This window comes from Streptomyces sp. NPDC093018 (genome assembly GCF_040684035.1).
Lineage (GTDB): Bacteria > Actinomycetota > Actinomycetes > Streptomycetales > Streptomycetaceae > Streptomyces > Streptomyces murinus.
This window is the reverse complement of record NZ_JBFBFF010000008.1, coordinates 279,610-333,814: the sequence shown is the minus strand read 5'-3', so window position 1 is coordinate 333,814 and position 54,205 is coordinate 279,610. Positions and strand designations below refer to the sequence as shown.

Here is a 54,205-nt window from a genome sequence, read left to right as displayed (position 1 = left end):
CCGCGCTCGTACGGGCCACCACCCGGGCGCGATGGATCACGATCCGGCTGTACGCCAGGGAGAGCGCGCCCGGCAGATGGTCGCCGCGCACGGCCAGGAGCTCGGCCGGGAACCCCGCCTCCACCCGGACCCGGGGCAGGCCCAGCGTGGCGCGGGCCGTCGCGCTCACGGCGTCGTACGCGTCCTCGGGGCGCAATCCGTGGGCGGAGGCGAGCAGATAGGCCGCCTCCAGGGGGTCGCCGCGGCCCACGGGGTTCGACACGTCCCGCAGCGCGCCGCTGCCGGCCGCCGTCCGCACCCCGGCCGCGCGCAGCAGCCGTACCGGAGCCGTCCCCCGCCGGTCGGTGCCGCCGCAGCCGCCCTGGGGCAGGCATACGACCGTCACCCCGGCCGCCGCCAGCTGGTCCGCGGCGCGGGAGGCGGCCTCGGCGGGCAGGCGCGTGAGACCGGCGCACGGGCCGATCGTCACGCCGGGGCGCAGACCACCCGCCATCGCCGCGAGCCGGGACAGCCGGGCCGGGTCGGCGGCGTCCGTGTGCAGGTCCACCGGCAGGCCGTGCTCCGCGGCCACCTCCAGGACCGCCTCCACGTACCCCGTGGGATCCGGGTCCAGGTCCGGGCAGCCGCCCACCGCCGCGGCGCCCATCTTCGCCGCGTCCCGCAGCATCGCCAGCCCGTCCGCCCCGGCCACCCCCGTCAGCAGCCGGGGCATCGCCACCGCGGTCAGCTCCGCGAGCCCGCGCAGCGCCCGCCGGGCCCGGAGTACGGCGTTCAGCGCGCCGAGGCCCTGTACGTCGCCCACGCGCACATGCGCCCGTACGGCGGTCGCCCCGTGCCCCAGCTGGAGCAGCGTCGCCTCCGTGGCCCGGCGCTGGACGTCCTCGGGGTCGCAGGAGGCCGGGCCGGGCCGCTCGGCGGACAGGGCGGTGTCGCCGTGCGCGTGCGGCTCCGCCGGGGCGGGCAGCAGCAGGTAGCCGGTGAGGTCCACCCGCTGGGCGCCCGCGCGGGCCGGTCCCTGCGCCAGGCTGCCCGCGGTGCCCACGGCCTCGATCCGCCCGCCGCCCAGCCGTACGTCCACGGTCCGGCCGTCGGTCAGCCGCGCCCCGCACAGCAGTAGACCGCCCGACGGATTCGACGAGTTCGACGGCAGGTGCGGCTGCGGCTGGCTGTCGGGCATCGCGCTCCAAGGTCGGGGAGTTCGGGCAGGGCCTGAGGGCGGCCTGTGACGCGGTGTGACCGGCGACCGGGGCTCGGGGCACCCAAGATCACACCGGGCGTGTCGAGCCTAGGGTGACGAACGGCACAGGTCGCGCAGGAGCGAAATAGTCGTACCGGCGTGGTCCAGGCGCGGCCTACAGGGGGCCTTCGGCCTCCCGGGCGTCCCCGGAGCCGCTGTGGCGCGGCCCGCCCGCCCGGCCGATCGGCAGTGCGACGCGGACGCGCCGGGGCGCACACCGGGCTCGTCGACGCGCGTCGCGCAGCCATACCCGCCCGCGGCGTCAACAGGCCGGCCCCGCGCGGCCGTACGGGAGACCAGGGTCCGATTCCCGAGCGGATTCGGGCCCCGGCCGACCCCGCGCGGCCGTGCGGGAGCGGTCGCGCGCCCGCCTGACGTGGCGACATGTTCCGCGCGGGCCCCCGGAGACGCCCGTGTGCCCCTGGAAGCCCGCAGGGTGGGGCCGTACGGCCCCACCCGGCCCCCCGGGTGCGCTCCGGGCGCGCCCACGGTCCCCATCGGCCTCTGGGCGCGGCCTGAACGGCCGCACCGATGCGGCCCGCCCAACCCGCCGGACGCGCCCCGCCGTCCGGCACCGACGCGGCCCACCTACCCACGCCCACCCACGCCCACCCACGGCACCGAGCCCCCACGACGGCTACTTTCCGTGACGATCCGCCCGGCCCGATCCGCCCGCCCGAGCCAGCGGCTCGTTCCGCTTTCGCCGTACCGCCGCACTCGCCCGGACCCCGGCGCGCGCCCACCGGGGTCGACATCACGCCGCCCGGACGGCCCCGCCGACGGCACCCCGCCCGGCTCCACCGGTCCACCCCGCCCCGACCCCGCGCGAAGCCCCCCGCGGCCCCCGCCGAAGCCCCTCACAGCCGCCCCGCGCGGCCCCCGAAGTCCCACCCGTCAGGCCCGTCGACAGGCGTCCCGGCCCAGCGTGGATATGGATTTGGGTGAACGGCGGCGGACCGTGTAATGTCTTCATCGCTCGCCCCAATAGCTCAGTCGGCAGAGCGTCTCCATGGTAAGGAGAAGGTCAACGGTTCGATTCCGTTTTGGGGCTCTGGTGTGAGAGGTTCCCGTCGCAAGACGGGTTCTGATCTCATCAAAGCGGTGTAGCTCAGTCGGTAGAGCAAGCGGCTCATAATCGCTGTGTCACCGGTTCAAGTCCGGTCACCGCTACTGACAGTAGCCGATTGTGGGGTCGGTCCTTCAATCGGCTACTCTTTCTTGCGTTGAATAAGCCCATCCGTTCGTCTTAGGAGCACTCACGTGGCTGCCACCGACGTCCGCCCGAAGATCACGCTGGCCTGCGTGGAGTGCAAGGAGCGGAACTACATCACCAAGAAGAACCGGCGTAACAACCCGGATCGAATGGAGATGAAGAAGCACTGCCCGCGTTGCAATGCGCACACCGCGCATCGCGAAACGCGATAAATAGGCTCGTTCGCGAGGCCGTCCCCTTTCGAGGGGGCGGCCTTGCGGCGTTTTCACGGTCGGGCCTTCGGCCGGTTCCGGGCCCCGGCTAGTTTGGGACCCTCACATCCAGACATCAGGAGGTGCCGGGCCATGGCGCTCGACCAGTCCTTCGTGGGACGGACCTACCCGCCCACCGCGCCCTACGAGGTGGGCCGGGAGAAGATCCGCGAGTTCGCCGAGGCCGTGGGGGAGACCAACCCGGTGTTCACGGACCCCGAGGCCGCCAAGGCGTTCGGGCACTCCGATGTGATCGCCCCCCCGACCTTCGTGTTCTCGATCACTTTCCGCGCCGCCGGGCAGGTGATCGAGGACCCGCAGCTCGGCCTGGACTACGACCGGGTCGTGCACGGCGACCAGAAGTTCGCCTACCGCCGCCCGGTCCGCGCCGGCGACCGGCTCACGGTCACCTCCACCATCGAGGCGATCAAGTCCCTCGCGGGCAACGACATCGTGGACATCCGCGGTGAGGTGCACGACGAGGCGGGCGACCACGTCGTGACCGCCTGGACGAAGCTCGTGGCCCGCGCGGCCGAGGAGGTTTGAGCAGCTGATGACGGCGAAGATCGGCTACGACGATGTCGAGGTCGGCACCGAACTCCCGGCGCAGACCTTCCCCGTGACGCGCGCCACGCTGGTGCGCTACGCGGGTGCCTCCGGTGACTTCAACCCCATCCACTGGAACGAGAAGTTCGCCAAGGAGGTGGGCCTGCCGGACGTCATCGCGCACGGCATGTTCACCATGGCCGAGGCGATCCGCGTGGTCACCGACTGGCTCGGCGACCCGGGCGCGGTCGTGGAGTACGGCGTCCGCTTCACCAAGCCGGTCGTCGTGCCCAACGACGACCAGGGCGCCCTGATCGAGGTCAGTGCCAAGGTCGCGGCCAAGCTGGACGACAACACGGTCCGCGTGGACCTCACCGCGACCAGCGCCGGGCAGAAGGTGCTGGGGATGTCGCGAGCGGTCGTACGGCTCGCTTGACGGCGTGTGGCTCGCTTGACGGTGTGTAAGGGGCGTCCTCCATGGCGAGGCGCCCCTTACGCGCGCCCGGGGCTTCTTGCGCAAAGTAGTAATTGAGTACTAACTTACTGCCCATGGTCAGGATGAGCGCAGAAGAGCGGCGCGAGAGTGTCGTCCGTGCGGCGATGGAGGAGTTCGGCAGGGGTGGCTACTACGGCACCTCCACCGAGGCCATCGCCAAGCGGGTCGGCGTGTCGCAGCCGTACCTCTTCCGGCTCTTCCCGGGCAAGCGGGCGATCTTCCTCGCGGCGGCCGAACGCTGCGTGGAGGAAACCATCCATATGTTCGCCGAGGCGACCGAGGGGCTGGAGGGGGAAGCGGCCCTGGACGCCATGGCCGAGGCCTACACCACGGCGATCGTCGAGCAGCCCTCGCGGCTGATGATGCAGATGCAGATGTTCCTGGCCGTCGCCGCCGCCGAGGAGGAGGGCGACCGGGAGTTCGGCGAGACCGTACGGGCCGGCTGGATGCGGCTGTGGGACACGGTCGATCTGCCGCTCGGTACCTGCGTGAAGAACACGACCGAGTTCATGGCCTACGGAATGCTCATCAACACCCTGGTGGCCATGGGCTTCCCGCGCGGGCACCGTGTGTGGGAGGGCCTGGACACGCTCCCGTTCGAACGGGAGACGGGCGAGCCGGACGCGTAGTCGCGGCCCGCGGGCACGGCGGGGCGCACCTATGGGTGAACGTGTGTCCGCAAAAGTTAGTCATCGATTACTAACCAAACTCGAACCAGACACTGGGAACTCATGTCCCCGGGGGAGCGATGTCACAAGCGATGTCACAGCAGACCGAACAGGCCCATGAGGCCCGGCAGACTCGCCGGAGCGCCGTCTGGGCCCTCCTCGTCACCAGCGTCGCCGGATTCATGGCGGCCCTGGACAACCTCGTCGTCACCACCGCCCTGCCCGCCATCCGCAAGGACCTCGGCGGGGCGCTGGACGACCTGGAGTGGACCGTGAGCGCGTACACGCTCACCTTCGCCTGCCTGCTGATGTTCGGCGCCGCGCTCGGCGACCGGTTCGGCCGCAGGCGGCTGTTCACCGCCGGGCTCACGGTCTTCACCGGCGCCTCCGCCGCCGCGGCGATGGCCCCCGGTATCGACTCCCTGATCGCCGCCCGCGCGGTGCAGGGCGTCGGCGCGGCCGTGATGATGCCGCTGACGCTGACCCTGCTGACGGCGGCCGTGCCCGCCGCCAAACGGGGGACCGTGTACGGCATCTGGGGCGCCGTCAACGGCCTGGCCGTCGCCTCGGGGCCGCTCATCGGCGGCAGCCTCACCGAACATGTGTCCTGGCACTGGATCTTCTGGCTGAACGTTCCGCTCGGCCTGATCACGCTGCCCTTCGCCCGGCTGCGCCTCGCCGAGTCCCGCGGCTCCGGCGCCCGCCTGGACGTCCCCGGCACCCTGCTCGCCAGCGGCGGCCTCTTCGGGATCGTCTACGGCCTGGTCCGGGGCCCCTCCGACGGCTGGACGGACCCGGTGGTCCTGACCGCCCTGTCGGCCGGCGGCGCGCTCCTGCTCGCCTTCGTGGTCTACGGCTCCCGCGCCGCCAACCCCATGCTGCCGATGCGGCTGTTCCGCTCCCGCGCCTTCTCCGGGATCAACGCGGCGAGCATGCTGATGTTCGTCGGTATGTTCGGCTCGATCTTCCTGCTCAGCCAGTACATGCAGGGCGTCCTCGGCTACTCGCCCACCGAGGCGGGGCTGCGGATGCTGCCGTGGACGGGTATGCCGATGCTCGTCGCGCCCATAGCGGGAGTCCTCTCCGACCGGGTGGGCGGCCGACCGGTCGTCGCGGCCGGCCTGTTCTTCCAGGCCGCCGGTCTCGGCTACATGGCCTACGTGGTCACCGCCCACGCCTCCTACGGGGTCCAGCTGCCCGCCCTGATACTCAGTGGCATCGGCATGGCCCTCTACTTCGCCCCGGCCGCCAACCTCGTGATGTCCAGCGTCCGCCCGCATGAGCAGGGCATCGCCTCCGGCGCGAACAACGCCCTGCGCGAGGTCGGCGGCGCGCTCGGTGTCGCGGTCATGTCCTCGATCTTCTCCGCGTACGGCGGCTACACCTCCGCCCAGTCCTTCGTGGACGGTCTGCGCCCCGCCCTGGTCACCGGCGCCGCCGTGGTCGCCCTCGCGGCCCTGGCGAGCCTGGCCATCCCGGGCCGCGGCCGCACCGGCGGCCCGAGGCCCCTGCCCGAGACCGCCTCCGCACCGGCCCTGGAGCCCACGTCCGGCTGATCAGCCGAGCGAGCACTCCGCCCACACCGTCTTGCACGGAAACCGGTCCTCCCGCACACCCCAGCGGTCCGCCAGAGCGTCCACGAGGAGCAGGCCACGGCCCGACTCCGCGTCCTCGGCGGGCCGTTGGCGTGCGGGGAGCCGTTCACCGCGGGTGTCCGTGACCTCGATCCGCAGCGTCTCGCCGACGAGGCGCAGCGTCAGCCGGAAGTCCCGCCCCGGAACGCGCCCGTGCGTCACGGCGTTGGCCGCCAGCTCGGCCACGAGATGACTCGCGGTCCGGGTGGGCAGCCCCCAGCGCCGCAACTGCGCCTCCGTGAGCAACCGGGCCAGCCGGGCCCCTCGGCGGGTGGACGACAACAGCAGGCTGAAATCCGGTGACGGCGTGGGGGGTTGGGCCGCGGCCTCGACGATTTCCTGGTTCATGCCTCTCAGCGTGGCCGGAAATGCCTACCGTGAGGAGTGATCGAGCGGTTGCGTGCAGTGACTGTCGGCTGGTTGTCCGGTGCTGTCCAGGCTGTCGGGATCGTTGCTCCGGGTAGTGCGACGCGGTACGCGCGCGGGACGACGGAGGGGTTCGGGATGTCGGTGGACGGCGAGGCGGTAGGGCCCGACGGCGAGGTGGACGAGCCGGGCTGGGAGGTCGATCCGGACGACGAGTGGGGTGTCGCCGTGATCACGATGGTGGGCCGGCAGCTGAAACTGCTGCGCGAGGCGGCGGGGTTGCGCGCCGCGGAGTTCGGGGCGCTGGTGGGGTACGGCGAGGACCTGGTCTACAAGGTCGAGGCGGGCAAGCGGATCCCGCGGCGGGAGTATCTGGTCGACGCGGACCGGGTGTTGAACGCGAACGGGGTCATCGAGGCGACGTGGGAGGACATCAAGAGGATCCGGTATCCGAAAAAGATTCGGGATCTGGGGAAGTTGGAGGCCAAGGCGGTCGAGATCGGGGTGTACGAGTGCCAGAGCATCAACGGCTTGCTGCAGATTCCTGAGCACGCGCGGGCTCTGATTCAGGCTCGGCAACCCCCGTACTCGCCGGACGACCTGGAGCGCATGGTGGCGGCTCGTCTGGCCCGACAGTCGGTCTTCGAGCGGGATCCGTCTCCGTCGCTTCACTTCGTGCTGGAAGAGGCCCCACTGCATCGGCAGGTTGGGGGCACAATGGTGTGGCGACGGCAGCTCGAACGTCTGCTGGAGGTGGGGCAGTTGCACAACGTCGCGCTTCAGGTCATGCCGACGAACACTGAGCCTCATCCAGGGCTGGACGGCAGGATCGAACTGCTGAAGTTCCCGGATGGTACGGCGGTGGGTCGGTCCGATGGGGCCTTCAACGGCCGACCAATCTCCGAACCCAAACATCTGCGCATCCTTGAGCTGCGGTATGGCACTATCCGGGCTCAGGCGCTCACTCCAAGGGCGTCGCTGGCCTTCATCGAGCAACTGCTGGGAGAAACATGATCCGCAAGACCACTGCCGGGGACGCCTCCGAGCTGGCGTGGTTCAAGAGCAGCTACAGCAGCGGCACTGACGGCGAGTCCTGCGTCGAGCTTGCCGTCACCCCCGGCACTGTCCACGTCCGTGACTCCAAGAACATCGAGGGCCCCCGGCTGGCGCTCAACCCCAGCGCGTGGGCGAACTTCGTGCCATACGCCTCGGAGGTCTGACGAACATGCTGACGTGGTTCAAGAGCAGCTACAGCGGCGGCAACGACGGCGAGTCCTGCGTCGAACTCGCCGTCACCCCCGACACGATCCACGTCCGCGACTCCAAGAACACCGACGGCCCCCGCCTCACGCTCACGCCGGAGGCCTGGGCGGAGTTCGTGCCGTACGCCTCGTACGCCTGACCTCCCCGTCACACGCCGCCTGCCCCGCTCACCACCGGGGGCGGGCGGCAATTAACACGATGGTGTGAGGCAGCCCCGTTTCACGGCATGCCGTTCCGGTCGCACTCCTACTCTGGCGGGCCCCGCCGCCGACAGAGGGACTGCGTCACATGCGTCCGGAACGCTTCCAGGACTGGCTGATCGACACTACGAAGAACACCCCCGGCGTGAGCCGCGTCCAGTCCTGTGCGGAGGCCGGCGAGGCCAAGCTCCCTTTCGGCGTCGTCCTCACCCGCGGAGACCGCGAGGAGCGGTGGCAGATCACGCATCAGCTCGCCGACGGGGAGAAACACGAGCACGCGGAGCAGCCGACCACGGACACCCCGTTCTCGACCCCCGCCCCGGAGCCCGGTGACGCGGCGGATGTCTGGCTCGCCGGAGCGATCGGCGTCGCCGAGTGCCCCGAGATCGCCCGCGTCGAACGCTGGGCCGCCCGCCCCGAGGGCTCCTCACAGGCCGGGCTCACCGTGTTCCACCACAACGGCAGCCGCAACTTCGTCCGCCCCCTGTAGGTCGCCGGTGGCGAGGTGTACACCCATGACCGTGAACGGACTGTCGCCGTACCCGTACGCTGAGTAGGCTGGCGCTGTCCGGGTCGGCGACACAGGGGGCGGGGCATGGGGCACACATGGGACGCGGATCCGCAGGCACGGTTGGTCCGGCGTATCGGTGTCGCGCCGGCGGAACTGGGGACGACCGGGGGCCGGGACGGCTGCCCGGACATCTGGGAGCTGGACAACGGCGACTTCGCGGTCATCGGGCGTGATCTCACGCAGGCCTACTCCGAGGGCCTGCCCGAAGACGCGCTGATCGGCGCCGGGGAGCGCCTCGTGGTCATTCCGCGGCTCACGCTGCTCGCCGCCAAGGCCCATATCCCGGATGCGTGACCTCCTTGGCGCCGCTCCCGGCGAACCGCTGGAACTGGACGCGTACCGCGAGGACTTCCGCCGCAGGGATTTCGCCGTGGACGGATACGACTCATGGAAGCTGGAGCGCCGCCAGCACTTCCGCGAGCCGGGCGACGCGAGCTGGGAAGCCTTCGTGCGGGGTGACTGGCGGGAGGCGCTGAGGCTGATCGAGGCACAGCGTTCCGGACTGTCGGACCTGTCCCGGCTGGCCGCGCGTCACCGCTGCCGCCTGCTGCGGGTCCGCGTCGTGGAGACGCCGCTCACGCCGTACCTCCAATGGGAACTGCACCTGCTGCGCGTGCGGGCCGAGTGCGGTGAGCTGATTCGTGTAATCGGACCGGAGCCCCTCGCGGCGTACGAGGCCGAGGCGCCGGTACCGGAGTTGATCACGCTGAACGACGACACCGTGTACGAGATCAGCTATGACGCCGAAGGTGTGCTGGAAGGCGCCGTGCGTTACCTCGATACGCGCACGCGGGACCGGGTCGCGGCATGGATCGAGAAGCTGTACGGGCTGGGGAAGGACGTCGGCACGTTCTTCGACCGTGAAGTGGCCCCTCTCGAACCGCCGGCAGGTGACTGAGCCGCGCGGGGAGGTCACCTCCTCGTTCTCCGGCACGGCCCATGAGGTAGTACAGGCCCGCGATGTGCACGGCGGGATCCATTTCCACACCCCGGCCGCCGAGCTGGCGCGAGCGCCGGTGCCGTACCAACTCCCGCTCGCCGGACGCGGCTTCGTCGACCGATGTGCCGAACGCGCCACGCTGGACCGGCTGCTCGACGACGGCCCCGCCGCGCGCGTGCTGGTCGTCACCGGTACCGCGGGAGTCGGCAAGACGTCTCTGGTGCTGAACTGGGCACACATGGTCCGCGACCGTTTCCCGGACGGGCAGCTGTACGCCGATCTGCACGGCTACGATCCGCAGGCCCCGATCACGTACGAGCGGGTTCTCGAGCGCTTCCTGAAGGCCCTCGGTGCTCCCGCGGACGCGGTGCGCGACGACGGCGAGCACATGGCCGCGGCCTTCCGGTCACGGCTCGCCGACCGCAGGCTCCTGCTCGTCCTCGACAACGCCGTCGGTGCGTCCCAGGTCAGACCGTTGCTGCCCGCGGCGCCGGGATGCCTGGTCATCGTGACCAGCAGACACCGGCTGCCCGGGCTGACCATCCGGGAGGGAGCCCGGCGCCTCACCCTGGACGTGCTCGGCCAGGACGGCTCGGTCGCTCTGCTGTGCGGCGTCATCGCGGGGTACCGGGACGGAGACGATCCCGCGCTGGTGGCGGAACTCGCCACCCTGTGCGCGCGCCTGCCACTGGCGCTCAGAATCGCCGCCGAGCGCGCCGCCGGACAACCCCTGATGCCCCTGACGGATCTGATCGGCGAGTTGCGTGACGATTCCGGCCGGTGGGAAGCGCTGACAGCACACGACGGCGACGAATCCGAGGCGGTGCGTTCCGTGTTCACATGGTCCTACCGGGCGCTGCCTCCGGATGCCGCCCGGCTCTTCCGGCTGCTCGGGCTGCACCCCGGGCCGGACTTCAGCGATACGGCCGCGGCGGCGCTCGCGGATGTCGACGCGCGCACCGCCCGGCGCCTGCTCGACGTCCTTGCGGCCGCGCACATGGTCGAACAGACCGCCGCCGACCGCTTCCGACTGCACGACCTGCTGCGCGCCTACGCGGCCGACCAGGCACGGCTGGAACAGACCCGGCAGGAGCGCGAAACGGCGCTGCGCCGGGTGTTGACCTGGTACCTGTACACCGCGGACGCGGTCCAGGCCAGGGTCGCCCCGCAGGAGCCGCGCGTGGCGCTGGTACCCGCGGAGGGAAGACCGCCCGAACCGCGGTTCACCGACGAGGCGCAGGCGATGCGCTGGTACGAGGCCGAACGGGACAATCTCGTGGCCGCCGTGCGCGCGGCCGCGAGCGCCGGGCAGGACCGGCTCGCCTGGCAGCTGGCGGTGGTCCTGCGCTCCGTCTACATGACCGACCACCCGATCCAGGAGTGGCTCACCACCTCCCGGACGGGTCTGGAGGCCGCCCGGCGTGACGGTGACCGAGGCGCCGAGGCCGAACTCCAGGAGAGCCTCGGCATGGCGTACGTCCAGTCCCAGAACCTGGAATCCGCGGCGGCCCACTACGAAGCGGCGCTGGCCCTGCGCCGGGAACTGCACGACACCTTCGGCGAGGCCCTGACGCTCAACGGCCTCGGCCTGCTGGAACTGCGCCGCCGCAACCTCGCGCGTGCGCAAGCGGCCTTCGAGGGCAGCAGGGCGCTGTTCGCAGCCCGGAACGACGACTTCTGGGAGCCGCGTACGGCGGTCAACCTCGCGCAAGTGGAACTGGAACTGGGTCACCCCGAGAACGCGTTGGGCCGACTGCACCGCGGGATCGAGGCGTTCCGGGACCACGGCGACCGCCGCGCCGAGGGCAACGCCCTGCGGCTCCTCGCCACCGCGGAACTGGACAGCGGTGACGCGGACGCCGCGCTGGCACACGCCGAGCAGGCCGTGGCCATCGCCACCGGCATCCGCAGCTCCGCCGCCGAGGCCTACTGGCTCCTGACGCTGGGCGACGCCCGGCGCGCCACCGGACAGCCCGCCCAGGCAGAGGCCTCCTACCGGCGCGCCGCCGCACTCCAGAAGGATCTCGGCGACCCCGCCCGCGAAGCCGCCGCCTGGGACGGCCTGGGACAGGCGTGTCTGCAACTCGGCCGGGCCCGGGAAGCCGCGGACTGCCACCGCCGGGCCGTGGGGACCTACCGGGACCTCCGGCTGGAGTGGGAGACCGCGCAGGCACTCGCCCACCTGGCGGTCGCCCTGGACAGCGTCCCCGAGCCGCAGGAGGCCGAGGACGCACGGTCCGACGCGCTCGGCCTGCTCACCGCCTGCACCGACCCGCGGGCCGTACGGCTACGGGAGAGCGTCGTACGACGAGCACCGCACGACGACGCCGGCCAGTGATCCCGGTCCGGCCATCGGTACGGCCCCGCCCGGCCCTTCTCGTAGGCTTTCCCCCGTGCACCTACTCCACGACGCCCCCCTCGCCCCGCTGACCACGTTCCGCCTGGGCGGGCCCGCGCTGCGGTTGGTGACCGCAGAGACGGATGCCGAGGTGATCGATGCCGTCCGGGAGGCGGACGACAGCGGGACCCCGCTGTTGGTCGTCGGCGGCGGGTCGAACCTCGTCATCGGGGACAAGGGATTCCAGGGGACCGCGCTGCGGATCGCCACCCGGGGGGTCGAGCTGCGGGGGACCACCCTGGAGCTCGCGGCGGGGGAGGTGTGGAGCGACGCCGTCGCGCGCAGCGTCGAGGCCGGGCTCGCCGGGATCGAGTGCCTCGCCGGGATCCCCGGGTCCGCGGGGGCCACGCCGATCCAGAACGTGGGGGCGTACGGGCAGGAGGTCTCGGCCACCATCTCCGAGGTGATCGCCTACGACCGGCGCGCCGGGGAGACGGTCACGCTGAGCAATGAGGAGTGCGACTTCTCGTACCGGCACAGCCGCTTCAAGGCCGACCCGGAGCGGTACGTCGTGCTGCGCGTCCGGTTCGAGCTGGCGGACGCGGGCGGGATGTCCGCGCCGATCAAGTACGCCGAGACGGCCCGCGCGCTCGGTGTCGAGCCGGGCGACCGCGTGCCGCTGGACCGGGCCCGCGAGACCGTGCTGAAGCTGCGGGCCGGCAAGGGCATGGTGCTCGACGCCGACGATCACGACACCTGGTCGGCCGGCTCCTTCTTCACCAACCCGATCCTCACCGAGGAGCAGTTCGCCGCGTTCCAGGAGCGCGTGCGCGAGCGGCTGGGGGAGGGCGTCGAGCCGCCCGCGTACCCGGCGGGTGAGGGCTGTAGGAAGACCTCGGCCGCCTGGCTGATCGACAAGGCCGGCTACACCAAGGGGTACGGCACCGGCCCCGCCCGCATCTCCACCAAGCACACCCTCGCCCTCACCAACCGCGGCGAGGCCACCACCGAGGACCTCCTCGCCCTGGCCCGCGAGGTCGTCGCCGGGGTGCGCGAGGCCTTCGGGATCACCCTCGTCAACGAGCCCGTCATGGTGGGCGTCGCTCTCTGAAACCTCCGGAACCCCGCTAGGACGTCAGCCAGGCGTCCACGCCCGCCAGCAGCCGCGCCTTGGCGTCCTCCGGGGCCGCCGAGCCGCGGATGGACTGGCGGGCCAGCTCGGCCAGTTCGGGGTCGGTGAAGCCATGGACATGGCGGGCGATCTCGTACTGGGCGGCCAGGCGGGAGCCGAACAGCAGGGGGTCGTCGGCGCCCAGAGCCATCGGGACGCCCGCGTCGAAGAAGGTGCGCAGCGGCACGTCCTCCGGCTTCTCGTAGACACCGAGGGCCACATTGGACGCCGGGCACACCTCGCACGTCACCTGGCGGTCGGCCAGCCGCTTCAGCAGCCGGGGGTCCTCCGCCGCGCGCACCCCGTGCCCGATCCGCCCCGCGTGCAGATCGTCCAGGCAGTCCCGCACCGAGGCCGGGCCGGTCAGCTCGCCGCCGTGCGGGGCCGACAGCAGGCCGCCCTCGCGCGCGATGTGGAAGGCCCGGTCGAAATCCCGCGCCATGCCGCGCCGCTCGTCGTTCGACAGGCCGAAGCCCACCACGCCCCGGTCCGCGTAGCGCACCGCGAGCCGGGCCAGCGTGCGGGCGTCCAGCGGGTGCTTCATACGGTTGGCGGCCACCAGCACCCGGATGCCGAGTCCGGTCTCCCTGGAGGTGCTGTCCACCGCGTCCAGAATGATCTCCAGCGTCGGGATCAGACCGCCGAGCCGGGGCGCGTACGACGTCGGGTCCACCTGGATCTCCAGCCAGCCCGAGCCGTCGCGCAGATCCTCCAGCGCGGCCTCCCGCACCAGCCGCCGGATGTCCTCCGGCTCGCGCACACAGGAGCGCGCCGCGTCGTACAGCCGCTGGAAGCGGAACCAGCCCCGTTCGTCGGTCGCCTTGAGTTTCGGCGGCTCGCCGCTGGTAAGGGCCCCCGTCAGCATCTCCGGCAGGCGTACGCCGTGCTTGTCGGCCAGCTCCAGGACGGTGCTCGGCCGCATCGAACCGGTGAAGTGCAGATGCAGATGGGCTTTCGGCAGCTCAGAGAGATCACGTACACGCTCCATTCCCAGATCCTGCCGCACACCCCCGCTTCCCCGGTAGCCGTTTCCCCGGTCGAGGTCTTGCTCGCACAAAGGAACGGCGCCTCAAGCGACTCGCATGAGTCGCTTGAGGCGCCGACAGGACGCGATCGGTGTTTCAGTCGCGGGCCTCAGCCAAGAGCTTCTGGATCCGGCTCACGCCCTCCACCAGGTCCTCGTCACCCAGCGCGTACGACAGCCGCAGGTAACCCGGCGTGCCGAACGCCTCACCCGGGACGACCGCGACCTCGGCCTCCTCCAGGATCAGCGCGGCCAGCTCGACCGAGTTCTGCGGGCGCTTGCCGCGGATCTCCTTGCCGAGGAGGGCCTTGACCGAGGGGTAGGCGTAGAACGCGCCCTCGGGCTCCGGGCAGAGCACGCCGTCGATCTCGTTCAGCATCCGCACGATCGTCTTGCGGCGCCGGTCGAAGGCCTCGCGCATCTTCGCCACGGCCGTCAGGTCACCGGAGACGGCGGCCAGGGCGGCGGCCTGCGCCACATTGGACACGTTCGAGGTGGCGTGCGACTGGAGGTTGGTCGCGGCCTTGACGACATCCTTGGGGCCGATGACCCAGCCCACCCGCCAGCCGGTCATGGCGTACGTCTTCGCCACACCGTTGACCACGATGCACTTGTCGCGCAGCTCGGGCAGCAGCGCGGGCAGCGAGACGGAGACCGCGTCGCCGTAGACCAGGTGCTCGTAGATCTCGTCGGTGAGCACCCACAGGCCGTGCTCAAGGGCCCAGCGGCCGATCGCCTCGGTCTCGGCCTCGGAGTACACCGCGCCGGTCGGGTTGGACGGCGAGACGAAGAGCACGACCTTCGTCTTCTCCGTGCGCGCGGCCTCCAGCTGCTCGACGGAGACCCGGTAGCCGGTGGTCTCGTCGGCCACGACCTCCACCGGGACACCGCCCGCGAGGCGGATCGACTCCGGGTAGGTGGTCCAGTACGGCGCCGGGACGATGACCTCGTCGCCCGGGTCGAGGATCGCGGCGAACGCCTCGTAGATGGCCTGCTTGCCGCCGTTGGTGACGAGGACCTGGGAGACGTCGGGCTCCCAGCCGGAGTCGCGCAGCGTCTTCGCGGCGATCGCGGCCTTCAGCTCGGGCAGTCCGCCGGCCGGCGTGTAGCGGTGGAACTTCGGGTTCTTGCAGGCCTCGATCGCGGCCTCGACGATGTAGTCCGGGGTCGGGAAGTCGGGCTCACCGGCGCCGAAGCCGATCACCGGTCGCCCGGCGGCCTTCAGGGCCTTGGCCTTGGCGTCCACGGCGAGGGTGGCGGACTCGGAGATCGCGCCGACTCGGGCGGAGACCCGGCGCTCGGTGGGAGGGGTTGCAGCGCTCATGGAGCCCATGCTTCCAGACCGGAAATGTCCCGGGCACACGGGTTTCACAGTCTGAACGGCATCGGGTCGAGTCGTGAACACCTATCCGAATATCCGCCCCGGCCTGGACGATCTTCGCTCCGGGGAGCACGGGCCGACACTTTCTGTTCGACGCCGGGCCCCGGACCACGTACACTCTCACCTCGTTGGCCTCCAGCAGCCCGCCATGATCGGTGCCACCGAGCACTCGGTCGGATGCGGTACGTTGGGGACACACAAAGGGTCGTAGCTCAATTGGTAGAGCACCGGTCTCCAAAACCGGCGGTTGGGGGTTCAAGTCCCTCCGGCCCTGCTACACACACCGCCAGGATGTGTGCGCTTGTACGTACAGCAATGCACCGCCGTGCGGCTCAGTAACCGGGCGCGGCACGGCCACGACCCGGGATCAGGTGAGGTTTATGACGGACGCCGTGGGCTCCATCGATACGCCTGATGCCCAGGACGAAGTGCCTGAGGCCAAGAAGGCCCGCAAGGGCGGCAAGCGCGCCAAGAAGGGTCCGCTGAAGCGTCTGGCGACCTTCTACCGCCAGATCATCGCGGAACTCCGCAAGGTCGTCTGGCCCTCGCGCAACCAGCTGACGTCGTACACCACCGTGGTGATCTTCTTCGTCGCCATCATGATCGCGCTGGTGACCGTGATTGACTATGGGCTCAACCACGCGGCCAAGTACGTCTTCGGCTGAGCCAAGAGCGAAGGGCGCCGTGGCACCGGCGCCCGTTTTCGCATGTTCCACCCCTATGTAACCAGGAAGAAGCAGCCATCGTGTCTGACCCGAACCTGAACGACGACGCCACCGAGCCTCGCGGGAACGCTGCCGAGATGGTGGACGACGAGCTCGACATCGTCGAGGGCGCGGACGAGCAGGACGAGTTCGAGGCTGCCGAGGCCGAGGCGGGCGAGCCGGCCGAGGAGGCCGCGCTGCACACCGAGGACGCGGACGACGAGGAGGCCCCCGAGGCCGCCGACGACGCCGAGGACGCGGACGAGGACGAGACCGCCGAGGAGGGCGACGAGGACGCCGCCGCCGAGGCCGTCGAGGAGGAGCCGGCCGAGCCGGTCGACCCCGTCCAGGCCCTGCGCGAGGAACTGCGCACCCTGCCCGGCGAGTGGTACGTCATCCACACGTACGCCGGCTACGAGAACCGCGTGAAGACCAACCTGGAGCAGCGCGCCGTCTCGCTGAACGTCGAGGACTACATCTTCCAGGCCGAGGTGCCGCAGGAAGAGGTCGTCCAGATCAAGAACGGCGACCGCAAGACGATCAAGCAGAACAAGCTGCCGGGTTACGTCCTGGTCCGCATGGACCTGACCAACGAGTCCTGGGGCGTCGTCCGCAACACGCCGGGCGTCACCGGCTTCGTGGGCAACGCGTACGACCCGTACCCGCTGACCCTGGACGAGATCGTCAAGATGCTCGCCCCGGAGGCCGAGGAGAAGGCCGCCCGCGAGGCCGCCGAGGCCGAGGGCAAGCCCGCGCCGCAGCGCAAGGTCGAGGTCCAGGTGCTGGACTTCGAGGTCGGCGACTCGGTCACCGTCACCGACGGCCCCTTCGCCACCCTCCAGGCGACGATCAACGAGATCAACGCCGACTCCAAGAAGGTCAAGGGCCTGGTGGAGATCTTCGGCCGCGAGACGCCGGTCGAGCTCTCCTTCGACCAGATCCAGAAGAACTAGTCCGGCACCAGTCCCTTCTGGACCACTGCTTCCGAACAGGTCGGACAGGCTGACTACAGCCCGTCTGACCTGCTCGGTTTTTGGCCGCGCATCTATACCCGTTATCGTTGTGCGGTATGCCTGCGTCCGGGTTGTCCCCGGGAGCGGGCAGGACCCGAATCGAAAGGACCCGGAGAGCTATGCCTCCCAAGAAGAAGAAGGTCACGGGGCTCATCAAGCTCCAGATCCAGGCCGGTGCCGCGAACCCGGCTCCGCCGGTCGGCCCGGCGCTGGGTCAGCACGGCGTCAACATCATGGAGTTCTGCAAGGCCTACAACGCCGCGACCGAGTCGCAGCGTGGCTGGGTCATCCCGGTGGAGATCACGGTCTACGAGGACCGCTCCTTCACCTTCGTCACCAAGACGCCGCCGGCCGCCAAGATGATCCTCAAGGCCGCGGGTGTGGAGAAGGGCTCCGGCGAGCCGCACAAGACCAAGGTCGCCAAGATCACCGAGGCGCAGGTCCGCGAGATCGCCACGACCAAGATGCCCGACCTGAACGCGAACGACCTGGACGCCGCGGCGAAGATCATCGCCGGCACCGCGCGCTCCATGGGCGTCACGGTCGAGGGCTGACCACCACCAGCAGGTAATGCGGCCGTAGCCGGTCGCACGTGGCAGGGCCTGCTCGGCCCGGAGACCACGACTCCTTCAGAACACACAGGAGCAAGTTGTGAGCAAGCGCAGCAAGGCTCTCCGCGCTGCGGACGCCAAGATCGACCGGGAGAAGCTGTACGCCCCGCTCGAGGCCGTCCGTCTCGCCAAGGAGACCTCCACGACCAAGTTCGACGGCACCGTCGAGGTCGCCTTCCGTCTGGGTGTCGACCCGCGTAAGGCCGACCAGATGGTCCGTGGCACCGTGAACCTTCCGCACGGCACCGGTAAGACCGCCCGGGTCCTGGTCTTCGCGACCGGTGACCGTGCCGAGGCCGCGCGTGCCGCGGGCGCCGACATCGTCGGTGCCGACGAGCTGATCGACGAGGTCTCGAAGGGCCGCCTGGACTTCGACGCCGTCGTCGCCACCCCGGACCTCATGGGCAAGGTCGGCCGCCTCGGCCGCGTCCTCGGCCCCCGTGGTCTGATGCCGAACCCGAAGACCGGCACCGTCACCCCCGACGTGACCAAGGCCGTGACGGACATCAAGGGCGGCAAGATCGAGTTCCGCGTCGACAAGCACTCGAACCTGCACTTCATCATCGGCAAGGTGTCCTTCGACGACGCCAAGCTGGTGGAGAACTACGGCGCCGCGCTGGAGGAGATCCTCCGTCTGAAGCCGTCCGCCGCCAAGGGTCGCTACATCAAGAAGGCCGCGCTCACCACCACGATGGGCCCCGGCATTCAGCTCGACCCGAACCGCACCCGCAACCTCCTCGTCGAGGAGGACCCGGCCGCCGTCTGAGCCTCGCGCTCACCCCGGTAGCCGCGTCCGGTACGCGTACTGAAGGGCGGGCCCCGCAACCTTTCGAGGTGCGGGGCCCGTCCTTTCTGTGTACGACCTGTTCGTCGTACGACTGTCAGCGGCCCGCACTAGGCTGCACGCAGACGATTCGCAGGGGGTAGGACCAGAATGAAGAGCACGACGACCGCCCGCCGGGTGACCCTTTCCGTGGCCGTGGTGGCGGCGCTGACCGGGGTGGCCGCCTGCGGCTCCTCGGACTCCGGCAAGGGCGACAGCAAGGCGTCGGGTGCCGGCACCGTCCATCTGAGCCCCGTGGCCGCCGTGCTGCGCGACGTCGAGCAGTCCACGGACAAGGCCGACTCGGCCAAGGTGCGTGCGACCACGTCCATGGGCGACATCATGGCGATGAACGCCGACGGCGCCCTCACCTGGGGCAACGGCCTCAAGGGCAACCTGGACATCACGTACACCGGCGGCAAGATGGCCGACGCGATGCGCAAGGCCGGCACCTCGCACATGGAGGCCCGCTATCTGCCGGACGCCTACTACGTGAAGATGAGCGACGCCTTCGCCCAGCAGGCCGGCGGCAAGCACTGGGTGAAGTACGACTTCGACTACCTGGCCAAGGTCGGCGGCGCCTCCGGCGCGTACATGAAGGACCAGCTCCAGACGTCCACGCCGAACCAGTCGGTGAAAATGCTGCTGGCCTCCGGCGACGTCAAGAAGGTCGGCGTGGAGACGGTCGACGGGCAGCACACCACGCACTACGCGGGCACCGTGGACGTTGCTGCCCTCGCAGGCAAGGGCAGCAACCTCAGCGCCGACCAGCTCACCGCGCTCAAGCAGCAGCTGAAGCAGTCCGGTATCACCACGGACGCCATCGACATCTGGGTCAACGACCAGAACCTGCTGGTCAAGAAGACCGAGAAGGCGGCCACCGCCAACGGCACGCTGAACAGCACCGCCCACTACAGCGACTACGGCGTGGCGGTCTCCGCCTCGGCGCCGCCGTCCACCGACACGATGGACATCGCCGACATGATGAAGTCCGGCGGCGCCAACAGCCCCTCGGGCGGCACCACGTCCGGCGGCAGCGGCCTCAGCTCCTGATACGCCGGGACCGGGGACCAGGAGCCGATTTGCTCCATGGCGCCCCGGTCCCGTACTGTCATCCCCGAAGCCAAAGACCGCTGGTCGTTGCCGCGCGCTTGCAGAGGGCGCGGTGGCCGAAGGATCCGCTGAAAAGTGGACGACCCGCGCAGGTGTCAGTGGAAGAACTCCCGGAGTGCGCGCGCCGAGCGCGTGTGCGGCCGGTCGAGTCCGCCCCGAGCGCCTGCGCCGGGGCGTTTCGTTTTACCCAGTCCTCCTTCGGGTCCGCGCGGTCCGAATCACCCGGAAGGAGGCCGAGGCTCTATGGCGAGGCCCGACAAGGCTGCCGCGGTTGCGGAGCTGACGGACAAGTTCCGCAGCTCCAACGCCGCCGTGCTGACCGAGTACCGCGGTCTCACCGTGGCGCAGCTCAAGACGCTGCGCCGGTCGCTCGGTGAGAACGCCCAGTACGCCGTGGTGAAGAACACGCTGACCAAGATTGCGGCCAACGAGGCCGGGATCGCGCTCGACGACCAGCTCTTCGCTGGTCCGACGGCCGTCGCCTTCGTCACCGGTGACCCGGTGGAGTCGGCGAAGGGTCTCCGTGACTTCGCCAAGGACAACCCGAATCTCGTCATCAAGGGCGGCGTCCTTGACGGCAAGGCGATGTCTGCCGACGAGATCAAGAAGCTTGCGGACCTCGAGTCCCGCGAGGTTCTGCTCAGCAAGCTGGCCGGTGCCTTCAAGGGGAAGCAGTCCCAGGCTGCCTCCCTCTTCCAGGCGCTGCCGTCGAAGCTCGTCCGCACCGTGGACGCGCTGCGCGCCAAGCAGGCCGAGCAGGGCGGTGCCGAGTAATTCGGCTCGCTTTCTGACCCGCACCACCCGGCGCGGGTCGCAGCGGGCCGACGTACGCCCGCCTTACCCAGTACATCCGGCACCTGCCGATTGAGTGGAAGGACCGCCATCATGGCGAAGCTCACCCAGGACGAGCTGCTTGCCCAGTTCGAGGAGATGACCCTCATCGAGCTCTCCGAGTTCGTGAAGGCCTTCGAGGAGAAGTTCGACGTCACCGCCGCCGCCGCGGTCGCCGTTGCCGCCCCGGGCGCCCCCGGTGCCCCGGCCGAGGCCGTCGAGGAGAAGGACGAGTTCGACGTCATCCTCACCGGTGCCGGCGACAAGAAGATCCAGGTCATCAAGGTCGTGCGTGAGCTGACCTCCCTCGGCCTGAAGGAGGCCAAGGACCTGGTGGACGGCACCCCGAAGCCCGTCCTCGAGAAGGTCAACAAGGAGGCCGCGGAGAAGGCCGCCGAGTCCCTCAAGGGCGCCGGCGCCTCCGTCGAGGTCAAGTAAGACCTCACGGGTCCGCAGGACTCGAACGCGCGCTGAACTCGGCCCTGTAGGGCTGTAACGCGAACGCACCGAAGAGCGATCATCCATCCGGGTGGTCGCTCTTCGGCGTATCCGGAGGGTGACCGCGGTTGCCTTGCGCTCGTGAGGGCGAGAGGTATGGTGATCTTCGTCGTGCCTCCGGACGGCCGGGTTCCGGTGGGAGGCTCTTGACGAACCGCACGCAGCGCGCAATTCTCAGGACGCGTCGTCACAAGGATCCGAATCCGAGGCATGGATCGACGGCGAAGAGGGCAGTATCAACGTGCGTTGAAGGGCAGCATGCCGAGGGCGTTGACAAGAGCGGTGAGCACAGCGAGGGTCTCGACAAACCCGCACTGGACATCAGTGTGCCAAGTGGCTACACTGACCCTTTGCGCTGCCTGTTAGCTGTCCCCTGCCCGTCACCAGGGGTCTGCCCTCACTTGAGCATCGATGACCGAAGCCCCCCTGACCTGGGGTTTCCGCCTCCGTGTTTGAGGGAGGGGCCGGTACGCGCGTAGTGAGTCCGAGCCCTCGGAAGGACCCCCTCTTGGCCGCCTCGCGCAACGCCTCGACCGCGAATACGAACAACGGCGCAAGCACCGCCCCGCTGCGCATTTCCTTTGCAAAGATCAAGGAGCCTCTCGAGGTTCCGAACCTGCTCGCGCTGCAGACCGAGAGCTTTGACTGGCTGCTCGGCAACACCGCTTGGCAGAGTCGGGTCGAGGAGGCTCTGGAGAACGGTCAGGACGTCCCCACCAAGTCCGGTCTGGAGGAGATCTTCGAGGAGATCTCCCCGATCGAGGACTTCTCCGGGTCGATGTCCCTGACGTTCCGGGACCACCGCTTCGAGCCGCCGAAGAACTCCATCGACGAGTGCAAGGACCGCGACTTCACGTACGCCGCCCCGCTCTTCGTCACCGCCGAGTTCACCAACAACGAGACCGGTGAGATCAAGTCCCAGACGGTCTTCATGGGCGACTTCCCGCTCATGACGAACAAGGGCACCTTCGTCATCAACGGCACCGAGCGTGTCGTGGTGTCCCAGCTGGTCCGTTCCCCCGGTGTCTACTTCGACTCCTCCATCGACAAGACGTCCGACAAGGACATCTTCTCCGCCAAGATCATCCCGTCCCGGGGTGCCTGGCTGGAGATGGAGATCGACAAGCGCGACATGGTCGGTGTGCGTATCGACCGCAAGCGCAAGCAGTCGGTCACCGTTCTTCTGAAGGCGCTCGGTTGGACCACCGAGCAGATCCTCGAAGAGTTCGGCGACTACGAGTCCATGCGCGCCACCCTGGAGAAGGACCACACCCAGGGCCAGGACGACGCGCTGCTCGACATCTACCGCAAGCTGCGTCCGGGCGAGCCCCCCACGCGTGAGGCCGCGCAGACGCTTCTCGAGAACCTGTACTTCAACCCGAAGCGCTACGACCTCGCGAAGGTCGGCCGCTACAAGGTCAACAAGAAGCTGGGCGCCGACGCCCCGCTGGACGCGGGCATCCTGACCGTCGAGGACATCATCTCGACGATCAAGTACCTGGTGCAGCTGCACGCCGGTGAGACCGAGACGACGGGTGACAACGGCGGCACGATCGTCGTCGAGACCGACGACATCGACCACTTCGGCAACCGTCGTCTGCGCAGCGTCGGCGAGCTCATCCAGAACCAGGTCCGTACGGGTCTGGCTCGTATGGAGCGCGTCGTGCGCGAGCGCATGACCACCCAGGACGTCGAGGCGATCACGCCGCAGACCCTGATCAACATCCGGCCGGTCGTCGCCTCCATCAAGGAGTTCTTCGGCACCAGCCAGCTGTCGCAGTTCATGGACCAGAACAACCCGCTGTCGGGTCTCACCCACAAGCGCCGTCTGTCGGCTCTTGGCCCGGGTGGTCTCTCCCGTGAGCGGGCCGGCTTCGAGGTCCGTGACGTGCACCCCTCGCACTACGGCCGCATGTGCCCGATCGAGACGCCCGAAGGCCCGAACATCGGTCTGATCGGCTCGCTCGCCTCCTACGGCCGGGTCAACGCGTTCGGTTTCGTCGAGACCCCGTACCGCAAGGTCATCGACGGCCAGGTCACCGACGAGGTCGACTACCTGACCGCCGACGAGGAGGACCGCTTCGTCATCGCGCAGGCCAACGCCCCGCTGACGGACGAGCTCCGCTTCGCCGAGGCCCGCGTGCTGGTCCGCCGCCGCGGCGGCGAGGTCGACTACGTCGGTGGCGAGGACGTGGACTACATGGACGTCTCGCCGCGCCAGATGGTGTCGGTCGCGACCGCCATGATCCCCTTCCTGGAGCACGACGACGCCAACCGTGCCCTCATGGGCGCGAACATGATGCGCCAGGCCGTGCCCCTGATCAAGTCCGAGGCCCCGCTCGTCGGCACCGGCATGGAGTACCGCTCCGCCGTCGACGCCGGCGACGTCGTCAAGGCCGAGAAGGCGGGTGTGGTCCAGGAGGTCTCCGCGGACTACGTCACCACGGCGAACGACGACGGCACGTACATCACGTACCGCCTGCACAAGTTCTCCCGCTCCAACCAGGGCACCTCGGTCAACCAGAAGGTCATCGTCAACGAGGGTGACCGGATCATCGAGGGCCAGGTCCTCGCCGACGGTCCGGCCACCGAGAACGGTGAGATGGCCCTGGGCAAGAACCTGCTCGTGGCGTTCATGCCGTGGGAGGGTCACAACTACGAGGACGCGATCATCCTGTCGCAGCGCCTCGTGCAGGACGACGTCCTCTCCTCGATCCACATCGAGGAGCACGAGGTCGACGCCCGTGACACCAAGCTCGGCCCCGAGGAGATCACCCGGGACATCCCGAACGTCTCCGAGGAGGTCCTCGCCGACCTCGACGAGCGCGGCATCATCCGTATCGGTGCCGAGGTCATCGCCGGCGACATCCTCGTCGGCAAGGTCACGCCCAAGGGTGAGACCGAGCTGACCCCCGAGGAGCGCCTGCTGCGCGCCATCTTCGGTGAGAAGGCCCGTGAGGTCCGCGACACCTCGCTGAAGGTGCCGCACGGCGAGACCGGCAAGGTCATCGGCGTGCGCGTCTTCGACCGCGAGGAGGGCGACGAGCTGCCGCCGGGCGTGAACCAGCTGGTCCGCGTCTACGTCGCGCAGAAGCGCAAGATCACCGACGGTGACAAGCTCGCCGGCCGACACGGCAACAAGGGTGTCATCTCCAAGATCAACCCGATCGAGGACATGCCGTTCCTGGAGGACGGCACCCCGGTCGACATCATCCTCAACCCGCTGGGTGTGCCGTCCCGAATGAACCCGGGACAGGTCCTGGAGATCCACCTCGGCTGGCTCGCCAGCCGCGGCTGGGACGTCTCCGGCCTCGCGGAGGAGTGGGCCGAGCGCCTTCAGGCCATCGGCGCCGACCAGGTCGCCCCCGGCACCAACGTCGCCACCCCGGTGTTCGACGGTGCCCGCGAGGACGAGCTGGCGGGTCTGCTGCAGCACACCATCCCGAACCGCGACGGCGAGCGCATGGTGCTCCCGACCGGTAAGGCGCGGCTGTTCGACGGCCGTAGCGGTGAGCCGTTCCCGGACCCGATCTCGGTCGGCTACATGTACATCCTGAAGCTGCACCACCTGGTCGACGACAAGCTGCACGCGCGTTCGACCGGTCCGTACTCGATGATCACCCAGCAGCCGCTGGGTGGTAAGGCGCAGTTCGGTGGCCAGCGCTTCGGCGAGATGGAGGTGTGGGCCCTTGAGGCCTATGGCGCCGCGTACGCCCTCCAGGAGCTGCTCACCATCAAGTCCGACGACGTCACCGGCCGCGTGAAGGTGTACGAGGCCATCGTCAAGGGCGAGAACATCCCCGAGCCCGGCATCCCCGAGTCCTTCAAGGTGCTCATCAAGGAGATGCAGTCGCTCTGCCTGAACGTGGAGGTGCTGTCCAGCGACGGTATGTCCATCGAGATGCGTGACACCGACGAGGATGTCTTCCGCGCTGCGGAGGAGCTCGGCATCGACCTGTCCCGGCGCGAGCCGAGCAGCGTCGAAGAGGTCTGACGGGAGTCCGGCGGGGCCCTCACCCACAGGGCCCCGCCGACCCCCAGGCCCCCGTTTCAGACCACAGACGTAACGACCCTGAGAGGGATTGACGCATAGTGCTCGACGTCAACTTCTTCGACGAGCTCCGGATCGGCCTGGCCACCGCTGACGACATTCGTCAGTGGAGCCACGGTGAGGTCAAGAAGCCCGAGACGATCAACTACCGCACCCTGAAGCCCGAAAAGGACGGACTCTTCTGCGAGAAGATCTTCGGTCCTACCCGGGACTGGGAGTGCTACTGCGGCAAGTACAAGCGTGTCCGCTTCAAGGGCATCATCTGCGAGCGCTGTGGCGTCGAGGTCACGCGCGCCAAGGTGCGCCGTGAGCGGATGGGCCACATCGAGCTCGCCGCTCCCGTCACCCACATCTGGTACTTCAAGGGCGTCCCGTCCCGCCTGGGCTACCTGCTGGACCTCGCCCCGAAGGACCTGGAGAAGGTCATCTACTTCGCGGCGTACATGATCACGTACGTCGACGAGGAGCGCCGCACCCGCGACCTGCCCTCCCTGGAGGCGCACGTCTCGGTCGAGCGTCAGCACATCGAGAACCGCCGCGACTCCGACCTGGAGGCCCGCGCCAAGAAGCTCGAGACCGACCTGGCCGAGCTGGAGGCCGAGGGCGCCAAGGCGGACGTGCGCCGCAAGGTGCGCGAGGGTGCCGAGCGCGAGATGAAGCAGCTGCGCGACCGTGCGCAGCGCGAGATCGACCGCCTCGACGAGGTGTGGAACCGCTTCAAGAACCTCAAGGTCCAGGACCTGGAGGGCGACGAGCTGCTCTACCGCGAGCTGCGTGACCGCTTCGGCACGTACTTCGACGGCTCGATGGGTGCCGCGGCGTTGCAGAAGCGCCTGGAGTCCTTCGACCTCGACGAAGAGGCCGAGAAGCTCCGCGAGATCATCCGCACCGGCAAGGGCCAGAAGAAGACCCGTGCCCTCAAGCGGCTGAAGGTCGTCTCCGCGTTCCTGCAGACCTCCAACAGCCCCAAGGGCATGGTCCTGGACTGCGTCCCGGTCATCCCGCCGGACCTGCGTCCGATGGTGCAGCTGGACGGTGGCCGCTTCGCGACCTCCGACCTGAACGACCTGTACCGCCGTGTCATCAACCGCAACAACCGCCTGAAGCGGCTTCTCGACCTCGGCGCGCCCGAGATCATCGTGAACAACGAGAAGCGCATGCTCCAGGAGGCGGTCGACGCCCTCTTCGACAACGGCCGTCGCGGTCGCCCGGTGACGGGCCCCGGCAACCGTCCGCTGAAGTCCCTCAGCGACATGCTGAAGGGCAAGCAGGGTCGATTCCGTCAGAACCTGCTCGGCAAGCGAGTCGACTACTCGGCGCGTTCCGTCATCGTCGTCGGCCCGCAGCTCAAGCTGCACCAGTGCGGTCTGCCCAAGGCGATGGCCCTTGAGCTGTTCAAGCCGTTCGTGATGAAGCGCCTGGTCGACCTGAACCACGCGCAGAACATCAAGTCGGCCAAGCGCATGGTCGAGCGCGGCCGCACCGTGGTGTACGACGTCCTCGAAGAGGTCATCGCCGAGCACCCGGTGCTGCTGAACCGTGCGCCCACCCTGCACCGCCTCGGCATCCAGGCCTTCGAGCCGCAGCTGGTCGAGGGCAAGGCCATCCAGATCCACCCGCTCGTCTGCACCGCGTTCAACGCGGACTTCGACGGTGACCAGATGGCCGTGCACCTGCCGCTGTCCGCGGAGGCGCAGGCCGAGGCCCGCATCCTGATGCTGTCCTCGAACAACATCCTCAAGCCGGCCGACGGCCGCCCGGTGACGATGCCGACCCAGGACATGGTCCTCGGTCTGTTCTTCCTCACCACCGACGGCGAGCTGCGTGACGTCAAGGGCGAGGGCCGCGCGTTCGGCTCCACGGCCGAGGCGACCATGGCGTTCGACGCCGGCGAGCTCTCGCTCCAGTCGCCGGTCGACATCCGCTTCCCGGTGGGCACCATCCCGCCGCGCGGCTGGACCCCGCCGGCCCGCGAGGAGGGCGAGCCCGAGTGGCAGCAGGGGGACTCGTTCCGTCTGCGCACCACCCTGGGCCGCGCGCTCTTCAACGAGCTGCTGCCCGAGGACTACCCGTTCGTCGACTACTCGGTGGGCAAGAAGCAGCTCGGCGAGATCGTCAACGACCTGGCGGAGCGCTACCCCAAGGTGATCGTGGCGGCGACGCTCGACAACCTGAAGGCGGCGGGCTTCTACTGGGGTACCCGCTCGGGTGTCACCGTGGCCATCTCCGACGTCGTCGTGCCCGAGGCCAAGAAGGCCATCGTCGCGGGCTACGAGGCCCAGGACGAGAAGGTCCAGAAGCAGTACGAGCGCGGTCTGATCACCAAGGAAGAGCGCACTCAGGAGCTCATCGCGATCTGGACCAAGGCGACCAACGAGGTCGCCGAGGCGATGAACGAGAACTTCCCCAAGACCAACCCCATCTTCATGATGGTTGACTCGGGTGCCCGAGGAAACATGATGCAGATGCGGCAGATCGCCGGTATGCGTGGTCTGGTGTCGAACGCGAAGAACGAGACCATCCCGCGTCCGATCAAGGCCTCGTTCCGTGAGGGCCTGTCCGTGCTGGAGTACTTCATCTCCACCCACGGTGCCCGTAAGGGTCTGGCGGACACCGCTCTGCGTACCGCCGACTCGGGTTACCTCACCCGTCGTCTGGTCGACGTCTCCCAGGACGTCATCATCCGCGAGGAGGACTGCGGCACCGAGCGCGGCCTCAAGCTGGCGATCGCCGAGCGTGGCGAGGACGGTGTCCTGCGCAAGACGGGCAACGTCGAGACGTCCGTGTACGCGCGCTGCCTCGCCGAGGACATCGTGGTCGACGGCAAGGTGCTGGCCCCGGCCGGTACCGACCTCGGCGACGTGCTCATCGACGAGCTGGTCAAGCACAGTGTGGAGACGGTCAAGACCCGCTCGGTCCTGACCTGTGAGTCCGCCGTCGGCACCTGCGCGATGTGCTACGGCCGTTCGCTGGCCACCGGCAAGCTGGTCGACATCGGTGAGGCGGTCGGCATCATCGCCGCCCAGTCCATCGGTGAGCCCGGTACCCAGCTGACGATGCGTACCTTCCACACCGGTGGTGTGGCCGGTGACGACATCACCCAGGGTCTGCCGCGTGTCGTCGAGCTCTTCGAGGCCCGTACCCCGAAGGGTGTCGCCCCGATCTCCGAGGCCTCCGGCCGGGTGCGGATCGAGGAGACCGAGAAGACGAAGAAGCTCGTCGTCACCCCGGACGACGGCAGCGACGAGACGGCGTTCCCGATCTCGAAGCGTGCCAAGGTCCTGGTCCGCGAGGGCGAGCACGTCGAGGTGGGCCAGCAGCTCACCGTGGGTGCCACCAACCCGCACGACGTGCTGCGCATCCTGGGTCAGCGTGCCGTCCAGGTCCACCTGGTCGGCGAGGTCCAGAAGGTCTACAACTCGCAGGGTGTGTCGATCCACGACAAGCACATCGAGATCATCATCCGGCAGATGCTGCGCCGTGTGACGATCATCGAGTCGGGCGACGCGGAGCTGCTGCCCGGCGAGCTGGTCGAGCGTTCGAAGTTCGAGACCGAGAACCGTCGTGTGGTCCAGGAGGGCGGTCACCCCGCCTCCGGTCGTCCGCAGCTGATGGGTATCACCAAGGCCTCGCTGGCGACGGAGTCCTGGCTGTCGGCCGCCTCCTTCCAGGAGACGACCCGAGTCCTGACGGATGCGGCGATCAACGCCAAGTCCGACAGCCTCATCGGCCTCAAGGAGAACGTCATCATCGGTAAGCTCATCCCGGCCGGTACGGGTCTGTCCCGCTACCGCAACATCCGGGTCGAGCCGACCGAAGAGGCCAAGGCCGCGATGTACTCGGCCGTCGGCTACGACGACATCGACTACTCGCCCTTCGGCACGGGCTCCGGCCAGGCCGTTCCGCTGGAGGACTACGACTACGGTCCGTACAACCAGTAAGCGAGCAGTCTGAAGGGCGGCCACTCCCCTCGGGGGGTGGCCGCCCTTCGGCGTTTTCGGGCACCCCTTTTTTTCCGTGAATGACCAAAGCACATCAGGTTTGCTGTACGGTCAGGCCTTGAAGGAGGGCTCGGGGAACTGCGTGAGATATCGCCTCATGCGCGCTCTGAAGAATCACGGCGCCGAGGGGGCGGCGGTATTTCTCCGCGAGGAGTATGCGAGCGGGGTCAACAATCGGATGTATTTCGCCGTGCGCCTCGGGGAGAGGGTGTCGCAGGCGGAATTCCATGAGTACATGCCGGAGACGCCAGGCCCCGCCGGCACGGTCGTGCCGGCCGTCTACGACGCCAGGAACCCGAAGCTTGCCCGGACGGGGCTCCGCGAGGGCCTCGACTTCGACAGGGAGCGACCGGTCGTTCTGCTGGTCGGAGGCGCGGGCGTGGGGCTGCTCGCGGTAGGGCTGCTGCTGTGCGTGCTCACCGCCGCGGTATGAGCGGCACGGGCGGTGTCGGGGCGCGCGAATTCCCCGAAGGGCGATGTTCGCGGTTTATCGGCGCCTAGGGATTCTGGGGAGTTCTGCTATTTTCCAGTTAATTCTTTATTGTGATCACTCGGCGTGAGAATCGGGGGAGATAAATGGTCGACATCTTGTTCTGGGTTATCGGGAGTTGTTTCTTTCTCGCGGGGCTTTTCTTTCTCTTCGGCGCCTTCCTGATGTTCCTCGGGTGGTGTCAGGACAAGAAGCAGGTGCCATTCATGAAATTCCTGGCGTGGGCCGGGGCGGGGGTCGGGTCGGAGGTGCTGATGCTGGTCTTCTACACGTGCAAGCCGTAGCGGGTGATCTTCGAGGCGGCTCGCGCCGAGCCGCCGGCTGGGTCACTCTGGAGTGGGGTGCCCAGGCCCGCTCTCCGGCCGTCCCGCCCGACATGCGCCACCCCCTAGCCTGTGATATGAGACCCACACCCCGCCCCCGAGGCCTTTCTGTTTTGACCGGAGTCTGTCGCCTAGGTACGCTCAGACCTTGTGCCTGGGGTGTGCCCTGGCTGCTGTGCGTGCCTTGAAACCGTACGGCGAGCCACAACCGGCCACCGTAATTCGCGCCCTTCTCGCCTTGCGGCGGAAGTCTGGCGGATTCGACACACCCGACCGCGTGGGTCGGAGGCGTTCCAGGTTAGCTTTACCTATTCGGCACACAGAAACCGGAGAAGTAGTGCCTACGATCCAGCAGCTGGTCCGTAAGGGCCGGCAGGACAAGGTCGAGAAGAACAAGACGCCCGCACTCGAGGGTTCGCCCCAGCGTCGTGGCGTCTGCACGCGTGTGTTCACGACCACCCCGAAGAAGCCGAACTCGGCCCTGCGTAAGGTCGCGCGTGTGCGTCTGACCAGCGGCATCGAGGTCACCGCTTACATTCCGGGTGAGGGACACAACCTGCAGGAGCACTCCATCGTGCTCGTGCGCGGCGGCCGTGTGAAGGACCTGCCGGGTGTTCGCTACAAGATCATCCGCGGCTCCCTCGACACCCAGGGTGTCAAGAACCGCAAGCAGGCCCGCAGCCGCTACGGCGCCAAGAAGGAGAAGTAAGAATGCCTCGTAAGGGCCCCGCCCCGAAGCGCCCGGTCATCATCGACCCGGTGTACGGCTCTCCTCTGGTGACCTCCCTCATCAACAAGGTGCTGCTGAACGGCAAGCGCTCCACCGCCGAGCGCATCGTGTACGGCGCCATGGAGGGTCTGCGTGAGAAGACGGGCAACGACCCGATCATCACGCTGAAGCGCGCGCTTGAGAACATCAAGCCCACCCTTGAGGTCAAGTCCCGCCGTGTCGGTGGTGCGACGTACCAGGTTCCGATCGAGGTCAAGCCCGGTCGTGCCAACACGCTCGCGCTGCGCTGGCTCGTCGGCTACTCCCGCGCCCGTCGCGAGAAGACCATGACCGAGCGCCTGCTCAACGAGCTTCTCGACGCGTCCAACGGCCTCGGCGCCGCTGTGAAGAAGCGCGAGGACACCCACAAGATGGCCGAGTCCAACAAGGCCTTCGCGCACTACCGCTGGTAGTCGCTACCCACATCGAGACCGAGAGAAGACTGAAGCCTTATGGCTACCACTTCACTTGACCTGGCCAAGGTCCGCAACATCGGGATCATGGCCCACATCGACGCGGGCAAGACGACCACCACCGAGCGGATCCTGTTCTACACCGGTGTGTCCTACAAGATCGGTGAGGTCCACGACGGCGCTGCCACCATGGACTGGATGGAGCAGGAGCAGGAGCGTGGCATCACGATCACCTCTGCTGCCACCACCTGTCACTGGCCGCTGGAAGACGTCGACCACACGATCAACATCATCGACACCCCGGGCCACGTCGACTTCACCGTCGAGGTGGAGCGCTCCCTGCGCGTGCTCGACGGTGCCGTGACGGTGTTCGACGGCGTCGCCGGCGTTGAGCCCCAGTCCGAGACGGTGTGGCGTCAGGCGGACCGCTACGGCGTTCCGCGTATCTGCTTCGTCAACAAGCTCGACCGCACCGGTGCCGAGTTCCACCGCTGTGTCGACATGATCGTCGACCGCCTGGGCGCTCAGCCGCTGGTCATGCAGCTGCCGATCGGTGCCGAGGCGGACTTCAAGGGCGTCGTCGACCTGGTGACGATGAAGGCCTTCGTGTGGTCCGCCGAGGCCACCAAGGGCGAGATGTACGACGTCGTCGACATCCCGGACACGCACACCGAGGCTGCCGAGGAGTACCGCGGCAAGCTGCTGGAGGCCGTGGCCGAGAACGACGAAGAGATCATGGAGCTGTACCTGGAGGGCGAAGAGCCTTCCGTGGAGCAGCTGTACGCCGCGATCCGTCGTATCACCATCGCGTCCGGCAAGAGCGAGGGCACCACGGTCACCCCGGTGTTCTGTGGCACCGCGTTCAAGAACAAGGGCGTCCAGCCCCTGCTCGACGCGGTCGTGCGCTACCTGCCCTCGCCGGTCGACATCGAGGCCATCGAGGGCCACGACGTCAAGGACCCCGAGGTCGTCGTCAAGCGCAAGCCGTCCGACGACGAGCCGCTGTCCGCGCTGGCGTTCAAGATCATGAGCGACCCGCACCTCGGCAAGCTCACCTTCGTCCGGGTTTACTCGGGCCGCCTGGAGTCCGGCTCTTCGGTGCTGAACTCCGTCAAGGGCAAGAAGGAGCGCATCGGCAAGATCTACCGCATGCACGCGAACAAGCGTGAGGAGATCGAGTCGGTGGGCGCCGGTGACATCGTCGCCGTCATGGGCCTGAAGCAGACCACCACCGGTGAGACGCTGTCCGACGACAAGAACCCGGTCATCCTGGAGTCCATGGACTTCCCGGCGCCGGTCATCCAGGTCGCCATCGAGCCCAAGTCGAAGGGCGACCAGGAGAAGCTCGGCGTCGCGATCCAGCGCCTGGCCGAGGAGGACCCGTCCTTCCAGGTCCACTCGGACGAGGAGACCGGCCAGACCATCATCGGTGGTATGGGCGAGCTGCACCTTGAGGTGCTGGTCGACCGTATGCGCCGTGAGTTCAAGGTCGAGGCCAACGTCGGCAAGCCGCAGGTGGCGTACCGCGAGACGATCCGCAAGGCCGTCGAGCGCGTCGACTACACCCACAAGAAGCAGACCGGTGGTACCGGTCAGTTCGCGAAGGTGCAGATCGGCATCGAGCCGCTCGAGGGTGGCGACACCTCGTACGAGTTCGTGAACAAGGTCACCGGTGGCCGTATCCCGAAGGAGTACATCCCTTCGGTGGACGCCGGTGCGCAGGAGGCCATGCAGTTCGGCATCCTGGCCGGCTACGAGATGACCGGTGTCCGTGTCATCCTCCACGACGGTGCCTACCACGAGGTCGACTCCTCCGAGCTCGCCTTCAAGATCGCCGGCTCGCAGGCCTTCAAGGAGGCCGCGCGCAAGGCTTCGCCCGTGCTCCTTGAGCCGATGATGGCCGTCGAGGTCACCACGCCCGAGGACTACATGGGTGAGGTCATCGGCGACATCAACTCCCGCCGTGGCCAGATCCAGGCCATGGAGGAGCGGGCTGGCGCCCGCGTCGTGAAGGGCCTCGTGCCCCTCTCGGAGATGTTCGGCTACGTCGGCGACCTCCGCAGCAAGACGTCGGGTCGCGCAAGCTACTCGATGCAGTTCGACTCCTACGCCGAGGTTCCGCGGAACGTCGCCGAGGAGATCATCGCGAAGGCCAAGGGCGAGTAACGCACCGCGTTCACACGCTTTAGGCTTGACTCCGGAGCCTCAAGGGGCATTCAGCCGAATACAGGATGAATGCCCCGGGTTCCGGGCTATCCAGCAAAGATCACCTGGCGCCGATGAAGTAAGGCGTACAGAACCACTCCACAGGAGGACCCCAGTGGCGAAGGCGAAGTTCGAGCGGACTAAGCCGCACGTCAACATCGGCACCATCGGTCACATCGACCACGGTAAGACGACCCTCACGGCCGCCATTACCAAGGTGCTGCACGACGCGTACCCGGAGCTGAACGAGGCCACCCCGTTCGACAACATCGACAAGGCGCCCGAGGAGCGCCAGCGCGGTATCACCATCTCCATCGCGCACGTCGAGTACCAGACCGAGGCGCGTCACTACGCCCACGTCGACTGCCCGGGTCACGCGGACTACATCAAGAACATGATCACCGGTGCCGCGCAGATGGACGGCGCGATCCTGGTGGTCGCCGCCACCGACGGCCCGATGCCGCAGACCAAGGAGCACGTGCTCCTGGCCCGCCAGGTCGGCGTTCCGTACATCGTCGTCGCCCTGAACAAGGCCGACATGGTGGACGACGAGGAGATCATGGAGCTCGTCGAGCTCGAGGTCCGTGAGCTTCTCTCGGAGTACGAGTTCCCGGGCGACGACCTGCCGGTCGTCCGTGTCTCCGCGCTGAAGGCCCTTGAGGGCGACGCGCAGTGGACGCAGTCCGTCCTGGACCTCATGAACGCCGTCGACACCGCGATTCCGGAGCCGGAGCGCGACGTCGACAAGCCGTTCCTGATGCCGATCGAGGACGTCTTCACGATCACCGGTCGCGGTACGGTCGTCACCGGCCGTATCGAGCGTGGTGTCCTGAAGGTCAACGAGACCGTCGACATCATCGGCATCAAGACCGAGAAGACCACCACCACGGTCACCGGTATCGAGATGTTCCGCAAGCTGCTCGACGAGGGCCAGGCCGGTGAGAACGTCGGTCTGCTGCTCCGCGGCATCAAGCGCGAGGACGTCGAGCGCGGCCAGGTCATCATCAAGCCGGGTTCGGTCACCCCGCACACCGAGTTCGAGGCGCAGGCGTACATCCTGTCCAAGGACGAGGGCGGCCGCCACACGCCGTTCTTCAACAACTACCGTCCGCAGTTCTACTTCCGTACGACGGACGTGACGGGCGTTGTGACCCTCCCCGAGGGCACCGAGATGGTCATGCCGGGCGACAACACCGAGATGACTGTCTCGCTGATCCAGCCCGTCGCCATGGAGGAGGGCCTGAAGTTCGCCATCCGTGAGGGTGGTCGCACCGTGGGCGCCGGCCAGGTCACCAAGATCGTCAAGTAAGTTCCGCTTGCTTGAAGGTCACTGATTGACCTTTGGAGAGGCCCGTACGACTTCGGTCGTACGGGCCTCTTCGTCGTACCGGTCGCACATAGAGCAGGTTGCCGCTGACCTCCTGGTCGCGGAGCCTGCGGCGCACCCGGACGACGCCCCGGGTGCCGGGCCCCGGTGTCTCGACGGCTCGCACCACGTCGTCCCAGTCCCGCACCGCGACCGGCTCGAACCGCGGGAAGTAGCGCCGCCCGAGCCGCTCCCACCAGCCGGGGGCCTCGTGGAAGGGGCGCCAGGGCAGGGCGGTCACCGGGATGCCGTCGATCCCGCAGTGCACGGCGACGAGGCAGCCGCGGGCGTGCAGTTGCTCTCCGGCCGCGCGTCCGGCCGCCGTGCCGGGCGCGTCCAGGTCGGCGAGCGGGTCGCTGGGGGAGGGGTGGAAGGGGGTGCCGCCGTCCTTCGGCACCACGACGGAGGCCGCGAGCATGGGCTCCGCGGGGAATCCGGGCTGGGGGACCGCCCGGCAGGCCGGCAGCCAGGCGGTGCCCGTCTCGTACACCGGTTCCCGGTTCGGCGGCACGGCCGGCTCCACCAGGCCGCCGTAGACGTCCCGCAGCCAGGCCGCGGCGCGCACCCAGGGATCGTCGGCCCGCGGCCCCTGTGCCGCCCGCATCGCCAGATACCGCTCCGCCGGCAGGTGCGTGGGCGACCAGTGGGCCCCCGTACCGTCGTGCGGCACGACGACGAGGGCGCTGAACGGGGCCTGCGCCGGGTCCCCGGTGTCCAGATGCTCCCGGAAGTCGAAGCGGACCGTCCAGGCGTACGGGTACCACATGGCCGTCTCCGGCAGCAGCACGACGGACTCGGCACGCTCCGGACACACCGTCGTGCGCAGCCACCGCCCGGCCGCCGCCACGGCTTCCTCCCGGCTCCCCAGCCGGCCCCCTCCGCTCAACTCACCGGACATCCCATGATGGTTCCTCTACGATGCGGCGTCATGTCCATACCCAATACCTGGGGCACACCGTACGGCGGCCACGGTGCCCCGCCGCCCCCCGCGAAGGATCTGCGGCCCCGGCGTATCTGGTACGTCGTGGCGGCACTGCTCGGCCTCGTCCTGGTCGGCGCCGGTATCGCGTTCGGCGTGCTGGCGGTCAAGGACACGGTGCACCTGGTCGACACGGCACACACGTTCACCGGCGGCGAGCAGCGCACGTTCGGCTTCACCCAGGGCAGGACCCGGTCGATCTACGTCTCCCAGTCCGCGCCGGGCCACGTCGACTGCCGCGTGCCGCGGGCGCTCGCCGACTCCGTGACCCAGCCGTCCGGCACCTTCCGCGTCACCCTCGGCGCCCGCTCCTGGGAACGGGTCTTCGAGTTCACCCCGAAGACCACCGGCGACTACCCCGTCGTCTGCACCTCGGACCTCCCGTCCGCCGCCTTCGCCCTCGGCGACAAGCCCCAGGTGCGGGGCATGGCCGTCGGCATGCTCGCGGCCGTCGGCTGCTTCCTCACGGCGGCACTCGCGGTCCCGGCCATCTGCATCGTGACCGCGATCCGCCGCGGTCGCCACCGCCGCCGGCTCATGGCCCCGCCGATGCCGCCGGTGTGGGGACCGCCGCCGATGGGCCCGCAGATCTAGCGCGCCTCTTCGCTCCGCACCTCGTCACGACCTGAACCCCCGCTCACCGAGCGGGGGTTTCCTTGTGCCGCCCCTGTGGAGTTCTCGTGAGCGTGGCTTCGGCTGTGACCCCGGGCACCGCCCAGCTTGGTAAGAGGATGGTAAGAAGTACGGGTTGGGGCGCAGCGCGTCTCGGGTCGCACACGGGGGTTCGGCGGATGGCATGGGACGAGTGGGAGCGGCTCAAATCGGAGGCGGCGGCGAAGAGTCCGACGCGGATGCGGCTCAACCAGGCCGCGCCCGTCGACGGCGGCCCCGACCTCGTCGTCCATGACGACGAACTCGGCAAGCTCGGCAACCTGGCGCACGATCTGCGCGAACGCCTGCACGTGGACGGCGACTTCGCCCGGCCGAGCACCTTCACCGCGTCCAACGACCTCTTCAACGACGGCCTGGACACGGGATCCGCGCTCCTGGAGGTGCACGACGCCTGGACCACCCAGCTCCAGACGCTGAACGAGGCATGCGCCCATATCTCCAACCACCTGGACTTCAGCCGTGCCCAGCACGCGAAGGACGACGCGCACGTGGTGACCGGCATGCACGACGCGGCCGGACACCTGATGACCGTCTCGCGCATCAGCGAGTACTTCGAGTAGGGGGCCGAAGACACATGGCGGCGGACACGCTGACCGTCCGGGAACTCACCGATCTGCGGCTGGGCACCCTGAAGACCGCGGTGGACGACTGGAAGACGATGAGCGGCAAGCTGGACAAGCTCGCCACCGGGGGCTCGGGGGAGGTCAGCGCGAAGGACCTGGAGCAGAAGGCGAACGCGGCGGACTGGAAGGGCGTCAACGCCACGGTCTCCCGCCGGTTCGTCACCCTGACCGCCGGGCAGTTCGCGGACGCCGCGTCCGAGGCCAGGAAGATCCTCGGTCTGCTCACCGATTGCCACGCCGACTTCACGAAGCACCAGAGCGATCTGAGCACCGCCGTCGAGGAACTGGCGAAGCGGAACATCTACGTCAACGACAGCGGGACCGTCAGCGCCGCCGTCCCCTCCGGCGCCGCCGCCGGGAACAGCAAGGACATCCACACCCCGAGCGACGAGGAACTCGACGCCGCCGCACGCCGGATCGGCCGGATCCTGTGGGAGGCGACCGAGACCGATCGCATCGTGGCACGGGCCCTGCGGCTTCTGGCGAAGAACAAGTACGACTTCACCGACAAGGGCGCCGGCTCGGTCGAGGCGGCCGACCGGGAGCAGGGCAGGGCCGACGCGGAGTACTGGAAGAAGAAGATCGCCAAGGGGCATGTCGCCGACTGGAGCGACGCCGAGCTCGCCCGCTTCAACACCGTGCTGGAGAACCAGCGCGACAACCCCGGCTTCACCGAGACCTTCGCCACCGGCCTCGGCGCCGACGGCACGCTCCAGTTCTGGCGCGATCTCGCCGCCCCGCCCGGCGGCGCGGTCGACGGCGACCGGGCGAAGACGCTGGCGCACGTCCAGGACAACCTGAGCATGTCCCTCGCCAACGCCTCCCACGGGAACAGCCTCGAGACGGAGCGCTGGAAGAAGGACCTGATCGCGGCCGGCACCAAGATCTTCCCGGTCGACCCCGCCCTGCCCATGGGGCCGAGCGGCTTTCAGGTCATGGGCGCCCTGATGCACAAGGGCAGGTTCGACACGGACTTCCTGGACGACTACGGCAAGGCACTGGTGACGTACGAGCGCGACTACCGCGGCGATCCCAGCATCGCCTGGCGGGACACCGCCGCCCTCGAATACCCGCCCACCGACCGCCCCAACGACCCGGTGCCGGGTCTCATGGACGCGCTCGGACACAACCCCGAGGCATCCCTGGACTTCTTCAACGAGTCCACGGGCAAGGGCGACGACAAGATGACCAACTTCGACTACCTGGCGGGCCACGAGAAGGGCGCCCGCGACTGGCCGAAGGGCGACGACGGCAAGCCGCTGGGGTACGGCAGCCTCGGCCACGCCCTTCAGTCCGCGACGCTCGGATATCCGTACGACGAACAGCCGCCGCACATCCCGGCGACGAAGACGCACGCGCAGATCCAGGCCCGCGAGGAGCGCCTCGACTTCCTCTCGGACGTCATGGACAACTACAGGTCCGCCGAGATCATCGACAAGCAGGACGGTGTGCGCGACAGCCTGGCGAAGATCGCGGCGGGCCATATCGACAGCCTCAACTACTCCATGGCCGACTGGGGCAACAGCGGCGAACTCGGCGACCGGGACGGCATGTTCAACGCCCGCGACCGCCATCTGAGGGACCTCGGCGAGGGTGACACGGTCAACTTCCTGCGCGCGCTCGGCTCGGACGAGGACTCCTACAACACCGTCTCCGCCGCCCAGCAGGTCTACGGCTCGAACCTGATGGCCGCACAGGGCGGCCACGGGGACGACGCGATCGACGCCGGTATCCACAGCGTCTCCATGCACGGCCTTCTCGACCAGGCCCGCACCGAGGCCATCGGGCACGAGTTCGCGGACAAGGAGGACGCGCGCAACAAGGAGCTCGAAAAGCAGGGCGCGTGGCGCGACTTCGTCGCGGGCGCGGCGATCGGCGCGGGCGTCGGCGTGGCCTCCGAGGTCCTGGTCCCGGCGGCGGGCGTCGCCGCCATCGCCGTACCGCTCGTCTACGAGACCGCCGGGTCGGCCGGTGAGACCGCCCTGGGCAACCAGACGATCGACTGGCTCAAGGACAACGAATACAACAACGACCAGGAATCGATCGACTCCATCCAGGACGCGAGGGAGCAAGGAGCAGGCAACGCGATGACCCCGCTGCTGAACTACGCGGAGCACGAACACATGAGCGCCCACGAGGTCCGTCAGCTGACGGAGCGGGCCCGCTCCGCGTACGACGCGGGCGGCAACGACAGCGACACCGACGACGCGCGGGGCTGGTAGGCGTGCGCAAGACGATGGCCGTACCCGCCCTGGCCCTGCTCCTGGCGGCCGCGGGGTGCGGATCGGGGGACACGGGGAAGCGCGACGACGATACGGCGGCCACATGCAGGTCGCTGCTCGGCGCGGCCGGGACCGCCTGGGTGAAGCGGAACAGCGACCGCGAGACCGGCGTGGCCGACGCGACCGGCCTCGACGCGGCCGGCGCCCGCTTCCGCGAGGACGCGAGGTCCTGGAGCGGCGACAAGGACAAGGTGACCATGTTCGGCGGCTCCGAGCTGTGCCGGATCGTCGTACGCGACCAGAAGCCCCGCACCAGCGCCCTCTCCCTCCGCTTCGGCGCCTCGAACTTCCCCTTCGACTCCCCGTTCGGCACGAAGAGCGGCGGGTACGACGACGAGACCGCGCGCACGCTCGGCCCGGACGTGAAGCTGGTGACCAGGACGGCGGACGGCCGGACCTCGTACGACGTCTACGTACGGTGCCGCGTCCCGGACGCCCCTCGGGGCCAGGAGACCGGAATCCCCCTGCACGGCTCCCTGACGGACACCCTCACCGGCGCCACGGCCCCCGAGGACCACCAGAAGTACCTCCTCCATGCCGCCGGTGCGGTGGCGAGGGGGTTCGGCTGCGAGAACCGTCCTGTGGTGCCGAGCGGGCCGTGATCCCCGGCCGCTAGGCACCCACCGGGACGGTGATCTCGGCCCACACGGTCTTGCGCGGCACGACGTCCGACGACACGCCCCAGCGGTCGGCGAGCGCCTCCACGATGAGCAGTCCGCGCCCCGACTCCGCCTCCGTGCAGGGGTGTTGGGTCTCGGGCAGGCACTCGCGGCGGGTGTCGGTCACCTCGACGCGGAGCGTGTCGCCGACGACGTTCAGCGTGAGCTGGAAGTTCCGTCCCGGCACCCGGCCATGGGTCGCGGCGTTCGCGGCCAGCTCGGCGATCACGTGCGTGGCCGCGTCCGAGAGGATCCCCCAGCTCCGCAGCTGCTCCGTGGCGAGCAGCCGGGCGAGCCGGGCGCCGCGGGGGGTGGGGGACAGGAGCAGCATGAAGTCGCGGGTGGCGACGGTTTCTTGGTTCACATCACTCAGCGTGGCGGGGGATGGTTCGCTGAGTAAGCGACAGTGTCCGTACGTACGGTGACCGTCTCGGCTTTGTCTCGGCTGTCTCGGCTGTCTCGGGCGTTGTTACGAGTACGAGCGAGCACGCGCCGGAGGAGGAGCTGTGAGCGAAGGTGTGGACGAGGCGGGTTGGGATGTCGAGCCGGGCGACGAGATCGAGTCGATCGTGCAAGCGGTGGGGCGCCTGCTCAAAGTCTGCCGGGAAGCAGCCGGGATGACCGTACCCGAGCTGGCCGAGGCCATGGGGTACGGCGAGGACATGATCCGCAAGATCGAGCGGGGAGCGCGCATCCCCCGGCCGGAGTTCCTCGACAAGGCAGACACGCTCCTGAAGGCGCAGGGGCATCTTCGGGCCTTCATGGAGGACATGAGGAAGGCGCGGTATCCGAAGAAGGTCCGGGAGCTGGCGGAGTTGGAGGAGCGGGCCATCGACGTGCTCCTGTACAGCACCCTTCACATCCATGGGCTCTTGCAGACGGAGGAGTACGCGCGGGCGATGTTCGGTGTGCATCGGCCTGCGCATTCGCCGGACGTGCTGGAGGCCGGGGTGGCAGCGAGGACGGCTCGTCAGTCCATCTTCGAGCGAACTCCCATGCCGGAACTGAGCTTCGTCCAAGAGCAGGTGACACTCGAACGCCCCGTCGGAGGGGCAATGGTGCTGCGTAGACAGCTTGAGCACCTCTTGGAAGTGGCTGAGCGGCCCAACGTGGAGTTCCAGGTGATGCCGACTGGACGGTGGGATCACCCTGGACTGAACGGTCCTATCGAGTTGCTGAGGTTCGCGGACGGCACCGCAATCGGGCGCTCCGACGGGGCGTTCAACGGGCGCCCGATCCAGGACCCCAGGCAACTCCGGATCCTCGAACTGCGGTATGGCATCATCCGGGCTCAGGCGCTCCCGCCAGAGGAGTCTCTGGCCTTCATCGAGCAAGCGCTGGGAGAACTATGAGCACCCCGGAACTCCACTGGTTCAAGAGCAGCTACAGCAGCGGCCCTGATGTGAACGACTGTGTCGAGCTGGCTCTCACCTGGCACAAGAGCAGCTACAGCGACAGCAGTAACGGCAACGACTGCGTCGAGTTCGCCCCCACCCCCACCACCATCCACATCCGCGACTCCAAGAACACCGAGGGCCCCTGCCTCACCGTCGCCCCCGGCACCTGGACCGCGTTCGTCACGCACACCGCCGAACGCTGACGGGCCCGCCGCAACTCAACTTCCCCGTGCGTCATGGGTATTTGCTACGGTGACGTGGTCACGCCAGATCGACATACGGGGGTTGTCATCGTGACGGGAAGCAGCGGCGGGCCCGATCTCGCGTCCTCGCCCGCGGAGAAGACGACCGCGGCGAACACGCTCCACAACGACATCGAGCCGGACACCAAGACGGCAGGGGCCTGGGCGGACGACGAGACGGGCGCGGTGGTGAAGGCGTTCGACGCGAAGGACGGGCACGGCTGGCTCACGTCCGGCGCCGTCGGCAAGGCGCACAAGGTCTGGGGCGAGCAGGTGCAGAACCTGGTGAACCAGTTGTCCGGGGACGAGTCGGCGCTCCGGACCAACACCACCCTACTGTTCGGTACGGACGTCGCGGTGGGCGACAGGACGCGCAAGGTGTCGGTGTTCGACGGGTACTCGCCGCCGCCGGCGAACTGACGCAACCGGACCCACTCGTACGCCATCGCATTGCAACGGGGAACCATGCCGACGTACCACGAGATACTGACGACAGACCTGTCCACGCTCACCACGGCCGCCACCCGCTGGGACGGCATGGCGACGGAGCTGGGCAAGCAGGAGACCGCCTACCAGAAGGACGTGCACGGCATCACCCTGCGCCCGACATGGGTGGGGGAGAGCCAGCAGACCGCCAACGCGCGCTTCGGGATCCGGCTCACGCAGTTCCGGAACGCCCAGACCGAGGCCAAGGCCATCGCCTCGCTGCTGCGTGACGCCCACACCCAGTTCGTGGACCTGCGCAAGAAGCTGGAGTCGGCCCGGGACGACGCCATCGCCAAGGGCATGAAGGTGTCGGACCAGGGCGTGGTCTCGTTCGACACCGAGAAGCTCAGCCAGGGTGCGCGGATGGCCTACGTGCACGACCCCTCCTACCAGGACAGCATCAGCGAGGACGTCGCTTCCTGGCAGGCCCGCATCGATCAGTGCGTGAAGGACGTGGACGACGCCGACAAGGGCGTCGAGGTCGCCTTCACCGCCGTCGTGAAGGGCCCCGAGACGGGCTTCGGCCAGGTCCCCGACTTCAACGGCAAGGCCCAGGGCGACATCGAGAAGTACGAGGCCGACGAGGGCAAGGACATCGCGCAGCGCGTCAACTCCGGCGACGCCTCGGCGGCGGACTACAAGGAGTTGCAGCGCCTCTTCCACGACAACTCCGGTGACAAGGCGTTCAGTCAGACTCTGCTGGACGAGCTGGGCGCCAAGGGCACCCTTCAACTCTCCAACACCCTCGACGGTCTCGCCTACCACGACGACAAGCAGCACAGCGGGCAGTACCTGGACATCCAGAAGGGGCTCGCCACGACACTGGCGACCGCGACCCAGGACCCGCACTCGTCCTTCTACCAGAAGTTCCGCGCGGACATGCGGAAGGCCGGAACCGAGCAGTTCAAGGTCGACGGCCTCAGCCCCATCCCGGACGAGAAGGTCCGCGGCTACCAGAGCCTCGTCACCCTGATGCAGCAGGGAGACGGCTACAACGGGCAGTTCCTGGAGGACACCGCCGACGACATCCGGCACGCGGAGGAGTCGTACGTGTCCAAGGGCGACAACCCGGGCGAGTCCATCTGGGGCCTGCGGGACAAATTCAGCGGCAAGGACCGGGGCTGGTTCGCCAACGACCCGCTCGACGGCGTGCTCGGCATCATGTCGCACGACCCGAAGACCAGCACCGACTACCTGGACCCGGCCCACAACGACAACCTCCAGTACCTGCTGCACGGCCGGGACTGGGACACGGTCGTGGACCACTACGCGACCCCGCCCGGCGGTACGACGGTCGGCATTCCCGTCATGGCGGAGGACGGCGACGTCCGCAAGGGCTTCGGCGCGGCCCTGGAGGCCGCGACGACCGGACAGGCGCCCGGGGGCTACCACCCGATCGGCGAGCACAGCGAGCCGCAGGCCCGCATCCTCCAGCAGACGATCAACACGCTGTACACCGACAAGCACGCCCAGGACCTGCCGACGAACCTCGTCCAGCCGCTGGCCCACATCATGACGTCGTACACGGCCGACACCCACGAGACCTACGCGGAGTCGTCGTCGAAGTACGACATCGACTGGGACAGCTCAGGTTCCGTCTGGAGCGACAAGGACGGCGCGCACATGGCCGTGGGGCACCAGCGGCTCGCCGCCGTCATGCGTGGTATCGCCAACGACCCGGAGGCCTTCGGACACCTCTACGGGGCCGAGCAGCAGTACTCGCACCACGTCCTGGACACGATCCCGCCGGACGCCGGCGACAAGACGATCCGGGACCGCATCGTGGAGTCGTCCCGTGCCATCGGCGCCTATGACGGCGTCCGGTCGGACATCATCTACGACGAGCGGTTCAAGAAGACGCAGTGGGCCGCCGACTTCAACCACGGCCTCGGCACCTCCCTGAGCACGGCGCTGATGTTCAACCCGGTCAAGGACCTCAGCCCGGTGGGAGACCTCAGCCAGAAGGCGCTCGACGTGTGGGCGTACGAGTCGAACAAGGAGCACGTGGCGGAGGCGAACCTCGCCGCGACCGAGCAGAACGCCAAGACCTATGACGCGGGCCAGCACGATGTCGAGAAGCTGGTCAGATCATGGGCGGACAGCCGCGGTCACGCCGTCGACAGCGACTGGACGAAGTACTACGTCCACGCGGGTCAGGACGACTACGCGCACGGACGTGACCGGACCCTGAGTACGCTGCGCGCCGACCGCTGACCGGTGTGCGACGGCCTTCGACGGAATGAGCACGATGCAGACGAAAACCGGGGCCCGGCGTGTGCACGCCGGGTGGTGGGCAGGGGCGTTCCTGCTGGTTCTGGCGCTGGTGGGGGCGGTGCTCTACGGCACCGGGTCCTTCGGCTCCGGGGGCGGAGAGGGCTCACTCGACCGGGCGTGCGACGGCTCTCTGGCCCAGGGCGGCCTCAGCGAGGCGCTGCGCTCGTCGCATCTCAGAGCCGACGAGGAGGGCGACAGCGACTACCTGGCCGCCTGCCGGGTCCGCGGCTCGCAATCCGGTCCGCAGAGCAGCTCCCTGGAGCTGAAGCTGCGCTGGAGCACCGCGAAGGCTCCTTCCCAGGAGCTCACCTGGTACAACGCGGACTACGACGGTGTCCGGGAGCAGGCGGCGCCCCTCGGCCAGGGCTGGTCCGGTGTCGTCAGGTACGCGGGCGGCACCTACCAGGTCATGGCCGCGCTGGACTGCGTCAACCAGAAGAACAAGGCCCTGGTCGCCTACGGTGATCTGCTCGGCACGTCGAACGGCAGCACTGTGACCGGTCTCGGCCGGGTGACCACCGAGACCGCCCGGAAGACAGCCGAGAAGCACGGTTGCCAGGTGAAGGCCGGCCAGCGGCTCACCGGCCTGTCCACCGCACGACTGGGCGCGCCCGGGACGGCGAAACCGCTGTCGCAGGCCCAGGGATCATGCGCGGCGCTGCGCGGAACGGACGCGGCACGAGGCGGTACGCCCGAGGTCATGGAGTACCCGGCGGATCCGGACGCCCCGCAGACCAACTGCTACCTGGTCACGAAGGCGAAGAAGCCCGGTTACGGCCTCTACGCCTATTACGGCGCCGCTGCCAAGGACTTCCTGGCCAGCGAGGGCGAACAGCTCAAGGCGGGCTACGGTCCCACGCACGCCGACCGTGACTACGCCTGGGCCACCGCGACCTGCCCGCGCTCGGCGCAGCGGGCGGTGTTCGCGCTGTACCACCTGCACGACGGGGACACCGACACCTACCCGGTCCCGCACTACTCCGCCTCGTTCGCCCGCGACGCCCTGCGCGCCTTCGCCGACCACGAGGCGAAGCAGCGCGGCTGCACCGGCGTACGGATGACGGCGGGGTCGTGAGGCCGCTCCGGGTCCGCGCCGCGGTTTGACCTTCGTCACTCCCGGGGTAATCTCTTCGGCTCGATTGGCGGAGGCCCCCGCCCGTATGGCAGACTGTCCGAGTTGCTCGGTCGAGTGTTGATGCTGCGCGCCTCCCGCCGGGAGGACCGGAAGCGAGTCCCACAGTACTCGTCGCCCTAACTGCCCTCGGGCAGCACTGGGGCGGACGTACGGGAATCTTCCGGGAAGTGTGGGCGCGACACCGACCAGGCGCCCGGTGGGCCCGAGGTCCCCGGTCCGCGGTTTCCGGAAGGGCCGTGTGCATTCCCCGCAGGGATGTTCGAACAAGGGACATTCATGTCAGCGGGAGCGCGACACGCCCGACCGCGTGGGTCGGAGAAAGCGGGTACCGGAAACCACCGGGTCCCAGAGCGTTAGAAGAGACAGGACTACTGAGTAGCCATGGCGGGACAGAAGATCCGCATCCGGCTCAAGGCCTACGACCACGAGGTCATCGACTCCTCGGCGAAGAAGATCGTCGAGACGGTGACCCGCACTGGTGCGTCGGTCGCGGGCCCGGTGCCGCTGCCCACTGAGAAGAACGTGTACTGCGTCATCAAGTCGCCGCACAAGTACAAGGACTCGCGCGAGCACTTCGAGATGCGCACGCACAAGCGCCTGATCGACATTCTCGACCCGACCCCCAAGACCGTTGACTCTTTGATGCGACTCGACCTCCCGGCCGGTGTCGACATCGAGATCAAGCTCTGAGGGCTGGTGATCTGAAGAATGGCTAAGCAGATCAAGGGCATCCTGGGCGAGAAGCTCGGCATGACGCAGGTGTGGGACGAGAACAACCGTGTCGTCCCGGTCACCGTCGTCAAGGCCGGCCCCAACGTCGTCACCCAGGTCCGCACGAACGACGTCGACGGCTACGAGTCCGTCCAGATCGCGTTCGGCGAGATCGACCCGCGCAAGGTGAACAAGCCCCTCAAGGGCCACTTCGCCAAGGCCGACGTCACCCCCCGCCGCCACCTCGTCGAGATCCGCACCGCGGACGCCTCCGAGTACACGCTGGGCCAGGAGATCTCCGCTGAGGTCTTCGAGGCGGGCGTCAAGGTGGACGTGACCGGCAAGAGCAAGGGCAAGGGCTTCGCCGGTGTCATGAAGCGTCACAACTTCAAGGGCCTCGGCGCCGGACACGGCACCCAGCGCAAGCACCGCTCGCCCGGTTCCATCGGTGGCTGCGCCACCCCGGGCCGCGTGTTCAAGGGCCTCCGCATGGCGGGTCGTATGGGCAACGAGCGGGTCACCACCCAGAACCTGACCGTCCACGCCGTTGACGCGGAGAAGGGTCTGCTGCTCATCAAGGGCGCGGTTCCCGGTCCGAACGGCGGCCTCGTCCTGGTCCGCACCGCGGCCAAGGGGGCCTGAGGTAACCGATGAGCACTGTTGACATCCTTTCGCCGGCGGGCGAGAAGGCCGGTTCGGTCGAGCTCCCCGCGGAGATCTTCGACGCCAAGGTCAGCGTCCCGCTGATCCACCAGGTCGTCGTCGCGCAGCTGGCCGCGGCCCGTCAGGGCACGCACAAGACCAAGACGCGTGGCGAGGTCCGCGGTGGTGGCAAGAAGCCTTACCGCCAGAAGGGCACCGGTCGCGCCCGCCAGGGTTCGACCCGCGCGCCGCAGTTCGCCGGTGGTGGCGTCGTGCACGGTCCCGTGCCGCGTGACTACTCGCAGCGCACCCCGAAGAAGATGAAGGCCGCCGCCCTGCGCGGTGCCCTCACCGACCGGGCGCGTCACAACCGCATCCACGTCGTCGCCGGCGTGGTCGAGGGCCAGGTCTCCACCAAGGCCGCGAAGAGCCTGCTCGGCAAGATCTCGGAGCGCAAGAACCTGCTCCTGGTCGCCGACCGCTCCGACGAGGCCGCGTGGCTGTCCGCCCGCAACCTGCCCCAGGTCCACATCCTGGAGCCGGGCCAGCTGAACACGTACGACGTTCTCGTCTCGGACGACGTGGTCTTCACCCAGGCCGCTTTCGAGTCCTTCGTGTCTGGCCCCAAGGCCGCTGACACCGAAGGGAGCGAGGCCTGATGGCTATCCGTCACCCCGCTATTGCCTCGAAGGCCGCCAAGGCCGCCAAGGCCGCGCGCGTCGCCAAGGCGCGTCGCCACGCCACCGAGGGCAAGAACACCGTCGAGACGCCGCTGAGCAAGTCGTACACGGACCCCCGTGACGTCCTGCTGAAGCCGGTCGTCTCGGAGAAGAGCTACGCGCTCCTCGACGACAACAAGTACACGTTCATCGTCGACCCGAACGCCAACAAGACCCAGATCAAGCAGGCCGTCCAGGCGGTCTTCGACGTCAAGGTCACCGGGGTCAACACGATCAACCGCCAGGGCAAGCGCAAGCGCACGAAGACCGGCTTCGGTCAGCGTGCCGCCACCAAGCGCGCGATCGTGACCCTCGCCGAGGGCGACCGTATCGACATCTTCGGCGGTCCGACCGCCTAAGGGCGGTCCGGATCGTCCGATATCGGACGAGGACTGAGAAATGGGAATCCGCAAGTACAAGCCGACTACGCCGGGCCGTCGTGGCGCCAGCGTCGCCGACTTCGTCGAGGTCACGCGGTCCACGCCGGAGAAGTCGCTGGTCCGTCCCCTGCACAGCAAGGGCGGCCGTAACAACGCCGGTCGTGTGACCGTTCGCCACCAGGGTGGCGGACACAAGCGCGCCTACCGTGTGATCGACTTCCGTCGGCACGACAAGGACGGCGTGCCGGCGAAGGTCGCGCACATCGAGTACGACCCCAACCGCACCGCGCGCATCGCGCTGCTGCACTACGCCGACGGCGAGAAGCGCTACATCCTCGCCCCGCGCAACCTGCAGCAGGGTGACCGCGTCGAGAACGGTCCCGGGGCCGACATCAAGCCGGGCAACAACCTGGCGCTCCGCAACATCCCGGTCGGTACCACGATCCACGCGATCGAGCTCCGTCCCGGTGGCGGTGCCAAGTTCGCCCGCTCCGCCGGTGCCTCCGTGCAGCTGCTCGCGAAGGAGGGCTCCATGGCCCACCTGCGCATGCCGTCCGGCGAGATCCGCCTGGTCGACGTCCGCTGCCGCGCCACCGTCGGTGAGGTCGGCAACGCCGAGCAGAGCAACATCAACTGGGGTAAGGCCGGCCGTAAGCGGTGGCTGGGCGTTCGCCCGACCGTCCGTGGTGTCGTCATGAACCCGGTCGACCACCCGCACGGTGGTGGCGAGGGCCGGACCTCCGGTGGCCGTCACCCCGTGTCCCCGTGGGGCAAGAAGGAAGGCCGTACTCGTTCGCCCAAGAAGGCGTCGAACAAGTACATCGTCCGCCGCCGCAAGACGAACAAGAAGCGCTAAGGACGGGTTGAGATGCCTCGTAGCTTGAAGAAGGGGCCCTTCGTCGACGACCACCTGATCAAGAAGGTGGACACGCAGAACGAAGCCGGCACCAAGAACGTCATCAAGACCTGGTCCCGTCGCTCGATGATCGTCCCGGCCATGCTCGGCCACACGATCGCGGTGCACAACGGCAAGACCCACATCCCGGTGTTCGTCACCGAGTCGATGGTCGGCCACAAGCTCGGCGAGTTCTCGCCGACGCGCACCTTCCGCGGCCACGTCAAGGACGACCGGAAGTCGAAGCGCCGCTAATCGCGGATCGCATTCAGACAAGTAAGTAACTCTGAAGGGACAACCATGGAAGCCAGGGCCCAGGCGCGGTACATCCGCGTCACGCCCATGAAGGCCCGCCGTGTGGTGGACCTCATCCGTGGCATGGACGCCACGGAGGCCCAGGCTGTTCTGCGATTCGCCCCGCAGGCAGCCTCGGTTCCGGTCGGCAAGGTGCTGGACAGCGCCATTGCCAATGCCGCGCACAACTACGACCACACCGATGTCGACAGCCTGGTCATCTCCGAGGCCTACGTCGACGAGGGCCCGACCCTGAAGCGGTTCCGTCCGCGTGCCCAGGGCCGTGCCTACCGGATCCGCAAGCGGACCAGCCACATCACCGTGGTCGTCAGCAGCAAGGAAGGAACCCGGTAATGGGCCAGAAGGTTAACCCGCATGGGTTCCGGCTCGGTGTCACGACCGACTTCAAGTCGCGTTGGTACGCCGACAAGCTGTACAAGGACTACGTCAAGGAAGACGTCGCCATCCGTCGGATGATGACGTCCGGCATGGAGCGCGCCGGCATCTCGAAGGTTGAGATCGAGCGCACCCGTGACCGTGTCCGTGTGGACATCCACACCGCTCGTCCGGGCATCGTCATCGGCCGCCGCGGCGCCGAGGCCGACCGCATCCGCGGTGACCTGGAGAAGCTGACCGGCAAGCAGGTTCAGCTCAACATCCTTGAGGTCAAGAACCCGGAGACGGACGCTCAGCTGGTGGCCCAGGCCGTCGCCGAGCAGCTCTCCTCCCGTGTCTCCTTCCGCCGTGCCATGCGTAAGAGCATGCAGTCGGCGATGAAGGCGGGCGCCAAGGGCATCAAGATCCAGTGCGGTGGCCGCCTCGGTGGCGCCGAGATGTCCCGCTCGGAGTTCTACCGCGAGGGCCGTGTGCCCCTGCACACGCTCCGCGCGAACGTGGACTACGGCTTCTTCGAGGCCAAGACGACCTTCGGCCGCATCGGTGTGAAGGTCTGGATCTACAAGGGCGACGTCAAGAACATCGCCGAGGTCCGCGCCGAGAACGCTGCGGCCCGTGCGGGTAACCGCCCGGCCCGTGGCGGTGCCGACCGCCCGGCCCGTGGTGGCCGTGGTGGCGAGCGGCGCGGTCGCAAGCCGCAGCAGGCTGCCGGCGCCGAGGCCCCCAAGGCCGAGGCTCCCGCCGCCGCTCCGGCTGAGAGCACCGGAACGGAGGCCTGACCGACATGCTGATCCCCCGTAGGGTCAAGCACCGCAAGCAGCACCACCCGAAGCGCGACGGTATGTCCAAGGGTGGCACGCAGGTTGCGTTCGGCGAGTACGGCATCCAGGCGCTGACCCCGGCCTACGTCACGAACCGCCAGATCGAGGCGGCTCGTATCGCGATGACCCGCCACATCAAGCGTGGCGGCAAGGTCTGGATCAACATCTACCCGGACCGTCCGCTCACCAAGAAGCCCGCCGAGACCCGCATGGGTTCCGGTAAGGGTTCTCCGGAGTGGTGGATCGCCAACGTCAAGCCCGGACGCGTCATGTTCGAGCTGTCGTACCCCAACGAGAAGATCGCCCGTGAGGCGCTGACTCGTGCGGCCCACAAGCTGCCGATGAAGTGCCGGATCGTCAAGCGCGAGGCAGGTGAAGCGTGATGTCGGCCGGTACCAAGGCGTCCGAGCTGCGCGAGCTGGGCAACGAGGAGCTTCTTGCGAAGCTCCGCGAGGCCAAGGAAGAGCTGTTCAACCTCCGCTTCCAGGCGGCGACGGGGCAGCTCGAGAACCATGGCCGTCTGAAGGCGGTCCGCAAGGACATCGCGCGGATCTACACCCTGATGCGCGAGCGTGAGCTGGGCATCGAAACGGTGGAGAACGCCTGATGAGCGAGAAGAACGTGACTGAGAACGCAGAGGCCCGCGGCTTCCGCAAGACCCGTGAGGGTCTCGTCGTCAGCGACAAGATGGACAAGACCGTCGTCGTCGCCGTCGAGGACCGTGTGAAGCACGCGCTGTACGGCAAGGTCATCCGCCGTACGAACAAGCTCAAGGCGCACGACGAGCAGAACGCCGCGGGTGTCGGCGACCGTGTCCTCCTCATGGAGACCCGGCCGCTGTCCGCCACGAAGCGCTGGCGCGTCGTCGAGATCCTCGAGAAGGCCAAGTAGGTAATTCCCGCAAGGGAATTCCAAAAGTAGGTTCCTGCGGGGCGCCCCTCGCAGGACAGTTCCGCCAGGCTCCGGGGGCCGTTCAGCTGAGCGGCCCCCGGGGAACCGGCAGACATTCAGGAGATAGACGTGATCCAGCAGGAGTCGCGACTGCGTGTCGCCGACAACACTGGTGCGAAGGAAATCCTTTGCATCCGTGTGCTCGGTGGCTCCGGTCGCCGCTACGCGGGCATCGGTGACGTCATCGTCGCCACCGTCAAGGACGCGATCCCCGGTGGCAACGTGAAGAAGGGTGACGTCGTCAAGGCGGTCATCGTTCGCACCGTCAAGGAGCGCCGCCGTCCGGACGGCTCGTACATCCGCTTCGACGAGAACGCCGCCGTCATTCTGAAGAACGACGGCGACCCTCGCGGCACCCGTATCTTCGGCCCGGTCGGCCGTGAGCTGCGCGAGAAGAAGTTCATGAAGATCATCTCGCTCGCGCCGGAGGTGCTGTAAGCATGAAGATCAAGAAGGGCGACCTGGTCCAGGTCATCACCGGTAAGGACAAGGGCAAGCAGGGCAAGGTCATTGCCGCTTACCCGCGCGACGAGCGTGTCCTGGTCGAGGGTGTCAACCGGGTCAAGAAGCACACGAAGGCCGGTCCGACCGCCAGTGGCTCCCAGGCCGGCGGCATCGTGACCACCGAGGCGCCGATCCACGTCTCCAACGTCCAGCTGGTCGTGGAGAAGGACGGCGAGAAGGTCGTCACTCGTGTCGGCTACCGCTTCGACGAAGAGGGCAACAAGATCCGCGTTGCCAAGCGGACGGGTGAGGACATCTGATGGCTACCACCACCACTCCGCGTCTGAAGCAGAAGTACCGCGACGAGATCGCCGGCAAGCTGCGTGACGAGTTCAAGTACGAGAACGTCATGCAGATCCCCGGCCTCGTCAAGATCGTGGTCAACATGGGTGTGGGCGACGCCGCCCGCGACTCCAAGCTGATCGAGGGCGCCATCCGCGACCTCACCACGATCACCGGTCAGAAGCCGGCCGTCACCAAGGCCCGGAAGTCCATCGCGCAGTTCAAGCTGCGTGAGGGTCAGCCGATCGGTGCCCACGTCACGCTCCGTGGCGACCGCATGTGGGAGTTCCTGGACCGCACCCTGTCGCTGGCGCTCCCGCGCATCCGCGACTTCCGCGGCCTGTCCCCCAAGCAGTTCGACGGCCGTGGCAACTACACCTTCGGTCTCACGGAGCAGGTCATGTTCCACGAGATCGACCAGGACAAGATCGACCGCGTCCGGGGTATGGACATCACCGTGGTCACCACGGCGACCAACGACGCTGAGGGCCGCGCGCTCCTTCGTCACCTCGGCTTCCCGTTCAAGGAGGCGTGAGCGAGATGGCGAAGAAGGCTCTGATCGCTAAGGCTGCTCGCAAGCCCAAGTTCGGTGTGCGTGGCTACACCCGCTGCCAGCGCTGCGGCCGCCCCCACTCCGTGTACCGCAAGTTCGGCCTGTGCCGCGTGTGCCTTCGTGAGATGGCTCACCGTGGCGAGCTGCCGGGCGTGACCAAGAGCTCCTGGTAGTCCCCACTTTTAGGGCTACCTGGACCTCTCGGTAAGCAACCGGGACGGCGGAGGTGCCGACTCTCATGGCTTAGGCTAGGAGGGTTGGGCCTCTGCCGCCCTGAACGACTTACTACGCCGTAGGTCCCCGCGCCGCACCCGTCCCGTCCCAGTACGGGGAGAGGGATGGCGCATATAGGAAACCCCGGCGAGAAAGGCCACAGGCCAATTCATGACCATGACTGATCCGATCGCAGACATGCTTACGCGTCTGCGGAACGCGAACTCGGCTTACCACGACTCGGTGTCGATGCCGCACTCCAAGATCAAGTCGCACATCGCGGAGATCCTCCAGCAGGAGGGCTTCATCACGGGCTGGAAGACCGAGGACGCCGAGGTCGGCAAGAACCTCGTCCTCGAGCTGAAGTTCGGCCCGAACCGTGAGCGCTCCATCGCGGGCATCAAGCGGATCTCCAAGCCCGGTCTCCGGGTGTACGCGAAGTCCACCAACCTGCCCAAGGTGCTGGGCGGCCTCGGCGTGGCGATCATCTCCACGTCGCACGGTCTCCTCACCGACAAGCAGGCCGGCAAGAAGGGCGTGGGTGGGGAAGTCCTCGCCTACGTCTGGTAGCAGAAGGGAACGGAGGAAACAGCTATGTCGCGAATCGGCAAGCTCCCCATCGCGGTTCCCGCCGGCGTGGACGTCACCATCGACGGCCGCACGGTCAAGGTCAAGGGCCCCAAGGGCGAGCTGACCCACACCGTCGTGGCACCGATCGACATCGCCAAGGGCGAGGACGGCACCCTGCAGGTGACGCGCCCCAACGACGAGCGTCAGAACAAGGCCCTGCACGGCCTGTCCCGCACGCTGGTGGCGAACATGATCACCGGCGTGACCCAGGGTTACGTGAAGAAGCTCGAGATCAGCGGTGTCGGTTACCGAGTGACCGCCAAGGGTTCCAACCTGGAGTTCGCTCTCGGTTACAGCCACCCGATCCTGGTCGAGGCGCCTGAGGGAATCTCCTTCAAGGTGGAGACCCCGACCCGTTTCCAGGTCGAGGGCATCGACAAGCAGAAGGTCGGCGAGGTTGCGGCCAACATCCGCAAGCTGCGCAAGCCTGACCCGTACAAGGCCAAGGGCGTCAAGTACGAGGGCGAAGTCATCCGCCGCAAGGTCGGAAAGGCGGGTAAGTAAGCCATGGCATACGGGCAGAAGATCCTCAAGGGCGACGCCTACAAGCGCGCCGCGATCAAGCGCCGTCACATCCGGATCCGCAAGCGGGTGTCCGGTACGGCGGAGCGCCCCCGTCTGGTCGTGACCCGCTCCAACCGCCACATCGTGGCGCAGGTGATCGACGACCTGAAGGGTCACACCCTCGCGTCGGCGTCCACGCTGGACACCTCGATCCGCGGTGGCGAGGGCGACAAGTCCACGCTGGCCAAGCAGGTCGGCGCCCTGGTCGCCGAGCGGGCCAAGGCCGCGGGCGTCGAGGCCGTCGTGTTCGACCGTGGTGGCAACCAGTACGCCGGGCGCATCGCCGCCCTGGCGGACGCCGCCCGCGAGGCCGGGCTCAAGTTCTGAGCCGCTTGTAGCTAGCGGAAAGAGAGAGGTAATCCAATGGCTGGACCCCAGCGCCGCGGAGGCG

Annotated in this window: 62 protein-coding genes and 3 tRNA genes (2 of these 65 running past the window's edge); 59 read left to right on the top strand and 6 right to left on the bottom strand. The window is 68.2% G+C overall.

Annotated elements, in window-relative coordinates; translation table 11 throughout:
* Positions 1–1,177 carry the 5' portion of a hydrolase gene (locus AB0N90_RS20835; protein ID WP_365198540.1) on the bottom strand. It extends 74 nt beyond the left edge of the window, so only the first 1,177 of its 1,251 coding nucleotides appear in the window; the start codon lies at positions 1,175–1,177; its stop codon lies beyond the left edge, outside the window.
* A 1,038-nt stretch (positions 1,178–2,215) separates the two neighbouring features.
* Between AB0N90_RS20835 and AB0N90_RS20830 the strand changes: the two genes are divergently transcribed.
* The 7 genes from AB0N90_RS20830 (at position 2,216) to AB0N90_RS20800 (ending at position 5,967) form a co-directional block, all read left to right on the top strand.
* A tRNA-Thr gene (locus tag AB0N90_RS20830) sits at positions 2,216–2,288 on the top strand.
* Between the two features lie 46 nt (positions 2,289–2,334).
* A tRNA-Met gene (locus AB0N90_RS20825) sits at positions 2,335–2,407 on the top strand.
* 90 nt (positions 2,408–2,497) lie between these two features.
* The gene (gene rpmG / locus AB0N90_RS20820) at positions 2,498–2,662 is read left to right on the top strand and encodes a 50S ribosomal protein L33 (RefSeq protein WP_018834916.1); all 165 of its coding nucleotides are present in this window, start codon (positions 2,498–2,500) and stop codon (positions 2,660–2,662) included.
* A 132-nt stretch (positions 2,663–2,794) separates the two neighbouring features.
* Entirely contained in the window at positions 2,795–3,247 is a 453-nt protein-coding gene (locus tag AB0N90_RS20815) for a MaoC family dehydratase N-terminal domain-containing protein (RefSeq protein WP_361676701.1), read from the top strand.
* Between the two features lie 7 nt (positions 3,248–3,254).
* Positions 3,255–3,683 carry a MaoC family dehydratase gene (locus AB0N90_RS20810; protein WP_037663347.1) on the top strand — a complete coding sequence of 143 codons (429 nt, stop codon included), beginning with the start codon at positions 3,255–3,257 and terminating at the stop codon, positions 3,681–3,683.
* A gap of 113 nt (positions 3,684–3,796) precedes the next feature.
* On the top strand, positions 3,797–4,372 hold the full coding sequence (locus AB0N90_RS20805; protein WP_210730142.1) for a TetR/AcrR family transcriptional regulator: 576 nt from the start codon (positions 3,797–3,799) through the stop codon (positions 4,370–4,372).
* Positions 4,373–4,503: 131 nt separating this feature from the next.
* Complete coding sequence (locus tag AB0N90_RS20800) at positions 4,504–5,967, top strand: DHA2 family efflux MFS transporter permease subunit (protein WP_365198535.1); 1,464 nt, start codon at positions 4,504–4,506, stop codon at positions 5,965–5,967.
* On the opposite strand, the gene AB0N90_RS20795 is transcribed toward AB0N90_RS20800, so the two are convergent.
* On the bottom strand, positions 5,968–6,393 hold the full coding sequence (locus AB0N90_RS20795) for an ATP-binding protein (protein ID WP_365198532.1): 426 nt from the start codon (positions 6,391–6,393) through the stop codon (positions 5,968–5,970).
* Between the two features lie 156 nt (positions 6,394–6,549).
* Here AB0N90_RS20795 and AB0N90_RS20790 point away from each other — a divergent pair, with 156 nt between their 5' ends.
* The 8 genes from AB0N90_RS20790 to AB0N90_RS20755 all read left to right on the top strand — a co-directional run bounded on the left by AB0N90_RS20790 (position 6,550) and on the right by AB0N90_RS20755 (position 12,834).
* A complete protein-coding gene (locus tag AB0N90_RS20790) occupies positions 6,550–7,425 on the top strand; it encodes a helix-turn-helix transcriptional regulator (protein ID WP_365198615.1) in 876 nt (291 codons plus the stop codon).
* The gene (locus tag AB0N90_RS20785) at positions 7,422–7,631 is read left to right on the top strand and encodes a DUF397 domain-containing protein (RefSeq protein ID WP_365198529.1); all 210 of its coding nucleotides are present in this window, start codon (positions 7,422–7,424) and stop codon (positions 7,629–7,631) included. Before AB0N90_RS20790 ends, AB0N90_RS20785 begins: the two co-directional genes overlap by 4 nt.
* Positions 7,632–7,636: 5 nt before the next feature.
* Entirely contained in the window at positions 7,637–7,813 is a 177-nt protein-coding gene (locus tag AB0N90_RS20780; RefSeq protein WP_365198526.1) for a DUF397 domain-containing protein, read from the top strand.
* A 149-nt stretch (positions 7,814–7,962) separates the two neighbouring features.
* A complete protein-coding gene (locus tag AB0N90_RS20775; RefSeq protein WP_365198525.1) occupies positions 7,963–8,364 on the top strand; it encodes a hypothetical protein in 402 nt (133 codons plus the stop codon).
* Positions 8,365–8,469: 105 nt separating this feature from the next.
* Positions 8,470–8,739 (top strand): hypothetical protein, encoded by a 270-nt coding sequence (locus AB0N90_RS20770; protein WP_232987457.1) that lies wholly within the window; start codon positions 8,470–8,472, stop codon positions 8,737–8,739.
* Positions 8,732–9,343: a DUF6879 family protein gene (locus tag AB0N90_RS20765; protein WP_365198523.1), complete on the top strand. Its 612-nt coding sequence runs from the start codon at positions 8,732–8,734 to the stop codon at positions 9,341–9,343. Before AB0N90_RS20770 ends, AB0N90_RS20765 begins: the two co-directional genes overlap by 8 nt.
* The gene (locus AB0N90_RS20760; RefSeq protein WP_365198521.1) at positions 9,336–11,723 is read left to right on the top strand and encodes a tetratricopeptide repeat protein; all 2,388 of its coding nucleotides are present in this window, start codon (positions 9,336–9,338) and stop codon (positions 11,721–11,723) included. Before AB0N90_RS20765 ends, AB0N90_RS20760 begins: the two co-directional genes overlap by 8 nt.
* Before the next feature lie 55 nt (positions 11,724–11,778).
* Entirely contained in the window at positions 11,779–12,834 is a 1,056-nt protein-coding gene (locus AB0N90_RS20755; RefSeq protein ID WP_365198519.1) for a UDP-N-acetylmuramate dehydrogenase, read from the top strand.
* A 16-nt stretch (positions 12,835–12,850) separates the two neighbouring features.
* On the opposite strand, the gene AB0N90_RS20750 is transcribed toward AB0N90_RS20755, so the two are convergent.
* Positions 12,851–13,882, bottom strand: coding sequence for an adenosine deaminase (locus AB0N90_RS20750; RefSeq protein WP_037657514.1), 1,032 nt, complete (start codon positions 13,880–13,882; stop codon positions 12,851–12,853).
* A 133-nt stretch (positions 13,883–14,015) separates the two neighbouring features.
* Positions 14,016–15,242 (bottom strand): pyridoxal phosphate-dependent aminotransferase, encoded by a 1,227-nt coding sequence (locus AB0N90_RS20745; protein WP_361676677.1) that lies wholly within the window; start codon positions 15,240–15,242, stop codon positions 14,016–14,018.
* 258 nt (positions 15,243–15,500) lie between these two features.
* Here AB0N90_RS20745 and AB0N90_RS20740 point away from each other — a divergent pair.
* The 16 genes from AB0N90_RS20740 (at position 15,501) to tuf (ending at position 34,453) form a co-directional block, all read left to right on the top strand.
* Positions 15,501–15,573, top strand: a tRNA-Trp gene (locus AB0N90_RS20740).
* A gap of 106 nt (positions 15,574–15,679) precedes the next feature.
* Positions 15,680–15,964 (top strand): preprotein translocase subunit SecE, encoded by a 285-nt coding sequence (gene secE, locus AB0N90_RS20735; protein WP_037657517.1) that lies wholly within the window; start codon positions 15,680–15,682, stop codon positions 15,962–15,964.
* Positions 15,965–16,044: 80 nt separating this feature from the next.
* The gene (gene nusG / locus AB0N90_RS20730; protein ID WP_365198517.1) at positions 16,045–16,956 is read left to right on the top strand and encodes a transcription termination/antitermination protein NusG; all 912 of its coding nucleotides are present in this window, start codon (positions 16,045–16,047) and stop codon (positions 16,954–16,956) included.
* Positions 16,957–17,135: 179 nt separating this feature from the next.
* Complete coding sequence (gene rplK, locus AB0N90_RS20725) at positions 17,136–17,570, top strand: 50S ribosomal protein L11 (protein WP_046419431.1); 435 nt, start codon at positions 17,136–17,138, stop codon at positions 17,568–17,570.
* Positions 17,571–17,667: 97 nt separating this feature from the next.
* Positions 17,668–18,393, top strand: coding sequence for a 50S ribosomal protein L1 (rplA, locus tag AB0N90_RS20720; protein ID WP_111586060.1), 726 nt, complete (start codon positions 17,668–17,670; stop codon positions 18,391–18,393).
* Between the two features lie 168 nt (positions 18,394–18,561).
* The gene (locus AB0N90_RS20715) at positions 18,562–19,503 is read left to right on the top strand and encodes a hypothetical protein (RefSeq protein ID WP_365198514.1); all 942 of its coding nucleotides are present in this window, start codon (positions 18,562–18,564) and stop codon (positions 19,501–19,503) included.
* A 303-nt stretch (positions 19,504–19,806) separates the two neighbouring features.
* Positions 19,807–20,337 carry a 50S ribosomal protein L10 gene (rplJ, locus tag AB0N90_RS20710; protein ID WP_046419436.1) on the top strand — a complete coding sequence of 177 codons (531 nt, stop codon included), beginning with the start codon at positions 19,807–19,809 and terminating at the stop codon, positions 20,335–20,337.
* Positions 20,338–20,448: 111 nt separating this feature from the next.
* A complete protein-coding gene (gene rplL / locus AB0N90_RS20705) occupies positions 20,449–20,832 on the top strand; it encodes a 50S ribosomal protein L7/L12 (RefSeq protein ID WP_037657531.1) in 384 nt (127 codons plus the stop codon).
* A gap of 568 nt (positions 20,833–21,400) precedes the next feature.
* Positions 21,401–24,886, top strand: coding sequence for a DNA-directed RNA polymerase subunit beta (gene rpoB / locus AB0N90_RS20700; protein ID WP_037657535.1), 3,486 nt, complete (start codon positions 21,401–21,403; stop codon positions 24,884–24,886).
* Between the two features lie 98 nt (positions 24,887–24,984).
* Positions 24,985–28,884: a DNA-directed RNA polymerase subunit beta' gene (locus AB0N90_RS20695; protein ID WP_361676667.1), complete on the top strand. Its 3,900-nt coding sequence runs from the start codon at positions 24,985–24,987 to the stop codon at positions 28,882–28,884.
* A 157-nt stretch (positions 28,885–29,041) separates the two neighbouring features.
* Positions 29,042–29,377 carry a hypothetical protein gene (locus tag AB0N90_RS20690; protein ID WP_365198510.1) on the top strand — a complete coding sequence of 112 codons (336 nt, stop codon included), beginning with the start codon at positions 29,042–29,044 and terminating at the stop codon, positions 29,375–29,377.
* Positions 29,378–29,520: 143 nt separating this feature from the next.
* A complete protein-coding gene (locus tag AB0N90_RS20685; RefSeq protein WP_365198509.1) occupies positions 29,521–29,718 on the top strand; it encodes a hypothetical protein in 198 nt (65 codons plus the stop codon).
* 376 nt (positions 29,719–30,094) lie between these two features.
* A complete protein-coding gene (gene rpsL, locus AB0N90_RS20680) occupies positions 30,095–30,466 on the top strand; it encodes a 30S ribosomal protein S12 (protein ID WP_003948652.1) in 372 nt (123 codons plus the stop codon).
* Between the two features lie 2 nt (positions 30,467–30,468).
* Positions 30,469–30,939 carry a 30S ribosomal protein S7 gene (gene rpsG / locus AB0N90_RS20675; protein WP_003992340.1) on the top strand — a complete coding sequence of 157 codons (471 nt, stop codon included), beginning with the start codon at positions 30,469–30,471 and terminating at the stop codon, positions 30,937–30,939.
* A gap of 39 nt (positions 30,940–30,978) precedes the next feature.
* Positions 30,979–33,105: an elongation factor G gene (gene fusA / locus AB0N90_RS20670; protein ID WP_037657540.1), complete on the top strand. Its 2,127-nt coding sequence runs from the start codon at positions 30,979–30,981 to the stop codon at positions 33,103–33,105.
* A gap of 154 nt (positions 33,106–33,259) precedes the next feature.
* Entirely contained in the window at positions 33,260–34,453 is a 1,194-nt protein-coding gene (tuf, locus tag AB0N90_RS20665; RefSeq protein ID WP_037657541.1) for an elongation factor Tu, read from the top strand.
* On the opposite strand, the gene AB0N90_RS20660 is transcribed toward tuf, so the two are convergent.
* A complete protein-coding gene (locus AB0N90_RS20660) occupies positions 34,446–35,408 on the bottom strand; it encodes a YrhB domain-containing protein (RefSeq protein ID WP_365198506.1) in 963 nt (320 codons plus the stop codon). The genes tuf and AB0N90_RS20660 overlap by 8 nt on opposite strands.
* Before the next feature lie 30 nt (positions 35,409–35,438).
* On the opposite strand from AB0N90_RS20660, the gene AB0N90_RS20655 reads away from it, so the two are divergent.
* The 4 genes from AB0N90_RS20655 to AB0N90_RS20640 all read left to right on the top strand — a co-directional run bounded on the left by AB0N90_RS20655 (position 35,439) and on the right by AB0N90_RS20640 (position 39,668).
* Positions 35,439–36,083 carry a serine/arginine repetitive matrix protein 2 gene (locus tag AB0N90_RS20655; protein ID WP_365198504.1) on the top strand — a complete coding sequence of 215 codons (645 nt, stop codon included), beginning with the start codon at positions 35,439–35,441 and terminating at the stop codon, positions 36,081–36,083.
* Between the two features lie 197 nt (positions 36,084–36,280).
* Positions 36,281–36,721: a hypothetical protein gene (locus AB0N90_RS20650; protein WP_365198503.1), complete on the top strand. Its 441-nt coding sequence runs from the start codon at positions 36,281–36,283 to the stop codon at positions 36,719–36,721.
* A gap of 14 nt (positions 36,722–36,735) precedes the next feature.
* Positions 36,736–39,006 carry a hypothetical protein gene (locus tag AB0N90_RS20645; RefSeq protein WP_365198500.1) on the top strand — a complete coding sequence of 757 codons (2,271 nt, stop codon included), beginning with the start codon at positions 36,736–36,738 and terminating at the stop codon, positions 39,004–39,006.
* Between the two features lie 2 nt (positions 39,007–39,008).
* Positions 39,009–39,668, top strand: a complete 660-nt coding sequence (locus AB0N90_RS20640; RefSeq protein WP_365198499.1) for a hypothetical protein — start codon at positions 39,009–39,011, stop codon at positions 39,666–39,668.
* Between the two features lie 10 nt (positions 39,669–39,678).
* On the opposite strand, the gene AB0N90_RS20635 is transcribed toward AB0N90_RS20640, so the two are convergent.
* Positions 39,679–40,056: an ATP-binding protein gene (locus AB0N90_RS20635; RefSeq protein ID WP_365198612.1), complete on the bottom strand. Its 378-nt coding sequence runs from the start codon at positions 40,054–40,056 to the stop codon at positions 39,679–39,681.
* Between the two features lie 175 nt (positions 40,057–40,231).
* Between AB0N90_RS20635 and AB0N90_RS20630 the strand changes: the two genes are divergently transcribed.
* The 24 genes from AB0N90_RS20630 to rpsE all read left to right on the top strand — a co-directional run.
* Positions 40,232–41,077: a helix-turn-helix transcriptional regulator gene (locus AB0N90_RS20630; RefSeq protein ID WP_086806688.1), complete on the top strand. Its 846-nt coding sequence runs from the start codon at positions 40,232–40,234 to the stop codon at positions 41,075–41,077.
* Positions 41,074–41,325, top strand: coding sequence for a DUF397 domain-containing protein (locus AB0N90_RS20625; RefSeq protein WP_086806687.1), 252 nt, complete (start codon positions 41,074–41,076; stop codon positions 41,323–41,325). Before AB0N90_RS20630 ends, AB0N90_RS20625 begins: the two co-directional genes overlap by 4 nt.
* 90 nt (positions 41,326–41,415) lie before the next feature.
* Positions 41,416–41,784, top strand: a complete 369-nt coding sequence (locus tag AB0N90_RS20620) for a hypothetical protein (RefSeq protein ID WP_232987970.1) — start codon at positions 41,416–41,418, stop codon at positions 41,782–41,784.
* 45 nt (positions 41,785–41,829) lie between these two features.
* Positions 41,830–44,064 carry a hypothetical protein gene (locus AB0N90_RS20615; protein ID WP_232987971.1) on the top strand — a complete coding sequence of 745 codons (2,235 nt, stop codon included), beginning with the start codon at positions 41,830–41,832 and terminating at the stop codon, positions 44,062–44,064.
* A 34-nt stretch (positions 44,065–44,098) separates the two neighbouring features.
* Positions 44,099–45,199: a hypothetical protein gene (locus tag AB0N90_RS20610; RefSeq protein WP_365198494.1), complete on the top strand. Its 1,101-nt coding sequence runs from the start codon at positions 44,099–44,101 to the stop codon at positions 45,197–45,199.
* Between the two features lie 441 nt (positions 45,200–45,640).
* On the top strand, positions 45,641–45,949 hold the full coding sequence (gene rpsJ, locus AB0N90_RS20605; RefSeq protein WP_003948644.1) for a 30S ribosomal protein S10: 309 nt from the start codon (positions 45,641–45,643) through the stop codon (positions 45,947–45,949).
* Between the two features lie 18 nt (positions 45,950–45,967).
* The gene (rplC, locus tag AB0N90_RS20600) at positions 45,968–46,612 is read left to right on the top strand and encodes a 50S ribosomal protein L3 (protein ID WP_005481233.1); all 645 of its coding nucleotides are present in this window, start codon (positions 45,968–45,970) and stop codon (positions 46,610–46,612) included.
* A gap of 8 nt (positions 46,613–46,620) precedes the next feature.
* On the top strand, positions 46,621–47,271 hold the full coding sequence (rplD, locus tag AB0N90_RS20595) for a 50S ribosomal protein L4 (RefSeq protein WP_128791312.1): 651 nt from the start codon (positions 46,621–46,623) through the stop codon (positions 47,269–47,271).
* Positions 47,271–47,690: a 50S ribosomal protein L23 gene (rplW, locus tag AB0N90_RS20590; RefSeq protein WP_037657557.1), complete on the top strand. Its 420-nt coding sequence runs from the start codon at positions 47,271–47,273 to the stop codon at positions 47,688–47,690. The genes rplD and rplW overlap by 1 nt, the downstream gene beginning before the upstream one ends.
* Before the next feature lie 40 nt (positions 47,691–47,730).
* The gene (rplB, locus tag AB0N90_RS20585; protein WP_030811669.1) at positions 47,731–48,567 is read left to right on the top strand and encodes a 50S ribosomal protein L2; all 837 of its coding nucleotides are present in this window, start codon (positions 47,731–47,733) and stop codon (positions 48,565–48,567) included.
* 12 nt (positions 48,568–48,579) lie between these two features.
* Positions 48,580–48,861 (top strand): 30S ribosomal protein S19, encoded by a 282-nt coding sequence (gene rpsS / locus AB0N90_RS20580; RefSeq protein WP_003974263.1) that lies wholly within the window; start codon positions 48,580–48,582, stop codon positions 48,859–48,861.
* Positions 48,862–48,906: 45 nt separating this feature from the next.
* A complete protein-coding gene (gene rplV, locus AB0N90_RS20575) occupies positions 48,907–49,254 on the top strand; it encodes a 50S ribosomal protein L22 (RefSeq protein ID WP_026252021.1) in 348 nt (115 codons plus the stop codon).
* Positions 49,254–50,075 (top strand): 30S ribosomal protein S3, encoded by an 822-nt coding sequence (gene rpsC, locus AB0N90_RS20570; RefSeq protein ID WP_014674374.1) that lies wholly within the window; start codon positions 49,254–49,256, stop codon positions 50,073–50,075. Before rplV ends, rpsC begins: the two co-directional genes overlap by 1 nt.
* A 5-nt stretch (positions 50,076–50,080) precedes the next feature.
* Positions 50,081–50,500 (top strand): 50S ribosomal protein L16, encoded by a 420-nt coding sequence (gene rplP / locus AB0N90_RS20565; protein WP_046418010.1) that lies wholly within the window; start codon positions 50,081–50,083, stop codon positions 50,498–50,500.
* Positions 50,500–50,724, top strand: a complete 225-nt coding sequence (rpmC, locus tag AB0N90_RS20560) for a 50S ribosomal protein L29 (protein WP_007494763.1) — start codon at positions 50,500–50,502, stop codon at positions 50,722–50,724. Before rplP ends, rpmC begins: the two co-directional genes overlap by 1 nt.
* Positions 50,724–51,008: a 30S ribosomal protein S17 gene (gene rpsQ / locus AB0N90_RS20555; RefSeq protein WP_018543912.1), complete on the top strand. Its 285-nt coding sequence runs from the start codon at positions 50,724–50,726 to the stop codon at positions 51,006–51,008. Before rpmC ends, rpsQ begins: the two co-directional genes overlap by 1 nt.
* Positions 51,009–51,137: 129 nt before the next feature.
* A complete protein-coding gene (gene rplN, locus AB0N90_RS20550; protein WP_003998823.1) occupies positions 51,138–51,506 on the top strand; it encodes a 50S ribosomal protein L14 in 369 nt (122 codons plus the stop codon).
* A 2-nt stretch (positions 51,507–51,508) separates the two neighbouring features.
* Positions 51,509–51,832, top strand: coding sequence for a 50S ribosomal protein L24 (gene rplX, locus AB0N90_RS20545; protein ID WP_037657560.1), 324 nt, complete (start codon positions 51,509–51,511; stop codon positions 51,830–51,832).
* Positions 51,832–52,389: a 50S ribosomal protein L5 gene (gene rplE, locus AB0N90_RS20540; RefSeq protein ID WP_037657562.1), complete on the top strand. Its 558-nt coding sequence runs from the start codon at positions 51,832–51,834 to the stop codon at positions 52,387–52,389. Before rplX ends, rplE begins: the two co-directional genes overlap by 1 nt.
* Before the next feature lie 5 nt (positions 52,390–52,394).
* The gene (locus tag AB0N90_RS20535; protein WP_003948630.1) at positions 52,395–52,580 is read left to right on the top strand and encodes a type Z 30S ribosomal protein S14; all 186 of its coding nucleotides are present in this window, start codon (positions 52,395–52,397) and stop codon (positions 52,578–52,580) included.
* Positions 52,581–52,791: 211 nt separating this feature from the next.
* Complete coding sequence (gene rpsH / locus AB0N90_RS20530; protein WP_037657563.1) at positions 52,792–53,190, top strand: 30S ribosomal protein S8; 399 nt, start codon at positions 52,792–52,794, stop codon at positions 53,188–53,190.
* Positions 53,191–53,214: 24 nt separating this feature from the next.
* On the top strand, positions 53,215–53,754 hold the full coding sequence (rplF, locus tag AB0N90_RS20525; protein ID WP_037657566.1) for a 50S ribosomal protein L6: 540 nt from the start codon (positions 53,215–53,217) through the stop codon (positions 53,752–53,754).
* A gap of 3 nt (positions 53,755–53,757) precedes the next feature.
* Positions 53,758–54,141, top strand: coding sequence for a 50S ribosomal protein L18 (gene rplR, locus AB0N90_RS20520; RefSeq protein WP_085566121.1), 384 nt, complete (start codon positions 53,758–53,760; stop codon positions 54,139–54,141).
* Between the two features lie 36 nt (positions 54,142–54,177).
* A protein-coding gene (gene rpsE, locus AB0N90_RS20515) for a 30S ribosomal protein S5 (RefSeq protein WP_007494753.1) crosses the window boundary here: on the top strand, positions 54,178–54,205 show its start. 578 nt of this gene lie beyond the right edge of the window; 28 of the gene's 606 nt are visible here — the first part of the coding sequence; the start codon lies at positions 54,178–54,180; its stop codon lies off the right edge, out of view.

What these genes read in the sequence shown, in the direction of transcription:
- rplJ (WP_046419436.1), top strand. Translation starts at nt 19,807, where the DNA reads ATGGCGAGGCCCGACAAGGCTGCCGCGGTTGCGGAGCTGACGGACAAG.
- AB0N90_RS20795 (WP_365198532.1), bottom strand. Translation starts at nt 6,393, where the DNA reads ATGAACCAGGAAATCGTCGAGGCCGCGGCCCAACCCCCCACGCCGTCA.
- AB0N90_RS20635 (WP_365198612.1), bottom strand. Translation starts at nt 40,056, where the DNA reads ATGCTGCTCCTGTCCCCCACCCCCCGCGGCGCCCGGCTCGCCCGGCTG.
- rpsQ (WP_018543912.1), top strand. Translation starts at nt 50,724, where the DNA reads ATGAGCGAGAAGAACGTGACTGAGAACGCAGAGGCCCGCGGCTTCCGC.
- AB0N90_RS20810 (WP_037663347.1), top strand. Translation starts at nt 3,255, where the DNA reads ATGACGGCGAAGATCGGCTACGACGATGTCGAGGTCGGCACCGAACTC.
- AB0N90_RS20780 (WP_365198526.1), top strand. Translation starts at nt 7,637, where the DNA reads ATGCTGACGTGGTTCAAGAGCAGCTACAGCGGCGGCAACGACGGCGAG.
- rplW (WP_037657557.1), top strand. Translation starts at nt 47,271, where the DNA reads ATGGCTATCCGTCACCCCGCTATTGCCTCGAAGGCCGCCAAGGCCGCC.
- rplE (WP_037657562.1), top strand. Translation starts at nt 51,832, where the DNA reads ATGGCTACCACCACCACTCCGCGTCTGAAGCAGAAGTACCGCGACGAG.
- rplR (WP_085566121.1), top strand. Translation starts at nt 53,758, where the DNA reads ATGGCATACGGGCAGAAGATCCTCAAGGGCGACGCCTACAAGCGCGCC.
- rplX (WP_037657560.1), top strand. Translation starts at nt 51,509, where the DNA reads ATGAAGATCAAGAAGGGCGACCTGGTCCAGGTCATCACCGGTAAGGAC.
- rplP (WP_046418010.1), top strand. Translation starts at nt 50,081, where the DNA reads ATGCTGATCCCCCGTAGGGTCAAGCACCGCAAGCAGCACCACCCGAAG.
- AB0N90_RS20765 (WP_365198523.1), top strand. Translation starts at nt 8,732, where the DNA reads ATGCGTGACCTCCTTGGCGCCGCTCCCGGCGAACCGCTGGAACTGGAC.
- AB0N90_RS20610 (WP_365198494.1), top strand. Translation starts at nt 44,099, where the DNA reads ATGCAGACGAAAACCGGGGCCCGGCGTGTGCACGCCGGGTGGTGGGCA.
- AB0N90_RS20650 (WP_365198503.1), top strand. Translation starts at nt 36,281, where the DNA reads ATGGCATGGGACGAGTGGGAGCGGCTCAAATCGGAGGCGGCGGCGAAG.
- rplK (WP_046419431.1), top strand. Translation starts at nt 17,136, where the DNA reads ATGCCTCCCAAGAAGAAGAAGGTCACGGGGCTCATCAAGCTCCAGATC.
- AB0N90_RS20690 (WP_365198510.1), top strand. Translation starts at nt 29,042, where the DNA reads ATGCGCGCTCTGAAGAATCACGGCGCCGAGGGGGCGGCGGTATTTCTC.
- AB0N90_RS20815 (WP_361676701.1), top strand. Translation starts at nt 2,795, where the DNA reads ATGGCGCTCGACCAGTCCTTCGTGGGACGGACCTACCCGCCCACCGCG.
- AB0N90_RS20685 (WP_365198509.1), top strand. Translation starts at nt 29,521, where the DNA reads ATGGTCGACATCTTGTTCTGGGTTATCGGGAGTTGTTTCTTTCTCGCG.
- AB0N90_RS20805 (WP_210730142.1), top strand. Translation starts at nt 3,797, where the DNA reads ATGGTCAGGATGAGCGCAGAAGAGCGGCGCGAGAGTGTCGTCCGTGCG.
- AB0N90_RS20775 (WP_365198525.1), top strand. Translation starts at nt 7,963, where the DNA reads ATGCGTCCGGAACGCTTCCAGGACTGGCTGATCGACACTACGAAGAAC.
- AB0N90_RS20625 (WP_086806687.1), top strand. Translation starts at nt 41,074, where the DNA reads ATGAGCACCCCGGAACTCCACTGGTTCAAGAGCAGCTACAGCAGCGGC.
- rpsG (WP_003992340.1), top strand. Translation starts at nt 30,469, where the DNA reads ATGCCTCGTAAGGGCCCCGCCCCGAAGCGCCCGGTCATCATCGACCCG.
- rplC (WP_005481233.1), top strand. Translation starts at nt 45,968, where the DNA reads ATGGCTAAGCAGATCAAGGGCATCCTGGGCGAGAAGCTCGGCATGACG.
- AB0N90_RS20790 (WP_365198615.1), top strand. Translation starts at nt 6,550, where the DNA reads ATGTCGGTGGACGGCGAGGCGGTAGGGCCCGACGGCGAGGTGGACGAG.
- rpsS (WP_003974263.1), top strand. Translation starts at nt 48,580, where the DNA reads ATGCCTCGTAGCTTGAAGAAGGGGCCCTTCGTCGACGACCACCTGATC.
- secE (WP_037657517.1), top strand. Translation starts at nt 15,680, where the DNA reads ATGACGGACGCCGTGGGCTCCATCGATACGCCTGATGCCCAGGACGAA.
- AB0N90_RS20745 (WP_361676677.1), bottom strand. Translation starts at nt 15,242, where the DNA reads ATGAGCGCTGCAACCCCTCCCACCGAGCGCCGGGTCTCCGCCCGAGTC.
- AB0N90_RS20715 (WP_365198514.1), top strand. Translation starts at nt 18,562, where the DNA reads ATGAAGAGCACGACGACCGCCCGCCGGGTGACCCTTTCCGTGGCCGTG.
- rplD (WP_128791312.1), top strand. Translation starts at nt 46,621, where the DNA reads ATGAGCACTGTTGACATCCTTTCGCCGGCGGGCGAGAAGGCCGGTTCG.
- AB0N90_RS20800 (WP_365198535.1), top strand. Translation starts at nt 4,504, where the DNA reads ATGTCACAGCAGACCGAACAGGCCCATGAGGCCCGGCAGACTCGCCGG.
- AB0N90_RS20535 (WP_003948630.1), top strand. Translation starts at nt 52,395, where the DNA reads ATGGCGAAGAAGGCTCTGATCGCTAAGGCTGCTCGCAAGCCCAAGTTC.
- AB0N90_RS20615 (WP_232987971.1), top strand. Translation starts at nt 41,830, where the DNA reads ATGCCGACGTACCACGAGATACTGACGACAGACCTGTCCACGCTCACC.
- rpsC (WP_014674374.1), top strand. Translation starts at nt 49,254, where the DNA reads ATGGGCCAGAAGGTTAACCCGCATGGGTTCCGGCTCGGTGTCACGACC.
- AB0N90_RS20660 (WP_365198506.1), bottom strand. Translation starts at nt 35,408, where the DNA reads ATGTCCGGTGAGTTGAGCGGAGGGGGCCGGCTGGGGAGCCGGGAGGAA.
- fusA (WP_037657540.1), top strand. Translation starts at nt 30,979, where the DNA reads ATGGCTACCACTTCACTTGACCTGGCCAAGGTCCGCAACATCGGGATC.
- rplV (WP_026252021.1), top strand. Translation starts at nt 48,907, where the DNA reads ATGGAAGCCAGGGCCCAGGCGCGGTACATCCGCGTCACGCCCATGAAG.
- AB0N90_RS20645 (WP_365198500.1), top strand. Translation starts at nt 36,736, where the DNA reads ATGGCGGCGGACACGCTGACCGTCCGGGAACTCACCGATCTGCGGCTG.
- rpsH (WP_037657563.1), top strand. Translation starts at nt 52,792, where the DNA reads ATGACCATGACTGATCCGATCGCAGACATGCTTACGCGTCTGCGGAAC.
- AB0N90_RS20770 (WP_232987457.1), top strand. Translation starts at nt 8,470, where the DNA reads ATGGGGCACACATGGGACGCGGATCCGCAGGCACGGTTGGTCCGGCGT.
- rpsJ (WP_003948644.1), top strand. Translation starts at nt 45,641, where the DNA reads ATGGCGGGACAGAAGATCCGCATCCGGCTCAAGGCCTACGACCACGAG.
- rplL (WP_037657531.1), top strand. Translation starts at nt 20,449, where the DNA reads ATGGCGAAGCTCACCCAGGACGAGCTGCTTGCCCAGTTCGAGGAGATG.
- rplF (WP_037657566.1), top strand. Translation starts at nt 53,215, where the DNA reads ATGTCGCGAATCGGCAAGCTCCCCATCGCGGTTCCCGCCGGCGTGGAC.
- AB0N90_RS20655 (WP_365198504.1), top strand. Translation starts at nt 35,439, where the DNA reads ATGTCCATACCCAATACCTGGGGCACACCGTACGGCGGCCACGGTGCC.
- AB0N90_RS20750 (WP_037657514.1), bottom strand. Translation starts at nt 13,882, where the DNA reads ATGGAGCGTGTACGTGATCTCTCTGAGCTGCCGAAAGCCCATCTGCAT.
- rplB (WP_030811669.1), top strand. Translation starts at nt 47,731, where the DNA reads ATGGGAATCCGCAAGTACAAGCCGACTACGCCGGGCCGTCGTGGCGCC.
- AB0N90_RS20785 (WP_365198529.1), top strand. Translation starts at nt 7,422, where the DNA reads ATGATCCGCAAGACCACTGCCGGGGACGCCTCCGAGCTGGCGTGGTTC.
- rpmC (WP_007494763.1), top strand. Translation starts at nt 50,500, where the DNA reads ATGTCGGCCGGTACCAAGGCGTCCGAGCTGCGCGAGCTGGGCAACGAG.